56 protein-coding genes (2 of these 56 cut by a window edge) are annotated in these 57,671 nt (G+C 53.1%); 23 read left to right on the top strand and 33 right to left on the bottom strand.

The window, feature by feature from the left end; genetic code table 11:
• The 3 genes from KDM89_RS00525 to KDM89_RS00515 all read right to left on the bottom strand — a co-directional run.
• On the bottom strand, positions 1-1,858 hold the 5' portion of the coding sequence (locus KDM89_RS00525; RefSeq protein WP_212686011.1) for an ATP-binding protein. 332 nt of this gene lie to the left of the window's left edge; only the first 1,858 of its 2,190 coding nucleotides appear in the window; its start codon is at positions 1,856-1,858; its stop codon lies beyond the left edge, outside the window.
• A gap of 67 nt (positions 1,859-1,925) precedes the next feature.
• On the bottom strand, positions 1,926-2,459 hold the full coding sequence (locus KDM89_RS00520) for a GNAT family N-acetyltransferase (protein ID WP_212686010.1): 534 nt from the start codon (positions 2,457-2,459) through the stop codon (positions 1,926-1,928).
• 3 nt (positions 2,460-2,462) lie between these two features.
• On the bottom strand, positions 2,463-2,843 hold the full coding sequence (locus KDM89_RS00515) for a hypothetical protein (RefSeq protein ID WP_212686009.1): 381 nt from the start codon (positions 2,841-2,843) through the stop codon (positions 2,463-2,465).
• Positions 2,844-3,075: 232 nt separating this feature from the next.
• Between KDM89_RS00515 and KDM89_RS00510 the strand changes: the two genes are divergently transcribed.
• The 11 genes from KDM89_RS00510 (at position 3,076) to KDM89_RS00460 (ending at position 13,380) form a co-directional block, all read left to right on the top strand.
• Positions 3,076-3,618, top strand: a complete 543-nt coding sequence (locus KDM89_RS00510) for a hypothetical protein (RefSeq protein ID WP_212686008.1) — start codon at positions 3,076-3,078, stop codon at positions 3,616-3,618.
• A 168-nt stretch (positions 3,619-3,786) separates the two neighbouring features.
• Positions 3,787-4,131, top strand: coding sequence for a DUF1840 domain-containing protein (locus tag KDM89_RS00505; RefSeq protein ID WP_212686007.1), 345 nt, complete (start codon positions 3,787-3,789; stop codon positions 4,129-4,131).
• 3 nt (positions 4,132-4,134) lie between these two features.
• Entirely contained in the window at positions 4,135-5,010 is an 876-nt protein-coding gene (locus KDM89_RS00500) for an alpha/beta hydrolase (protein ID WP_212686006.1), read from the top strand.
• 196 nt (positions 5,011-5,206) lie between these two features.
• Positions 5,207-6,646, top strand: a complete 1,440-nt coding sequence (gene rsmB, locus KDM89_RS00495) for a 16S rRNA (cytosine(967)-C(5))-methyltransferase RsmB (protein WP_212686005.1) — start codon at positions 5,207-5,209, stop codon at positions 6,644-6,646.
• Positions 6,647-6,712: 66 nt separating this feature from the next.
• Entirely contained in the window at positions 6,713-7,297 is a 585-nt protein-coding gene (locus KDM89_RS00490; protein ID WP_229793186.1) for a DUF4390 domain-containing protein, read from the top strand.
• A 3-nt stretch (positions 7,298-7,300) separates the two neighbouring features.
• On the top strand, positions 7,301-9,658 hold the full coding sequence (locus tag KDM89_RS00485; protein ID WP_212686004.1) for a sensor histidine kinase: 2,358 nt from the start codon (positions 7,301-7,303) through the stop codon (positions 9,656-9,658).
• Positions 9,659-9,723: 65 nt separating this feature from the next.
• The gene (locus KDM89_RS00480; RefSeq protein ID WP_212686003.1) at positions 9,724-10,452 is read left to right on the top strand and encodes a response regulator; all 729 of its coding nucleotides are present in this window, start codon (positions 9,724-9,726) and stop codon (positions 10,450-10,452) included.
• A 2-nt stretch (positions 10,453-10,454) separates the two neighbouring features.
• Positions 10,455-10,826, top strand: coding sequence for a GTPase (locus KDM89_RS00475; protein ID WP_212686002.1), 372 nt, complete (start codon positions 10,455-10,457; stop codon positions 10,824-10,826).
• 164 nt (positions 10,827-10,990) lie between these two features.
• Positions 10,991-11,248: a BTH_I0359 family protein gene (locus KDM89_RS00470; RefSeq protein ID WP_189357834.1), complete on the top strand. Its 258-nt coding sequence runs from the start codon at positions 10,991-10,993 to the stop codon at positions 11,246-11,248.
• A gap of 208 nt (positions 11,249-11,456) precedes the next feature.
• A complete protein-coding gene (gene xdhC, locus KDM89_RS00465; protein ID WP_329604590.1) occupies positions 11,457-12,347 on the top strand; it encodes a xanthine dehydrogenase accessory protein XdhC in 891 nt (296 codons plus the stop codon).
• Positions 12,334-13,380 (top strand): adenosine deaminase, encoded by a 1,047-nt coding sequence (locus tag KDM89_RS00460; protein ID WP_212686001.1) that lies wholly within the window; start codon positions 12,334-12,336, stop codon positions 13,378-13,380. Before xdhC ends, KDM89_RS00460 begins: the two co-directional genes overlap by 14 nt.
• A 182-nt stretch (positions 13,381-13,562) precedes the next feature.
• On the opposite strand, the gene KDM89_RS00455 is transcribed toward KDM89_RS00460, so the two are convergent.
• On the bottom strand, positions 13,563-14,723 hold the full coding sequence (locus tag KDM89_RS00455; protein WP_212686000.1) for an NAD(P)/FAD-dependent oxidoreductase: 1,161 nt from the start codon (positions 14,721-14,723) through the stop codon (positions 13,563-13,565).
• A 109-nt stretch (positions 14,724-14,832) separates the two neighbouring features.
• On the opposite strand from KDM89_RS00455, the gene KDM89_RS00450 reads away from it, so the two are divergent.
• Positions 14,833-16,005, top strand: coding sequence for an HDOD domain-containing protein (locus KDM89_RS00450; RefSeq protein WP_212685999.1), 1,173 nt, complete (start codon positions 14,833-14,835; stop codon positions 16,003-16,005).
• Positions 16,006-16,041: 36 nt separating this feature from the next.
• Positions 16,042-16,575, top strand: a complete 534-nt coding sequence (locus KDM89_RS00445) for a DUF6985 domain-containing protein (protein ID WP_212685998.1) — start codon at positions 16,042-16,044, stop codon at positions 16,573-16,575.
• 105 nt (positions 16,576-16,680) lie between these two features.
• Here KDM89_RS00445 and KDM89_RS00440 read toward each other — a convergent pair whose 3' ends face one another.
• Genes KDM89_RS00440 through KDM89_RS00430 form a run of 3 tightly spaced genes read right to left on the bottom strand, consistent with a single transcriptional unit; the run spans position 16,681 to position 19,876 of the window.
• Positions 16,681-17,904 (bottom strand): ABC transporter permease, encoded by a 1,224-nt coding sequence (locus tag KDM89_RS00440; protein ID WP_230427595.1) that lies wholly within the window; start codon positions 17,902-17,904, stop codon positions 16,681-16,683.
• On the bottom strand, positions 17,901-18,638 hold the full coding sequence (locus KDM89_RS00435) for an ABC transporter ATP-binding protein (protein ID WP_230427594.1): 738 nt from the start codon (positions 18,636-18,638) through the stop codon (positions 17,901-17,903). The genes KDM89_RS00440 and KDM89_RS00435 overlap by 4 nt, the downstream gene beginning before the upstream one ends.
• On the bottom strand, positions 18,635-19,876 hold the full coding sequence (locus KDM89_RS00430; protein ID WP_212685997.1) for an efflux RND transporter periplasmic adaptor subunit: 1,242 nt from the start codon (positions 19,874-19,876) through the stop codon (positions 18,635-18,637). Before KDM89_RS00430 ends, KDM89_RS00435 begins: the two co-directional genes overlap by 4 nt.
• A 402-nt stretch (positions 19,877-20,278) precedes the next feature.
• Between KDM89_RS00430 and gshA the strand changes: the two genes are divergently transcribed.
• On the top strand, positions 20,279-21,874 hold the full coding sequence (gene gshA, locus KDM89_RS00425; protein WP_212685996.1) for a glutamate--cysteine ligase: 1,596 nt from the start codon (positions 20,279-20,281) through the stop codon (positions 21,872-21,874).
• Between the two features lie 286 nt (positions 21,875-22,160).
• On the opposite strand, the gene KDM89_RS00420 is transcribed toward gshA, so the two are convergent.
• From KDM89_RS00420 to KDM89_RS00400, 5 genes are all read right to left on the bottom strand, one after another.
• A complete protein-coding gene (locus KDM89_RS00420; protein WP_212685995.1) occupies positions 22,161-22,496 on the bottom strand; it encodes a DUF7709 family protein in 336 nt (111 codons plus the stop codon).
• Positions 22,497-22,705: 209 nt separating this feature from the next.
• Positions 22,706-22,984, bottom strand: a complete 279-nt coding sequence (locus tag KDM89_RS00415; RefSeq protein WP_212685994.1) for a hypothetical protein — start codon at positions 22,982-22,984, stop codon at positions 22,706-22,708.
• A gap of 147 nt (positions 22,985-23,131) precedes the next feature.
• Positions 23,132-23,920 carry a TIGR00266 family protein gene (locus KDM89_RS00410; RefSeq protein WP_212685993.1) on the bottom strand — a complete coding sequence of 263 codons (789 nt, stop codon included), beginning with the start codon at positions 23,918-23,920 and terminating at the stop codon, positions 23,132-23,134.
• A gap of 108 nt (positions 23,921-24,028) precedes the next feature.
• Positions 24,029-24,301 carry a hypothetical protein gene (locus tag KDM89_RS00405; RefSeq protein ID WP_212685992.1) on the bottom strand — a complete coding sequence of 91 codons (273 nt, stop codon included), beginning with the start codon at positions 24,299-24,301 and terminating at the stop codon, positions 24,029-24,031.
• Between the two features lie 71 nt (positions 24,302-24,372).
• Positions 24,373-24,990, bottom strand: a complete 618-nt coding sequence (locus tag KDM89_RS00400) for a GNAT family N-acetyltransferase (RefSeq protein ID WP_212685991.1) — start codon at positions 24,988-24,990, stop codon at positions 24,373-24,375.
• Between the two features lie 302 nt (positions 24,991-25,292).
• Between KDM89_RS00400 and KDM89_RS00395 the strand changes: the two genes are divergently transcribed.
• Both KDM89_RS00395 and KDM89_RS00390 read left to right on the top strand, forming a co-directional pair.
• The gene (locus KDM89_RS00395) at positions 25,293-26,303 is read left to right on the top strand and encodes a M14 family zinc carboxypeptidase (protein ID WP_212685990.1); all 1,011 of its coding nucleotides are present in this window, start codon (positions 25,293-25,295) and stop codon (positions 26,301-26,303) included.
• 16 nt (positions 26,304-26,319) lie between these two features.
• Positions 26,320-27,069 (top strand): alpha/beta fold hydrolase, encoded by a 750-nt coding sequence (locus KDM89_RS00390; RefSeq protein ID WP_212685989.1) that lies wholly within the window; start codon positions 26,320-26,322, stop codon positions 27,067-27,069.
• Between the two features lies 1 nt (position 27,070).
• On the opposite strand, the gene KDM89_RS00385 is transcribed toward KDM89_RS00390, so the two are convergent.
• The 18 genes from KDM89_RS00385 to KDM89_RS00300 form a co-directional block, all read right to left on the bottom strand.
• Positions 27,071-27,988 (bottom strand): hydroxymethylglutaryl-CoA lyase, encoded by a 918-nt coding sequence (locus KDM89_RS00385; RefSeq protein WP_212685988.1) that lies wholly within the window; start codon positions 27,986-27,988, stop codon positions 27,071-27,073.
• Between the two features lie 19 nt (positions 27,989-28,007).
• Positions 28,008-28,739, bottom strand: coding sequence for a pyridoxine 5'-phosphate synthase (locus KDM89_RS00380; RefSeq protein WP_212685987.1), 732 nt, complete (start codon positions 28,737-28,739; stop codon positions 28,008-28,010).
• A gap of 49 nt (positions 28,740-28,788) precedes the next feature.
• Entirely contained in the window at positions 28,789-30,792 is a 2,004-nt protein-coding gene (locus KDM89_RS00375) for an acetyl/propionyl/methylcrotonyl-CoA carboxylase subunit alpha (RefSeq protein ID WP_212685986.1), read from the bottom strand.
• A gap of 134 nt (positions 30,793-30,926) precedes the next feature.
• Positions 30,927-31,949, bottom strand: a complete 1,023-nt coding sequence (gene bioB, locus KDM89_RS00370) for a biotin synthase BioB (RefSeq protein WP_212685985.1) — start codon at positions 31,947-31,949, stop codon at positions 30,927-30,929.
• Between the two features lie 10 nt (positions 31,950-31,959).
• Positions 31,960-32,655: a dethiobiotin synthase gene (bioD, locus tag KDM89_RS00365; protein ID WP_230427593.1), complete on the bottom strand. Its 696-nt coding sequence runs from the start codon at positions 32,653-32,655 to the stop codon at positions 31,960-31,962.
• Entirely contained in the window at positions 32,652-33,863 is a 1,212-nt protein-coding gene (gene bioF, locus KDM89_RS00360) for an 8-amino-7-oxononanoate synthase (RefSeq protein ID WP_212686530.1), read from the bottom strand. The genes bioD and bioF overlap by 4 nt, the downstream gene beginning before the upstream one ends.
• A 47-nt stretch (positions 33,864-33,910) precedes the next feature.
• Positions 33,911-35,239, bottom strand: coding sequence for an adenosylmethionine--8-amino-7-oxononanoate transaminase (bioA, locus tag KDM89_RS00355; RefSeq protein WP_230427592.1), 1,329 nt, complete (start codon positions 35,237-35,239; stop codon positions 33,911-33,913).
• A gap of 196 nt (positions 35,240-35,435) precedes the next feature.
• Entirely contained in the window at positions 35,436-36,221 is a 786-nt protein-coding gene (locus KDM89_RS00350; RefSeq protein WP_212685983.1) for an enoyl-CoA hydratase/isomerase family protein, read from the bottom strand.
• Between the two features lie 19 nt (positions 36,222-36,240).
• Positions 36,241-37,863: a carboxyl transferase domain-containing protein gene (locus tag KDM89_RS00345; RefSeq protein ID WP_212685982.1), complete on the bottom strand. Its 1,623-nt coding sequence runs from the start codon at positions 37,861-37,863 to the stop codon at positions 36,241-36,243.
• A gap of 94 nt (positions 37,864-37,957) precedes the next feature.
• Positions 37,958-38,362, bottom strand: coding sequence for a YchJ family protein (locus KDM89_RS00340; RefSeq protein WP_212685981.1), 405 nt, complete (start codon positions 38,360-38,362; stop codon positions 37,958-37,960).
• A complete protein-coding gene (locus KDM89_RS00335) occupies positions 38,359-38,760 on the bottom strand; it encodes a rhodanese-like domain-containing protein (protein ID WP_212685980.1) in 402 nt (133 codons plus the stop codon). The genes KDM89_RS00340 and KDM89_RS00335 overlap by 4 nt, the downstream gene beginning before the upstream one ends.
• 28 nt (positions 38,761-38,788) lie before the next feature.
• A complete protein-coding gene (locus KDM89_RS00330; RefSeq protein ID WP_212685979.1) occupies positions 38,789-39,394 on the bottom strand; it encodes a 2-hydroxychromene-2-carboxylate isomerase in 606 nt (201 codons plus the stop codon).
• 54 nt (positions 39,395-39,448) lie between these two features.
• Entirely contained in the window at positions 39,449-40,579 is a 1,131-nt protein-coding gene (locus KDM89_RS00325) for an acyl-CoA dehydrogenase (protein WP_212685978.1), read from the bottom strand.
• Between the two features lie 26 nt (positions 40,580-40,605).
• Entirely contained in the window at positions 40,606-41,277 is a 672-nt protein-coding gene (locus KDM89_RS00320) for an SDR family oxidoreductase (protein WP_212685977.1), read from the bottom strand.
• 70 nt (positions 41,278-41,347) lie between these two features.
• Positions 41,348-42,529, bottom strand: a complete 1,182-nt coding sequence (locus KDM89_RS00315) for an acetyl-CoA C-acetyltransferase (RefSeq protein WP_212685976.1) — start codon at positions 42,527-42,529, stop codon at positions 41,348-41,350.
• Positions 42,530-42,581: 52 nt separating this feature from the next.
• The gene (aceK, locus tag KDM89_RS00310) at positions 42,582-44,348 is read right to left on the bottom strand and encodes a bifunctional isocitrate dehydrogenase kinase/phosphatase (protein WP_212685975.1); all 1,767 of its coding nucleotides are present in this window, start codon (positions 44,346-44,348) and stop codon (positions 42,582-42,584) included.
• A gap of 256 nt (positions 44,349-44,604) precedes the next feature.
• The gene (locus KDM89_RS00305) at positions 44,605-45,789 is read right to left on the bottom strand and encodes an isovaleryl-CoA dehydrogenase (RefSeq protein WP_212685974.1); all 1,185 of its coding nucleotides are present in this window, start codon (positions 45,787-45,789) and stop codon (positions 44,605-44,607) included.
• A gap of 225 nt (positions 45,790-46,014) precedes the next feature.
• Complete coding sequence (locus tag KDM89_RS00300; RefSeq protein WP_212685973.1) at positions 46,015-46,413, bottom strand: MerR family transcriptional regulator; 399 nt, start codon at positions 46,411-46,413, stop codon at positions 46,015-46,017.
• A 164-nt stretch (positions 46,414-46,577) separates the two neighbouring features.
• On the opposite strand from KDM89_RS00300, the gene KDM89_RS00295 reads away from it, so the two are divergent.
• Positions 46,578-47,657 carry an MBL fold metallo-hydrolase gene (locus tag KDM89_RS00295; RefSeq protein ID WP_212685972.1) on the top strand — a complete coding sequence of 360 codons (1,080 nt, stop codon included), beginning with the start codon at positions 46,578-46,580 and terminating at the stop codon, positions 47,655-47,657.
• 29 nt (positions 47,658-47,686) lie between these two features.
• Here KDM89_RS00295 and KDM89_RS00290 read toward each other — a convergent pair whose 3' ends face one another.
• Together KDM89_RS00290 and KDM89_RS00285 are read right to left on the bottom strand one after the other, a co-directional pair.
• The gene (locus KDM89_RS00290) at positions 47,687-48,619 is read right to left on the bottom strand and encodes an RDD family protein (RefSeq protein WP_212685971.1); all 933 of its coding nucleotides are present in this window, start codon (positions 48,617-48,619) and stop codon (positions 47,687-47,689) included.
• 73 nt (positions 48,620-48,692) lie between these two features.
• Positions 48,693-49,541 (bottom strand): alpha/beta hydrolase family protein, encoded by an 849-nt coding sequence (locus KDM89_RS00285; protein ID WP_212685970.1) that lies wholly within the window; start codon positions 49,539-49,541, stop codon positions 48,693-48,695.
• Positions 49,542-49,633: 92 nt separating this feature from the next.
• Between KDM89_RS00285 and KDM89_RS00280 the strand changes: the two genes are divergently transcribed.
• Positions 49,634-50,170, top strand: a complete 537-nt coding sequence (locus KDM89_RS00280) for a dihydrofolate reductase family protein (protein WP_212685969.1) — start codon at positions 49,634-49,636, stop codon at positions 50,168-50,170.
• A gap of 273 nt (positions 50,171-50,443) precedes the next feature.
• The gene (locus KDM89_RS00275) at positions 50,444-52,609 is read left to right on the top strand and encodes a hypothetical protein (RefSeq protein WP_212685968.1); all 2,166 of its coding nucleotides are present in this window, start codon (positions 50,444-50,446) and stop codon (positions 52,607-52,609) included.
• Between the two features lie 84 nt (positions 52,610-52,693).
• On the opposite strand, the gene KDM89_RS00270 is transcribed toward KDM89_RS00275, so the two are convergent.
• A complete protein-coding gene (locus tag KDM89_RS00270) occupies positions 52,694-53,803 on the bottom strand; it encodes a hypothetical protein (protein WP_212685967.1) in 1,110 nt (369 codons plus the stop codon).
• Positions 53,804-54,627: 824 nt separating this feature from the next.
• On the opposite strand from KDM89_RS00270, the gene KDM89_RS00265 reads away from it, so the two are divergent.
• The 4 genes in view from KDM89_RS00265 to KDM89_RS00250 are tightly spaced (at most 24 nt apart) and all read left to right on the top strand, a layout consistent with a single transcriptional unit that may run on beyond the window.
• Positions 54,628-55,878, top strand: coding sequence for a beta-ketoacyl-[acyl-carrier-protein] synthase family protein (locus tag KDM89_RS00265; protein ID WP_212685966.1), 1,251 nt, complete (start codon positions 54,628-54,630; stop codon positions 55,876-55,878).
• Positions 55,878-56,669, top strand: a complete 792-nt coding sequence (locus KDM89_RS00260) for a MaoC/PaaZ C-terminal domain-containing protein (RefSeq protein WP_212685965.1) — start codon at positions 55,878-55,880, stop codon at positions 56,667-56,669. Before KDM89_RS00265 ends, KDM89_RS00260 begins: the two co-directional genes overlap by 1 nt.
• A 24-nt stretch (positions 56,670-56,693) precedes the next feature.
• Positions 56,694-56,939: an acyl carrier protein gene (locus tag KDM89_RS00255; protein WP_212685964.1), complete on the top strand. Its 246-nt coding sequence runs from the start codon at positions 56,694-56,696 to the stop codon at positions 56,937-56,939.
• 17 nt (positions 56,940-56,956) lie between these two features.
• Positions 56,957-57,671: the 5' portion of a hypothetical protein gene (locus KDM89_RS00250; protein WP_212685963.1), read on the top strand. The gene runs 200 nt beyond the window's last position; only the first 715 of its 915 coding nucleotides appear in the window; its start codon is at positions 56,957-56,959; its stop codon lies off the right edge, out of view.

The following is a 57,671-nucleotide window of genomic DNA, read 5'->3' as shown; positions in this document are numbered from 1 at the left end:
GATTAGCCATCACTTGCTGGAAGCGACCGGTGTCAACACTGAGCCAGCGCTCCTGCAGGCTGTCTGAGCCCATGCCAGCATCGGTGTCCATCACCAGCTCAACCGACATACTCTGTGCCAGTGCCTGATTTTGCTGAATTGCCATTTCCAGCAGTGGAAACAATGCACAATCTTCGTAGATAAATTCCATTTTGCCGGCTTCCATTTTCTGCAAGTCGAGCAAATCATTAATCAGGCGGGTCAGGCTCTCACTGTTTTTCTGCGCGATGTTCAGCAAAGGCATCATGGCCGGTGGTAAGCCCGCGACTGCACCGCCGCCCAGTAAGCCGAGTGCACCACGAATTGCCGTCAGCGGTGTGCGTAACTCATGGCTGACGGTCGAAATAAATTCGTTTTTCATCCGCTCAATTTTGCGGCGCTCGGAAATATCCCGCACGATGATAATCAGCTTGCGTTTGCCTGCCAGCGTATATTCGCTGATAGAAAATTCTGCCGGAAAAGGCGTTCCGTCCAGGCGTGTGGTTTCCGCTTCAAGGCGCACGCGACCGGAAGTCAGGAAATCACTTTCCTTCATCGCATTTGCGAGCAACTCTGCCTGACCGGGAAATGCCATACGCAATGCATCAACATTTTCAGCATGCATTTCGGCGAAGCCAAACAATTCAATGGCGACCGGATTCATTGCTTCAACTTGTCCGGTTTCATCCACCATAACGATGCCGTCCGCCGCATTCTGGAAAATAGCCTGCAGGCGGTCGGAACTTTCCTTGATCGCTTTTTGCTGCTCCGTCAGGTTAATCAGCAATTCATTTTGTTTCAGATTAATTTTGTCGGCATCGCGTTTCAGGTCCGTCATGACCTGCATATCGCGTTCACGTTGCAGGAACAGATTAATCAGCATATAAAATGCAATGATGACGGCAATCACCGCGCCGACGGCAACGCCAGCAATCGAAAAACTCGTTTTCTTCCAGTCTTCCAGATAAAAATCTTCATCCACTGCGAAGCTGAGTATCAGCGGATATTTTTCCAGTGACTGCACTGCAACCATTTGAGTTGTGGCTGCCTTTTGTTCTGTCTGCGCAGCGCCATCGCTGACAATCACGCCGGATCGCTGATTTTTATCGTGTATCAGTTGAAACGCGCTGCCAGCGGTATTTTTTTCGCCCATCACAGCATCATTTTCAGGCCAGCGTGCCAGATAGGTGAAATCGGTGCGCATCAGCGATATCGTCGCCCGGCCACTCATACTGAGTTTTTCATAGAAATTGGCGTAAAACTCCGGCGACAAGCCCAGAATGACCACACCGATAAATTCGCCGTCACTGCCATTCAGCCGGTAACTCAGGAAAAACATCCATTTGCCGGTGGATTTACTGCGCACAGGATTGCTGAGATAAATACCAAGCGTCGGGTTATCTCTCTGCATCAGAAAGTAATCGCGGTCATACAAAGAGTATTCGGGTGCAGGAAACTGACGTGATGTGCTGATCGTATTACCGTTAACATCCAGCACAGAGATCACATCAATCGCCGGAAACAGTTCGACTTTGTCCTTCAGGAACAAATGAAAATCATAGGTCGCCAGTTTAGCGCTCAGATAGTCGGCGCTGACGCTCCAGCGATCCTGAATTCTCTCTGCAATACTGGTAATTGCAGAGTAGGCAAAATCCATTTGCTGAGATGTGTTTTCCGCCAGCACTACGCTGTAAGTGTCTGCCTGCTTTTCCCACTTACCGATTTCCTGCAAACGTAAAGTCCAGATGAACACCACCGTGCCGGCGATAATCGACAGCACCAGACCTGTTGCAAAGATTCTGGCGATACGGCTGGTTCGTAATCCGGCTAATTTCATCATTCAGTTATCGGGGTTCAAGCATTTTTTAATCGCGATTGTCTGTTCCGGCTTTTCACCGGAGCCTTTGTCAGTCTGAAGTATCCTGCACCGGCGCAATGCAATAATGTGCAGCCCCGGCATATGTACTCAGTAAGCGTTGCTGACTATCGTCCGGGATTTGCGGTACGAAACCCAGTTTTTGCCAGAACGCCAGTGTATCCTGTACAGACACCAGCGCCAGGCCAGTTAAACGATTTGCTCGTGCGTACTGATGCGCATGATCGAGCAAACGCGCTGCGACGCCGCCGCCGCGCCAGCGTGGATGCACCGCCATATCATGCAGATACAGCACATCCGCTGGTACAGTATGTACAAACGCTTCGCCAAGTGCTGAAATTTTGTTCCGCTGACTACGGTAAGCAACCAGATATGCGCCAACACCCGACATATCCTCTGCGACCCATGACGTATCTGCCACATGTTGCCAGCGCTGCAGAATCAGATCCGCGGATTCCACCATCTGCGGGACGTAACAGGCTTGCTGCACAGAATAAACCGCACTGACGTCATTCGACTGCATTGCCCGGATGCGCTGATCCGGGATGTTTTCCTTTACAGACATGCCTTACTTTTTCGATTTCGCAGATGCTGATTCGGATGCGGACGCAGACGCGGACTCGGATGCTTCTGCCGATGGCTCTGGCTTCGGTGGCGGCGGTTCGTTCGGCGCGATTTCCGGCTTCACGACATCGATTTTGTTTTCGCGCATGTAATCATTCATTTCTTTCCAGCCTGCATAGACGGCAGCACGGGAGGCATCCGGATTCAGCGCATAACAGTCTTCAATTGCGCGTCCGGCATGACGGCAGGCGCTTCCTGTTGCTTTGGCATCTGATTCTTTACGCGCAGCTTCTTTTGCCGGATCTGCCAGCCCGATACGCTCGCAGGCTGTCAGGCCCAGCAACATCAGCAAAACAATTCCTGTCCGCATCGAAAGACTTAACATGATGGATATCCGGTAAAAATACGTACTTTAAAATGTGAATCCGGTACATCTGTACAACTGAACACACATGTATGCAGTGACTGTTGCTTCTGCCATATGGGATGATAGCAGCAAGGTATCTGTTTGAAAGAGTGCAAGCCGCTTTGTTCCCGTTTTTCACTGCGGTTTCTGATACAGATTGAACGCAACGCTGTTGATCCGGGCGGTTCTTTTCACGTTAAACAGGAAAACAATGATCCAGATTCACTTTATGCGCCTGCGCAGCTTGCTTGTCGGGATAATGACCCTGCTTGTTTTATGCGCATGCCAGCCATCGCTGAACTGGCGGGAAATTCACGATACGGACGGCCATTTTCGCATCATGATGCCGGGCAAACCCGCCAGCGCATCACGGGACATCGTACTTTCCGGTATTCCCTGCACGATGCAAATGCGCGGTGTCACGGAAGAAGGTCTGACTTTCACTGTAGGCTGGATCGAAGCGCATGATGCACAGCAAACCGGCTTGCTGTGGCAAGCCATGTTACAGGGAATGCTCAGTAATATCGGGACCACAGTTCCGTCGGGTACCGCACCGGGGACAATTGTCCGCGCTACCGGAAAAACACCACAGGGAACCGATATTGCAATGCATGCGCGCTTCCTGATTCAGGATAACTACGTGTATCAGATTGTGGTCACCGGTCCTGTTAAACAGCTGGATACCGCAGTCAGCGATCATTTTTTGCAATCTTTTACACGCGATCTGAGCAAAAATCCTCCCGCGCAGCCCTAAGGTGTGGGAAAGGGCAACAGACCGCCCTCCCCAATTAACACAATACGGATTATGATGGATCACAGGTACCGGTGCTTCAGCGTCGCCCTGCGACGGTCTTTTATTCTGCGATTGCAGCTGAACAGCCCGATACCGCATTTAGTCAGAATCTTTTGAGGAGGGCCTACCATGCTGGTGACATTTCAATCCAAAGCTGCAGCAGAAATAACCATGTACAAAGAACATGCCCGCCGCATTCTGGAACTGATACATAAAGATGTTGACCGCGGCGTTATCACACCGGCAGAACTGCCGGATGCGATCCGTACACTGGAAGCCGCCGTTACAGACAGCCGTATGCATCCTGTATCGGATGAAGTCACCCGTGATGTGAAAGCACATCACAATGATGAAACAGACGACAACGAACATGAACAACCTGAGCCGGTCAGCTTCGCAACCCGGGCCTACCCTGTTCTGGAAATGCTGCATGCGGCACATAAAATGCAGCGTGAAGTCTTGTGGGGAGTCTGAAACATGCAGCCGGCTGCGGCAATTCAGCATCAGTATCTTTGTGCTGACAGCGTTCCGCTGCATGTCACCGACTATCCCGGACCTTACAGCGGTGATAGCAATGACCGGGGTATCGTGCTGCTGCATGGTATTGGTGAACACAGCGGACGTTATCTGACGGTAATACGTTTTTTTCGCGAACTCGGTTATTCAGTGCGCTGCTTTGATCACCGTGGTCACGGTAAATCCGGTGGTCAGCGCGGCGATACCCCGTCAGATTCGCAGATGCTGGAAGATGCTGCAGGCATCATCAGGGAGTTTGCGCAACAACTTCCTTCGCCACCCATGCTGTTCGGACACAGTATGGGTGGCTTGCTGACCTGCCGCCTGCTGGCTGAACCGGAATTGCCGGTATCAGGTGCAATCTTGTCCGCTCCGGCACTGGCGCTGTATATGCCATTCTGGGGGCAACCGGTTCTTCGTCTTTTACTGAAACTGGCACCGGGACTGGGTCTGCCGAACGGATTATCGCTACCGCATTTATGCCATGACCCGGAAGTAATCCGTGCTTATCAGCGTGATCCGCTGGTGCACGATAAAATTTCTGCACGTTTGTTAAGCAGTATGCTGGTCGCCATACGGGATTGTCATCAGCAGGCGTCAAGTTTGCGAGTACCTGTTTTAATGATGATTGCCGGAGCAGATAAACTGGTGGATCCGGCTGGCAGCAAAGCCTTTGCCGCTGCAGCTCCGCAGGAACTGATCAGCGTTTGCCGTTATCCGGAAGCATTTCACGAAATTCTGAATGAGCCATTGCCAAACCCGGCATGGGCTGACATACGACACTGGCTTACCCGTCAGTCGTCGCAGGTTTTCTCATCATTGCAGCAACGCGCCTGAGCGGCAATGGTCTGCAGTGGTCTGTTCTGATCCGTTCAGGACAGAAAAACGAAACACCGCTATTCCTGCAGTGAAACGCAGTCTTTCATAGCAGCGGCAGGCAACTCACTGGTACACTAGCGCCCCGCGCCGGAAACCGGTTCCGCTGTTCCGACGATACTTTCCGGTAAAACCGGTCAACACCCAGTCAGATTGTATGCAAGATACCACGCGAAAAACATTAAGCCTGTCCTCTCCCCGTCCGCAACGTACGCGTTCCGCGACACGTCCTTACGCCGGTACACGTCCGTCTGTGCCTGAAAAACCGGCACCGGAACTCACCGATGTCCGCGCAGATTCGCTCGCCTATGCATTAAGCGGCGCTGCGCAGGCGATTGCAGCGGTACTGGAAGGTACGGCATTGCCGCAGGCGCTGACCGATATTTTCACTCGCTTGCAGGCAACACCGCAGGCACGCGGTGCCATTCAGGATATTGCTTACCGCAGTATGCGCCAGCTCGGACGTACCGAAGCTTTACTGCAGATTATGACCAGCAAAAAGCCGGAACCTGTACTGCTGTACGGACTGCTGTGTGCCTCACTTACGCTGCTGATGCGTGAAGGCGATCAGGAGCTGGCTTACGAACCGTTTGTCGTCGTCGATCAGGCTGTCAGCGCAGCAGCATCGAGCAGTCATATGGTGTTTGCGAAAGGCATGGTAAATGCCGTATTACGGCGCTTCCTGCGCGAGCAGGACGAGTTAATGCGCCTGGTTGTAAAGCAGCCGGCCGCGCGCTGGAATTACCCGCAATGGTGGGTTGATCAGGTTCGCAGTGCTTACCCTGCACAATGGGAAACCATACTCGAAGCCGGTAATCACCAGCCACCAATGACGCTGCGTGTGAATCAGCGCCTGACTGACTGTGACAGTTATCAGCAACAACTGGCTGCCGCCGGACTGGAATCCGTCAAAATAGGCCCTTCCGCACTGAAACTGCTGCGGCCGGTACCGGTACAGCAAATTCCGGGCTTTGCCGAAGGCATGTGTTCTGTGCAGGATGCAGCAGCCCAGCTGGCTGCACCTTTGCTGGATGTACAGAATGGAATGCGGGTACTGGATGCCTGCGCGGCACCCGGCGGAAAAACCTGTCACTTACTGGAACTGGCCGACCTGGATCTGACCGCCCTGGATGCGGACGCCGTGCGTCTGGCCCGTGTTCATGACAACTTACAGCGATTGCAGCTGAAAGCCCGCGTTCAGCGTGGCGATGCCAGCCGCAGCGACTGGTGGGATCAGCGCCCTTACGACCGCATTCTGGCAGATGTGCCCTGTACTGCCTCCGGCGTCGTACGCCGTCACCCCGATAGCCGCTGGCTGCGCCGTAAGACAGATACTGCCCAGTTAGCCGCTTTATCTGCCCGTATCCTCGACAATTTATGGCGCATGCTGGCACCGGGCGGAAAAATGCTGATGGTGACCTGCTCTGTGTGGCCTGCAGAATCAGAGGCGCAAGCCGCTGCATTCGCTGCACGCCATCAGGTAATCCGGCTGGATGCGCCGGGACAATTGCTGCCGGAAACCGGAAAAACGTCCGATACACACAACGAACATGACGGCTTATTTTATGCTTTGTTTCAGAAACCGGAACAAAGCTGACGGAAACCGCGGGCTTCACGTTATGATTGAATATCGTTTTTCTGACATGTTTCTTAACTGCTTTGCATGACTTCCGGAGTTCTGGCGCTACTACGACGCTTTGTCTTACCCGGCCTGTTGATGCTGGCAACGCTGGTAGCGATCGTGCCTGCTGTTTCTGCAGCAGAAGCCGAAGTGACTTCTGCGAAAGTGGAAGCCACTGAAGATGGCTACCGGCTGAATGCCAGCTTTTCATTTGAACTGAATCACGGCCTGGTCGACGCGATCACAAAAGAGATTCCCCTGACGTTTACGACAGAGGTGGAAGTCACGCGCTCACGCTGGTACTGGTTTGATGAGAAAACCGTTCGTGTGGCGCAGTCCGTACGCATCGGTTACAACCCCTGGACTCGTCAGTACACCGCTACCACCAATAACGGCCTGCAACAGAATTTCAGTACGCTGGATGAAGCGCTGATTCTGGTGCAGCGTCCGCGCCGCATTTTACTGGCAGATAAAAACAGCCTGACCTCAGGCGCGTTGTATAACGTTGCCGTGAAACTCAAGCTGGATCTGAGTTATCTGCCCAAAACCTTTCTGATTGCCGCAATCAATAACAGTGACTGGCGGGTTTCATCCGACTGGAAACGTTTTACCTTCAGGGCAGAATAGCAAGTGACACGATTTTTAAGATATGCCCTGATTATCGGCGGTGCGTTAATGAGTATTTTGCTGTTCTTACTCACCACCGCTTCTGACAATTCCGCCCGCTTCGAACCTTATTATAAATGGCTGTTAGCCGCCAATATCGCCGTGGCACTGGCCTTGCTGGCCCTGATTGTGATGCTTTTATGGCGCTTATTCAGCCGCTACCGTAACCGCGAATTCGGTTCGCGTCTGATGACCAGACTGGTATTGTTATTCGCACTGGTCGGTATTCTGCCGGGTTCGGTGATTTACGTTGTGTCAGTCAACTTTGTGTCGCATTCGATCGAATCCTGGTTCGACGTTAAGGTCGAATCTGCGATGGAGTCCGGTAAAAATCTTGGCCTCAGCGCAATGGAATTTCTGCTCGCCGACCTGCAGGCAAAAGCACGTGACATGGCAAGCGACCTGTCCGCTCCCTCCGACACTCCCCTCAGCATACAGTTATACCGCCTGCGCGAAAAAGCGCTGATTCAGGATGCTGTTATCGTCAACAGCCGCGGTCGTGTTGTCGCGAGCTCCAGTCAGAATGCCGGACTGATTCCTGAAGTACCGACGCCGGATATGCTGCGTCAGGCGCGCAGCGGACGCATGTACGCTGCCATTGATGAAAAACCGGCCGATCCGGACACGACTAATGCCACGTCCCAAAATGGTGCAAAACGCCCGGTACTGGCACAGGAACCGGCAAAGTCCTTGCGCACGCGCGTCGTGATTCAGTTGCACAGCACCGACTATTCCCTGTCGATGAACCGTGATTCCTATTATCTGCAACTGATCCACCCGGTGCCGGCAAATATCGCACTGCAGGCGGAAGCCGTACGCAGTGCCGCCAGTGAGTATCAGGTTCGTTCGCTGGGGCGCAGCAGTCTGAAGACCATGTATGTGTTCACCCTGACACTGACGCTGCTGGTTTCGGTGTTTGCAGCGATCACCAGCGCATTCTTTATTTCCGGCCAGCTGGCACGTCCTTTGCTGCTGTTGGCAGAGGGAACCAAAGCGGTGACTGAGGGCGATTTTTCGCCGCGTCCGATTATTTCGACACCGGATGAACTGGGCGGTCTGACTCAGTCATTCAACACCATGACCCGTCAGCTGCTGGATGCCCGCACGGCGGTGGAGCGCAACCGATCTGAGCTGGAAAACGCCAAAGCTTACCTGGAGTCAGTACTTGCCAACATGTCTGCAGGTGTGATGGTACTGGATGAACAGGGGCATCTGGTGACCTGTAATGAATCGGTAGAGCGGATTCTGCAGCGCCCGGTGGAAGGGGAAGTCGGTAAGGCATTGCATGAAATTCCGGGACTGGATCAGTTTGCAGCAGCGATTGATAAAGCATTCGCAGAGCAGCAAATGGATGATGGTAATGCGGCTGGTAAGCAGGAACACTGGCAGCAGCAAATTGAAATTCCGCGTCCGGATGCAGAGCCGCAGGGCGAAAAGCCAGCTGATGCGATGCCGAATAATGTGGCACAGAACATCACGCTGCTGGCGCGCGGATCGCATTTACCGGTAGGCGCTGGTGAAGGTTATGTGATCGTGTTTGACGATATCACCAAGGTGATTTCAGCACAGCGTTCGATCGCCTGGGGTGAAGTGGCACGACGTCTGGCACATGAAATTAAAAATCCGCTGACACCGATCCAGCTCTCGGCAGAACGGTTGCAGATGAAACTGGAAGAAAAGCTCAGTGAAACCGATGCTGCCATTCTGCGCAAAGGCACGACCACCATCGTGAATCAGGTCAGCTCGATGAAACGGATGGTCGATGATTTCCGCGATTACGCGCGCACACCGCCGGCAGTATTGTCGCAACTGGATCTGAACGCGCTGATTGATGAAGTGCTGCACCTGTATCTGGCCGGTGACGGTCGCGACATCATCCGCCTGTCGCTGGCAGCCGGTATGCCAAAAATCATGGGAGATGCGACACAGTTGCGGCAAGTCATCCACAACCTGCTGCAAAACGCGCAGGATGCGATTGGCGAACGTACCGATCAGACCAGCGCGCCGCGTATTGATGTCTGCACTGAACTGGTGCGTATGCAGGGAAAAAATCAGGAAGCGCAACTTGGTGTGCGTTTGCTGATCACGGATAACGGACCGGGTTTTTCCAGCAAAATTCTGGCGCGCGCCTTTGAACCTTACGCAACTTCCAAGCCGCGTGGTACCGGTCTGGGATTGCCAATGGTCAAAAAGATTATTGATGAGCACGGGGGCAGAATCGATATTCAGAACCGTACCGATACAAACGGTGCAAAAGTATCGATTTTGCTGTTAAAGTTAGCACCGGATTCCAGTCCGCAAGACGGTGCGATTCCAGCCTGACCGGAGCAATACAACATCCGGCAGGGATAAAAACAAAACCACAGGGGCAGTAATAGGGTAAATTTATGGCGAATATTCTGGTCGTAGATGATGAAATGGGTATCCGGGAATTGCTTTCGGAAATCCTGGGGGACGAAGGACACGTAGTACAACTGGCTGAAAATGCACAGCAGGCACGTGCGGCACGGCTGGCGGAAAAACCGGATCTGGTGTTACTGGATATCTGGATGCCGGACACCGATGGCGTGACATTGCTGAAAGAATGGCAGCGCGACGGTTTGCTGAGCATGCCGGTCATCATGATGTCCGGTCATGCCACCATTGATACCGCCGTGGAAGCCACCCGTATCGGTGCGCTGAATTTCCTCGAAAAACCGATTGCGTTGCAAAAGCTGCTGAAAGCCGTTCAGCAAGGTCTGACCCGCACACCGGAACCGGCACGTCCGGCTGTCCCGGCGATGCGCGTACTGACACCGGAGCCAGTCAGCTCCGTCAACAGCATTGGCGCCGTCAGCACACAGTTTGATAACCGTGGTTATCCTGCCGTTGCTGCCGCACCGGTACAACCGGCAGCAGCCTCGCCTGCCAGCCAGTTTGCCAGTCTGTCATTTGATCTGCCATTGCGTGAAGCCCGTGATGCGTTCGAACGTATTTACTTCGAATACCATCTGCATCGCGAAAGCGGCAGCATGACCCGCGTTGCGGAAAAAACCGGTCTGGAACGTACCCATCTGTATCGCAAACTGAAACAGCTGGGCGTGGAATCGGTCAAATACTCCAAACGCGGCGAATAAACTTGCAGGCAGTTTCACCCGTACCGGTCACCATCGTGACCGGTGCAGATTATGCGGCGCGGGAACAAGCGATTGCTACCGCGATCGCATCGTTTCCCGATTCTGCACACGCCGTTCTGCTCGAAGGATTACCGCAAGGTAATGCTTTGTTGCATCCGTCTGCACAGATAGCATTACAACGAATCGCACCCGGCTGCATTTGCTGTGCCGGACAACTGACCCTGAAAGTCAGCCTCAACCGCTTACTGCGCCCGCGCCCCGCCCGTTTGTGGCTGGCCATGGCCAGCAGCGCCCATTATGACTCGCTGTGCGAATTGTTAAAGAATGCACCATACAGCGAGATCCTGCTGGCGGACCAGCATATTTCCCTCTAAACTGAATTTACGGTAAAGCCTGCCGTCTCCTGCCCGTCCGCGACTGCACCGCTCCGGATGCAGCGGTCATCCCCGGGAAGGAGGTACGCGTTCCAGACTTGAAAACTGGCGTTTTCAACATATGTCGACTTCGAAGCATGTGTCAGATAGAAAGGGGACGTACCATGAATCTCATCTATAACAGTGATCACTACAGTGTGGTCGAATACGGCGCTGATACCGATCATGAAGCACTGCGTTTCGGTGGCTATGAAATCACTGATAAAACCTTCCGTAAAGAATGGTTTATCGCCGGCATGTCTGCCCTGAATTTCCGCTATGAAGTGTCTGAACTGATTTCTTCTGATCCGAGCATGGAAGAAATTGATGAATTTCTGGCCCAGCATACCGGTATGTCTTCTCAGCCTTTGTTCCTGCATTAACACGCCGGCCCGGCACTATAGCGGCCGGGCCATATCCGCCATCAGCGCAGCACTATAGCTGCGTACCCGGCACCCTGTTAAGGTGATGTTTTCTCTGTCTGCGATCTGAATTTGCATACACAATGAACCATTACCCGACTTTTTTTGCTGCCGCACCGACAACGATCTGTCGTTGCGCTATGGTTACTTTGCATTTGCGGAGCCGCCTGTGCTGAACATCATCAGCACCGTTCAGGCGCTGCAGACAATAGATGCTGCCGCACCGGCCGTGCTGGTAACGGTGCTGCACACCCGTGGCTCGGTGCCGCGCGCAGCCGGAACCCGTATGCTGATCACGGCTGAACAGTGCTATGACACCATAGGCGGCGGACACCTGGAATGGCGTGCGATGGCAGAGGCTCGCTTGTGGCTGCATGAACGCAGTGCTGATACGGCTCAGCGCGAACGCCATCTGGATCTGACGCTGGGCGCCAGTCTCGGTCAGTGTTGCGGCGGTGCTTTGCAATTACGGCTGGAACGGGTGGATTTCTGGACTGCCGCCGAACGCGCACAGCGTCTGCAAGACATGTACGCTGAACAGCAGGCGCAGACACCGCTGTATCTGTTTGGCGCAGGTCATGTCGGGCAGGCGCTGGTACAGGTACTTCAAGCGGTGCCGGGGCGCATAGTCTGGATTGATGAGCGCGAACATTTGTTTCCGGCGCAGCTGTCGCCGCAGGTGCAGTGTGAAGCAACCGATATCCCCGAAGCCCTGATTGCAGCCGCTCCGGCCGGTGCAGAATTTCTGGTGATGACGCATCATCACGGACTGGATCTGCGTCTGTGCGAGCACATCTTGCGCCGCGATGATTTCGCCTGGTTCGGGCTGATCGGTTCTGCCACCAAACGCGCCCGCTTTCATTCGCGTCTGCGACAAGCCGGTATCTCCGCATTACAACTGGCACGCATGACCTGTCCGGTCGGCATTCCCGGCATTCCCGGCAAGGAACCGGGCGTGATCGCAGTGGCGATTGCTGCACAATTATTGCAAGCACGGGCAATGCGCCCTACACTTGCGCCCTCGTTAAACCTGCCGGAGTCTGAACATGCAAGCCGCTGACCGCGCCTTTATTCTGGGAATACCCAAAGCTGAACTGCATCTGCATATCGAAGGTTCGCTGGAACCGGAAATGATGTTTGCACTGGCACGCCGCAATCAGGTTGCGCTGCCATACGACAGCGTGGAAGCAATCCGCGCCGCCTACCAGTTCACCGATCTGCAATCGTTTCTGGATTTGTATTACGCCGGTGCTGCTGTCCTGCAGACTGAACAGGATTTTTACGATCTGACCCGCGCGTATATTGATCGTGCCATTGCTGACAATGTGCTGCACGCCGAAATCTTTTTCGACCCGCAAACCCATACTGCACGCGGCATTGCGATCACCACCGTGTTTGCCGGTATCGCACGCGCGCTGCGTGAAGCACGTGAGCAGCGTGGTTTTTCCTCGCGCATGATTCTGTGCTTCCTGCGCCATCTGAGCGAAGACGACGCGATGAGCACGCTGGAATCGGCACTGCCGCTGCGCGAAACCTACGCCGATCTGTGGAACGGCGTCGGGCTGGATTCTTCAGAACTCGGCAATCCGCCGGAAAAATTCGCGCACGTGTTCACGATTGCACAGGCGATGGGTCTGCACATCGTCGCCCATGCCGGTGAAGAAGGGCCGCCAGCCTATATCTGGGGCGCGCTGGATGAGCTGGGTGCAGAACGGATTGATCACGGCGTACGCGCCGAAGAAGATCCGGCGCTGATGGAAAGGCTGATTCAGGAGCAAATCCCGCTGACCGTCTGCCCGCTGTCGAATCTGAAGCTCTGCGTGGTCAAAGACCTGCGCCAGCACAATCTGAAACGCATGCTGGACGCCGGTGTCTGCGTCACCATTAATGCCGACGATCCGTCTTACTTCGGCGGCTACGTCAACGATAACTTCATCGCCTGCGCCGAAGCAATGCCGCTGACCCGCAGCGACCTGCTGCAACTGGCAGCCAACAGCTTCAAAGCCAGCTTCGTCGATGACAGCCAGCGCGACACATGGCTGCAAACCCTGCGCAGCTACGCCAGTCAACACGGCGTCGACGCCAGCTTCTGACGCACACTGCGCTCAGCACACTGACTGAGCCTCGCCTGCATCGCTTTTCATCTGATCTTTACCCCCTGTTTTTCGAAAAATCAGGGGGTATCCGCAAAAATCGCACCATTGTCGGCGTCAACACTGGGCTTTTAAAAATACCCCCGGGGGTATTTTTTGGCCTCAGAATGGCATTAGCGGGCTTAAATCACGCATTCCTCGGTGAAGCGGGTGCCGTCGATCAGGCGTTCCGGTGACAAGGGGGACAGGTCCAGCGTCTGAAAATGGCCAGTGCTCAGGTATTCGGCAGTGGCGCGACCGGCGGCGGGGGCTTGCTGCAGGCCGTGACCGCTGAAGCCAGTGGCGATCCACAAATTCGGATATTCAGGATGCGGGCCGATGATCGCGTTGTGGTCGTGGGTGTTCATTTCGTAATAGCCAGCCCATGCGCGCTGCACACGCAGGGCTTCCATCGCCGGAATACGGGTCGCCAGCGTTTCCCACAGGGTTTGAAACTGATGATGGTCGGGTTCCAGCGGCAAGTCCGGTGTATCGGGTTCCGGTGGCATACCGGCAATCCAGTACGGACCTTCCGGCCGCAGCCACAGTCCGCTGGGATCAATCAGAAGCGGGCAGTCCGGCGTGCTGGCAGGGCTGGACAGCACAAACACGGTACGGCGGCGCGCTTCCACCGGTAGCACAAAGCCGGAAGGATCATGCAGACGGGCAGACCATGCACCGGCAGCATTCACCGCCACATCGCAGGCCAGACTTTGCCCGTCCTGCAACTGCACTGCCACAACACGTCCGTTCTGCACTTGCCAGCCGCTGGCTTCTGCCTGCACAAAGCGCACACCGAGCGCCCGTGCTTTGTTGCGTAAAGCCATCAGCAGCGCATAGCCGTCAAACCAGCCTTCGCGAGCGGTACCCAGCGATGCCAGCGCCAGATCAGCGGTCGCCAGCCACGGAAAACGCTGCTGCAAGGCTTCCGGTGTCAGCAGGCTGACCTGCGCTCCATGCGCAGTCTGACGTGCATGCAGACGGCGCAGCGTATCCGCACCGGCAGCGCTGGCCAGATACAGATAGCCGCGTTCACACAATTGCAGATCGACACTGTGCTGCGGCGTTGACAGCGTTTGCGCGGCATTGCTGAGAAAATCCCAGCCGAAGGCCGACATTGCGATATTCAAAGGCTGACTGAACTGCTGACGGATAGAGCTGGCAGACAAGGCCGACGAGGCACAGGTGTAGGCCGGATCACGTTCCAGCACCGTGATCTTCCATTGCGCACCGTATTGCTGTGCCAGAAAGTACGCAATGGCCGCACCAATCGCACCGCCGCCGGTGATCACAATTTGTTGCATCTCATCTCCTGTTGTTATTCTGCATTGTTCTGTTGCCGTACTGACATACCCCTGTGCTGGCAAAGCTGCTATGCTTAGTTTATGTGTAACTGAATGTAAAGGGTCGTTTGTGGCATCCCTGTTTGAGCGGTTTTTTAATCGTTACTTTGCCGGCCATCATACCCCGCCACCTGTGATGCCGGAAGCCGACCCTTTTGCCGACGATACGGCAGTCGCACCGCATACCGCTCCGCTGTTCCGTTTTGAAGAATTTCAGAAAATCAGTCAGGAAACTGCGGTTCCGCCTGTCTCCACACCGGCACCGGCGCGTGCCGCACTGCCACCCGCCCCGTTTCAGCACTGGTATCCGCGTGCGCCGGTTGATCCTTTGTTTTACGAATGGCTGCTGGGCTTTCCGCCTGCACGTCAGGCGCATCCGCAGGAACAGGAACTGACGAATACGCTGTATGAATTACTGAATGCCGATCCGGAACAGCAAACGCTGGTGCCGCGTATGCCCGGTATTATTCCGCCGCTGCTGTCCACACTGAGACAGGAACAGGCTTCCGTCAGCCAGCTGACTAAGCTGATCATGCGCGATCCGGCGCTGGTGGGTGAGGTGCTGCTGGCGGTAAATAATGTGGTGCATCACCATGTACAGAAAATCACCAGTCTCGATGCAGCCGTGCTGATGCTGGGTGAAGAAGGGTTGCGCTATGTGATTGCCAAAGTCGCTTTCCGCCCGATTCTGAATCTGCAGCAAGGCCCTTACAGCCGCCGTGCGGCGCCGGTGATCTGGGCGCAATCCGAAAAATGCGGTCTGGCCTGCCACGCGCTGAGCAGCCACGACGATGACACCGCGCCTTTTCATGCTTTTCTGGCCGGTCTGCTGCATCAGATCGGGCTGATCACGGTGTTCCGTGTGCTCGATCAGGAAGTACGCGATACATCAGTCCCGTTCAGCCTGAGCTTCTGTCTGTTGCTGCAAGTGGTGGCAAACACACTCAGCACCCGTATCGCAACGGACTGGGGCTTACCGGAAGATGTGATCACCGCGCTGCGTGAACAGATTCCGGGCAGCGATCAGAGTACTGTATCCACACTGGGCATATTGCTGCACAACGCAGACCTGATTTCCAAAATGCGCATGCTGATCAATCAGCAATTGCTGCGCAGTCAGGAAACCATCCTGCTGCACGGCCTGAGTGCGCAGGAAGCGTATTGCTACCGCCACCTTGATCATCTGAAACTGTTTGACCTGAACCTGTCTGAACCCGAGTCACATGACACCGGAGCCACCTGATCAGGTAGAATGCGCGCCTTCACTGAAAGGAAACGGATGATGGAATTTCCCCTGCTCGGCACTCTCAGCCATGATGCGGATTACGACTGGCTGGTCAGCGCACCGGTAGCCGTACCGGCACTGGATGGTCTGGAATGCGAATTTTTGCTCGAAGGCTATGCAGACGATGCGCATCCGGAAGAATTTCATGAAGCAGTCAGACGCTTTCTGAAAGCCGGCCCGGACATGCTGCGCGCCGCGCAGCAACATATTTATTACTACTATCTGGATTGCGCCAGACTGGCCAAATCCGAAAAACGCGACTGCCCGGACATTCAGCATGCAGCGCAGCTCTGGGATCATCTGGAATTCGGTGCAGAAATTCTGGTACGCCGCCGCACCAATGCGGAACAGGGTGTGTATCTGGTACTGGAATGCGATTGCGACTGGAATGAAGAAGACGGCCTGCAAATCGTGTTCCGCGAAGGTACTCACGTCAGCCGTGTCAGCGCCTTTGATGACTTCCTCAGCAATCAGGAAGTGTACGGCCTGGCCGAACTGGACGGCATTGTGTATCAAAGCCCGGGCTGATTAAAGCCACGTTTCACGCGGGTGCGAATCAAGGTCATGAAAAAAGCCGGTCAGCGAAAACTGACCGGCTTTTTGTTGCTGGTACGGCGTATTGCAGATACGGGCTTATTCGTAACGCAGACAATCCACCGGTAACAGCGATGCAGCGCGGCGTGCCGGATAAAAGCCGAAGAAAATACCGACAAAGCTGGAGAATGCACAGGCAATCAGCACCGCATCCCAGCCGATATCCACCGTAATCTTACCGGTCGCTGTAATACCGGCCGCCCCCAGACTGGCCAGCAACACGCCGACCATACCGCCGACCAGACAAATTACCACCGCTTCGGTCAGAAACTGCAGCAACACATCACGCGGCCGTGCACCGATCGCCATACGGATACCGATTTCGCGGGTACGCTCAGTGACCGATACCAGCATGATATTCATAATGCCGATGCCGCCCACAATCAGCGAAATCGCGCCGATGGCACCGAGCAATGCTGCCAGACCGGTACTGATCTTGGCGCCGGCTTCAGCAATCGAAGCTAGATTATCGATACGGAAATCATCTTCCTGTTCACCACGGATGCGGTGACGGTCGCGCAGCATTTCCTTGATATCTTCCTGCGCATCAGCCATCTGCTTATCGTTCTTGCCCTGCGCAATCAGATAATGCACATTGCGCGGAAACGGGCTGCGGATCAGCGTGGCGCGTGCAGTAGTGATCGGAACCAGTACCATGTCGCCGACGTCACCACCGTCGAAAGAACGGCCTTCTCCTTCCAGCACACCGCTGACCTGAAACGGGACGTTATCGATCCGCAGATACTGACCAACCGGCTCGCTTTTATAGAAAAACTGTTCCGCGACTTTTTTACCGATCACCACAATGCGTGACGCAGAGCGGATATCCGAATCGCTGAACGCGGCGCCCTGCGCAACTTTCCAGTTACGCACCGTAAACATTTCCGGCGTGATACCAAGTACCGCATTATTCGAATTATCGTTACCGGCAGTGATCTGAAAGAAACCCTGCAGCGCGGCAGCGGCGCCGTTCAGGCTCGGCAATTCATTGAGTGCTTCCGCATCTTCTATCGATAAAGACGGTGCCGTACCGCTGCGGGCACGCACGCCCTGCGTACGGTTCGCACCCGGTGAAACAATCATCAGATTGCTGCCCAGCACTTCCAGTTCTTTGGAAATAAATTTCTTCGCGCTGTCGCCAACCGCCAGCATGAGCACCACTGACGTGATACCGATAATAATGCCGAGCATGGTCAGTGCCGTGCGCAGGCGGTTCGCATTCATGGCACGGAATGCTTCCACCATGACTTGCATCAGATTCATACTTCCTCCGTAAAATGCGAGGCCGCCAGCTGGCGTAAACCTTCTGCCGCCGGACCATCGTATAACACCAGCCCGTCTTTCAGCCGCACCAGGCGCTTCGCATAGGCCGCAATATCCGGCTCATGCGTGACCAGCACGATCGTGATCCCGCGCTCTTTGTTTAATTGCTGGAACGATTGCATGATATCGATGCTGGTACGGGTATCCAGATTACCGGTCGGTTCATCCGCCAGAATCAGCGGAGGATCCGCAACCAGCGCACGGGCGATGGCGACACGCTGCTGCTGACCACCGGACAATTGATTCGGCATCCGTTTCGCAAATTCGGCCAGTCCGACGCGCTCCAGTTCCTGCAAGGCTTTTTTGCGTGCTTTATCGCGACCGGCACCGGCGTAAATCAGTGGCAGCGCCACGTTTTCAGCGATGCTCATCCGCTTGATCAGGTTGAAACTCTGAAACACAAAACCGATTGTCTGATTCCGCACTCTGGCCAGTTCGGCACGCGATAAGGTCAGTGTGTCATTGCCATTCAGCAGATACACGCCGGAACTGGCCTGATCCAGACAACCGAGAATATTCATCAGTGTGGATTTACCGGAGCCGGACTGTCCCATCACCGCGACAAAATCGCCGTGCGGTATCTGTATATTCAAACCGTGCAGCACCGGGGTTTCTATGCCACCGGAAAAATAACTTTTACGGATATCACGAATCGTGATCAGGTCGGTGCTCATCCGTTTTCCCCGTTTTTGGCGGCAGAGCGGATAATCACTTTTTCACCGGCTTTCAGATCACCTTTCAGCACTTCGGTAAAACGGAAATTCGACAGACCGATCTGAATATCCACCGGCACTGCCTGATTTTTATCATCTAATTTGTATACTTTAAAAGTACGGGTCTGGTCACGGCGTGAGCGGAAGCCGATATCATCATCGGCATCGCTCGCTGCCGTTTTACTGGCACTGGCCGCGGCTGCAACTGCCGAAGCGGAAGCGCTGGCAGTTGCTTCTTTACGCTTGTTTTCTTTGGCCTGTTCTTCATCGCTGAGTTTGAAACGCAGGGCAGCGGTCGGAATCCGTAATACATTCTGACGCTGACCAACCACCACCCGCACCTGCGCGGTCATGCCCGGTTTCAGCAATTCATCTTTATTATCAACATCCAGCACCACGTTATACGTCACCACGTTTTGCTGTACATTGGCAGCCAGACGGAACTGGCGCAGCGTCGCTTCAAACTCGCGGTCAGGATAAGCATCGACCACAAAACGGGCTGGCAAGCCATCTCGCAGCGCACCGACATCGGCCTCAGAAACATTGGTATCGATCTGCATTTTGGTCAGATCACGGGCGATCTGAAACAGATTCGGCGTCTGGAAAGCGGCCGCCACCGTCTGACCGATATCGATCGTCCGTTTGATGATCACGCCATCAATCGGCGAACGGATCACGCTGTTATTTAGATTCGCCACCGCATTATCCAGCTGCGCACGCGCGACTTTGATATTGGCATCCGCCACTTCCAGTTCACGCTTACTCTGATCCATGGCGGAACCGGACACAAAATTCTGTGCCTGCAAACGCTGGTTACGTTCCAGATTGGCCTGCGCCAGACGGCGGTTCGCTTCCGCAGATGCCAGACTGGCCTCCGCCTGTTTCACCTGTGCATTGAAAATAGTCGGGTCCAGCTTCAGCAAGACCTGCCCTTTTTTGACGCGGTCATTAAAGTCAGCGTTCAGTTCAGAAACCTGACCGGACACCTGCGAACCGACGTTGACCAGCGCCACCGGATTCAGCGTGCCGCTGGCAGTAACAGTCTGGGTCAGGTTACCGGTATCCACAACGGCCGTGCGGTAACGCGGCAACTGCTCTTTGGCTTTATCAGGCGACGATTTCATCATCACCACTGCACCACCACCCAGTGCCAGCAATACCGCTGCCACGATAACCCGTTTTTTCGTGAAAATTTGCATGTCAGAATCCGATCAGAAATCGCCGTGAGGCATCACCATTGCATCGCCACCTGTTGATTCAGGAGAGTTGCCATCATATGAGCTTTGCATGATGATTTGTCTGCTTCTGATGCGGTTTGGTTCCTTTTATGTTTCATTTTGCACAGTTAAATTTTTATTTGTGCTGATTTCACAAACAGGCTGATCATAAAAATGAAACAGAAAACTGATGCGGAAATACAACCCGCTTTCCCGTGATCGATGATCTGACATCTACCCGACACAATTACGGAGGAACATAAGTATTTTTATTCCGGCACTTCATGATCTGAAACATAACAAAATGCCCGTTCCCGATGCGAATTTTAAATTTCGGCTATGCTTAGGCGTTTCGTGACATAAACAGAATAAAAAAGGAACAACGTGAGCAAATTATTAACTGAACGTCTTGCCCTGCTGAGCCAGCCTGAACATTTGCATGTTCTGGGCGAGGGCTTGCGCGGCATCGAGCGCGAAACACTGCGCGTCCGTCAGGATGATGGTGCGCTCTCGTTGCGCCCGCATCCGGTGGCGCTGGGCGCGACGCTGACGCATCCGGAAATCACCACCGATTACGCGGAAGCCTTACTGGAATTCATTACCCCAGCGCTGCCGGATATTTCTGCAGCGCTGGAGCGCCTCGATCAGGTTCACCGTTTTGTACACGCTAATCTGGGTGAGGAAATGCTGTGGAGCCAGTCCATGCCCGGCGAACTGCCGTCGGAAGAAGCGATTCCGATTGCCTGGTACGGCACATCCCATATCGGCATGATCAAGCATGTGTACCGCCGTGGTCTGGCATTGCGCTACGGAAAAACCATGCAGTGCATTGCCGGTATTCACTACAATTTTTCGCTGTCGCCGGAAGTCTGGAAAATCATCAGCAAAGCCGAAGGACGCCGCGGTGATGCGCAGTATCTGCAATCAGAAAGCTATGTGGCGCTGATCCGTAATTTCCACCGTTTCAGCTGGCTGCTGATGTATCTGTTCGGCGCTTCTCCGGCGATTCCGCGCAGCTTCCTGCGCGGCGCACCGCATACGCTGGAAACACTTTCAGACGATACGCTGTATCTGCCGTATGCAACCAGTCTGCGCATGAGCGATCTCGGCTATCAGAATAATGCGCAGGATGGTCTGGTGCCGCCGTATAACACGCTGCTCGAATATATGCGCAGCCTGTCCAAAGCGGTGCGTAAACCGTATCCGCCGTATGAAGCGATCGGCACGCAGAAAAACGGCGAATGGGTGCAGATCAATACCAATGTGCTGCAGATTGAAAACGAGTTTTACGCGACGATACGTCCTAAGCAAGTGATACGCAGCGGCGAACGTGCCGTGGAAGCCTTGTGCGCGCGCGGTGTGCAGTACATCGAGGTGCGCTGCATGGATGTGAATCCGTTTGATCCGCTCGGCATCAGTCTGGAAACCGCGCGTTTCCTCGATGTCTTCCTGACCTATTGCGCCTTGCAGGACAGTCCGCTGACCAGTGAAGCCGAAGGCAGTATCAATCAGGCTAACTTCAGCGCCACCGTGCGTGAAGGCCGTCGTCCGGGTCTGCAGTTGCAGCGCGGTGACGCGCAGGTCAGCCTGCAGGCATGGGGACTGGATCTGATCGCTGCGATGGAGCCGGTGGCAGCCTTGCTTGATCAGCAGCATGGCGGCAGCGCGCATCGTGACAGTCTGGCAGTGCAGAAAGCGCGTCTGGACAATCCGGATCTGACGCCGTCAGCGCAAGTGCTGAAAGCCATGACAGCGCACGGCAATTCCTATCTGCGCTTTGGTCTGGCGCAAAGCCAGCAACTGGCACAGCAATTCCGTGACCGTCCTTTATCAGCGGAACAAACCCAAAGCTTCACTGCGGCAGCACACAAATCATTGCAGGAACAAAGCACCATCGAGCAACAGCAAAGCGGTGACTTTGACAGCTTTATTCAGGATTACCGCTCCCGCACTTCTGAGCAGCTTTGCTGCGACGAGTAAGTCACTCTGATGGCTGCAGGCTGAAACACCTGCAGCCCGCCCGCCTGCCGCATACCACCTGAACCGCAAACCTGCGACTGCACGTGCTGACACTGCCTGAAAGCGCGGTTTCCGGTCTGTGCTGACCTGTTTTTAGTCTGTTTTTGAGCTGTTTTTGACCAGAATGCGGAGTTCTGCATAGCGATCTGGCGGTCGTCGGCAGAAACTCTGATCGTCCCAAAAATACAAATGACGATATTTGCATAATACAGGCCATAGGGAGCCCCCTTACACCACGCTGGCTGCGTCAGGCCGGGCTGGCTCCGGCATTCTCTGTCAGCCACGTCTGCGCCAGCTGGCCCACATACCGGCGTCCGGGATTAGCACCGGCGATCCAGTCTTCCGGCGGGAATAAATCGAACAGTCCGACCTTGAAAAGGGTAGGAATCGCACAGCGCAACTCCTGCTCCACTTGTCCGCGCTGCCCCTGGTTATAAAGCAAAATATTGACAAGCATGGTTGCCACCGTACCGGTTTGTACGCGACTGCCATCCTTCAGCATCACGAGTGGTAATTGCTCGCCCTCGCTGAGAATTTTCTGATTAATTCCGGCCAGAGTGGCTGTGTGATCTGGTGTTTGCATGCATAACTCCATCAAAAAACCGGCGCGCATTGCCGGAAAAAATGGCCCGCTGGCGATGATGGCTGGGGAGTGAAAGCAAGGTGCAGAAGGAAGTAAGCACCGCTGCCTGTTATGCAGATAGTGTTTGTCAGAGAATATTCAAGCGGTATGGATGAAAGACGTTCCGGCACATCGTGCGCAGTTTGCGCGGTTGGGGCAGCTCTTAAAGCTCAGACCCAGAACTTCCAGAACGGTTTTTTGCCGGTATCGTCGGGAACGGTGTCGCCGATTAAGCCCATTCTGATCAGGCATTCCTGATGCGTCAGGCCTTTACCGCGCAGCCATGCGTAGTAGTACTCCTGCGGCATTTTGAAGCGCAGGTTAAACGGATTCGGCAAATGCGCCTTCACCAGTTCCTGATAATCCTGCCACTCAGGAACTTCATCATGATTTTTGTCTTTCAGGCGCCGCACAAAAGCCATCGCCTGATCAATGATCAGCGTATCCATACCGGACTCAGAATCGGGGCAAGCGTTAAGCTTACCTTTTTCGCCACACGGTATGCGCTAATCTTCACCGGCTTTGCGCTGCATACAACAAAAAAACCGCCGTAACAACGGCGGTAAAAAGGGAGATCAAGCAGTACGACGGAGAACTCAGTCTTTTTCAAACATATTGCCGAAACTACCGAGCACCGAACCCTGTTCAGATTTACTGCCACCCATGGCGGTGCTGACAATCTGATTCGCCAGACGGGAGAATGGCAGCGATTGCAGCCAGACTTTGCCCGGTCCGCGCAGTGTGGCAAAGAAAATGCCTTCACCGCCAAACAAGGCCGTTTTAACGCCACCGACAAACTGAATATCGAAATCCACATCCGGTGTGAACGCAGCCACGCAGCCGGTATCCACACGCAGAACCTGACCCGGTTGCAGGGTTTTCTCAATGATGGTGCCACCGGCGTGGATAAAAGCCATGCCGTCACCTTCCAGCTTTTGCAGAATAAAACCTTCGCCACCAAAGAAACCCGCACCCAGTTTGCGCTGGAAACCGATGCCCAGCGAAACACCGCGTGCAGCGCACAGGAAGGCTTCCTTCTGGCACATCAGCGTGCCGCCAAGCTGGGACAAATCCATAGGCACAATCTTGCCCGGATAGTTAGCACCGAAAGCGACGCGGCGCTTGGTAAAGCTGTCCTGATTGGTATAAAGGGTAGTGAACAGGCTTTCTCCCGTCACCAGACGTTTGCCCGCCCCCAGCAACTTGCCGAAGATACCGCTCTGGCTGGCAGAACCGTCACCGAATATGGTTTCCATCCGGATGCCGTCTTCCATGTAGAACATGGTACCGGCCTCACCGATCGCCGCTTCACCGGGATCGAGTTCGATTTCCACAAACTGCATGTCATCGCCATAAACACGATAATCCACCACATCCATTGCCATTCCGGTCTCCTCAAAATTGCCTGTGCAGGCGTTCTGTACACGCTGCGCATTGTAGGCAGGCAGCATGCATTTGAGGACGGTAATCGCAGCGCAGATTTACCGGATCATTTACCAGAATTTCCAGAAACTTTTTTTCTCCGTCGGCGCTTTCTTACGTACCGGTAAACCCATACGTTCCAGACACTCTTCATGGGTCATCCCTTTGGCACGCAGAAATGCGTAATAGTATTCGTGCGGCATTTTAAAGCGCCGGTCGGAAGGATCTGAAAGCAGGTTTTTGACCATGTCCTGATAGCGGTTCCAGTCCGGCAAATCGCCGTGGTTTTTTTCGGTGATTTGCTTGACGTATTCCAGCGCACGGTCAATTTTCAGGTTATCCATTTCCCCTCCTTATCAGCCGGAATACCAACGTCGTATCAACTTCCGTTTCGGAAATACTCCGTCGGAGCCCGTTAACCAATATGGCAGAAAAAAGACGGTTTTGCCGAATTTCCTGCTTTTAACACCATATAGAAAATGCTGGTTCCAGCCAGCGGCCCGGATGGCAGACGGGCGTATCCCGGAATGTGTCCGCCGACCTGCCAGCCCAGACTGCGATACAGCAGTGCAGCCGCACTGCCGGTTTCTGTATCCAGCACCAGTAAGCTTTTTCCGACTGCCCGCGCCTCCTGCTGCGCATGCAGCATCAGCGCCCGTGCAATACCTTTTCTGCGCTGATGACTGAACACCAGCAGCTTGGCGATTTCAGCACGGTGCGGCTGGTTATCCGGCATGTCGGTGATCAGCTGTACGGTGCCCGCCAGCCTGCGCTGCGCATCCAGCGCCACCCACAAACGACGCTCACCGGTGGCGACACCCGTCTGTACTTTGTGCCAGAACGCAGCGGCTTTTTCTTCTGTCAGGTCTGCCATAAATCCGACTGAAGCCCCATGCAGCACACAGTCCGTCAGCAACTGAATCAACTGCGGCAGATAAGCCTGAATGGCGGCCGCATCGAATTCACTGTATGTAAAAGACAAAGCGTGCGAACTGAATGCATTGCTCACCGCCGACTGACTATCTGCGCTCATCACTGGTCTCCGGAAAAATCTGTTACCCGATAAAAATCACTTACTGCATACCAACAATGGAAAGCAAACAGAATGCCAGCCGGCTTCACACCAAGAACAGAAACGGACTGTTTTTCCTGAGCCAGGCTGCACAAAGCTGAGGCAAACCGACAACAAAACTGAACAAACACCGCCATTAATGCCACAATGGGTATCCTCCGGTTGCACCAATGCGGCGCACGTACAATGCAAACGCTTGCAAAAACCGGATTAGCTGGCTACCTGCGGCACGGTACAAATTCCATTTGAAATGCGTTTTGCTCATGCCATCACTGCCTGAATTACGTGAACTGGAAACCATCCTGCATCAGTCAGGGCACCATGCTGATGTCAGTGTGCTTTGTCATGTACTGACGAAACATAAGCGTTTTCCGGTGTATAAAATTGCGCTCGGCAATCCGGATCCTTCACTGCCTGCGATTGGCTTTTTCGGCGGCATACACGGACTGGAACGCATCGGTACTCAGGTATTACTGGCATTTCTGCGCGGCACCTTATCGCGCCTGCGCTGGGATGTGAGTCTGCAGCATATGCTGGAACATATCCGGATTGTGTTTATTCCTCTCATCAATCCCGGCGGCATGTGGCTGGGTACGCGCGCTAACCCGAACGGGGTCGATCTGATGCGTAACTCACCGGTGGAAGCGCGCGAAAAAGTACCGTTGCTGCTGGGCGGGCACCGCGTCAGCAAGATCCTGCCGTGGTATCGCGGCCCCGCCGGACAGGAAATGGAAGCCGAAAATCTGGTGCTGGCGGAAACTGTCCGTCAGGAGCTGATGGGGCGTCCATTCAGTCTGGCCATCGATTGCCATTCCGGCTTTGGCTTGCGTGACCGCGTCTGGTTTCCGCTGGCACATACGGCAGATCCGATTCCGCATCTGGCCGAAGTCATCGCGCTGGAAGAATTATTTGAACAAACTCACCCCAGTCACCGTTATCTGTTCGAGCCACAAAGCCTGCAATACCGCACGCATGGTGATATCTGGGATTATTTATATCTGGAAGCGCTGCAACAGCCGCAGCATTGTTTTCTGCCACTGACGCTGGAAATGGGTTCGTGGCTGTGGGTCAAAAAAAATCCGCGCCAGTTATTTTCCAGACTGGGCATGTTTAATCCGGTTGCTGAACACCGGCTGCACCGCGTATTACGGCGTCATACTTCCTGGCTGGATTTTTTAATGCGCGCGAGCTGCGGTTACCAGAGCTGGCAAGCCAGCGGTCCACGGCGGCTGCGCTTGCAGGAGCAAGCTGTACGCCGCTGGTTCAATCCCTGAACGGAGCTAAGAAGCGATGACCTGGGTTTTATTGCGCGGACTGATGCGTGAACAAAGGCACTGGGAAAATTTTCCCGCACGGCTGGCTGCTGCGTATCCGGATGAAAGAATACTGACACCGGATTTCCCCGGCAATGGCAGCCGCTGGCAAGAAACCAGTCCGACCCGCATCAGCGCCATGACGGATTTTCTCAGAGAAGAACTGAAACGCGAAAATGCTGATCAGCAACCGGTCAGTGTGATTGCAATTTCACTGGGCGGCATGGTCGCCACCGACTGGATCAGCCGTTTTCCGCACGAAGTGCGCAGACTGGTGCTGATCAATACCAGCCTCGCCGGATATCATCCGTTTTACCGGCGGCTGAAGCCGGAAAATTATCCGGCCTTACTGGCTCAGCTGTGGCAACGTCAGCCTGCGCAAAGGGAGCGTTTATTACTGAGCCTGACCAGCCAGCATCATCAGCAAAATCCCGCTGTACTGGATCGCTTCAGCAGCTATGCGCAGGAATATCCGGTAACCCGTAAAAACGCCCTGCGCCAGCTCAGTGCGGCCATTCGCTTTCATGCGCCGCGGCAAACACCGGCAGTCCCTTTACTGATACTCGCAGGCGCCAAAGACCGGCTGGTTGACCCCGGCTGCAGCCTGAGTCTGGCGCAGCACTGGAAAGCCAGTTGCGCCGTCCACCCTGATGCCGGGCACGATTTACCGCTGGATGATCCGGACTGGATCATCCACCAGATACGTCAGTGGGCAAGTTCGCCCTGACTCAGTCAGCGCGGCGTTTAGCGGCCAGTGCATTTCCTGCGCGGCTGGCTGCAGGACGGCCAAGATGGGCCGAGATAAACTGCCCGGCATCCACAACCTGATCCAGATCGATACCGGTGCGTATACCCAGTCCGTGCAGCAAATACAGCACATCTTCCGTTGCCACATTACCGGTTGCCCCTTTGGCATACGGGCAGCCACCGAGACCCGCAACGCTGGAATGGAAAATGGTGACACCGGCTTCCAGACTGGCGTAAATATTCGCCAGTGCCTGACCGTAAGTATCATGGAAATGACCGGCAATTTGTGTCAGCGGAAATTCCGAAGACACGGTCTGCATCACTTGCTGTACATGGCGCGCGGTACCGGTACCAATGGTGTCCGCAATATCGATTTCATCACAGCCCAGATCACGCATACGGCGCACCACATCTGCCACCGCAGCAGGTGCAACGCTGCCCTGATACGGGCAACCGAAAGAACAACTGATACTGCCGCGCAGACGAATGCCATTTGCTTTGGCAGCCGCAGCCACATCCTGAAAACGGGCAATCGATTCTTCTATCGAACAGTTGATATTTTTTTGTGCGAAGGCTTCCGATGCGGAACTGAAAATCACTACTTCTGCGGCACCGGCAGCGAGCGCTGCTTCGAAGCCCTTCATATTCGGTGTCAGCGCAGAATAAATCGTGCCTTCACGACGGGTAATACCTGCCATCACTTCCGCTGAAGTCGCCATCTGCGGCACCCATTTCGGCGATACAAACGATGCCGCTTCAATGTTGGCAAATCCGGCATTACTCAGACGATTCACCAGCTCAATTTTGACTTCGGCAGGAATCGCTTCTTTTTCATTTTGCAATCCGTCGCGCGGGCCGACTTCCACCAGTTTGACGTATTCAGGTAAGGTCGCAGACATGATTTTCTCCGCTGAAATTTCAGGCTGCTGCCTGAATAATGGACTGATAAGCTTGCATCACTTGCTGCACACCCATCTCCAGACATTCGACCACAATCGCATGACCAATGGAAACTTCCAGAATGCCCGGAATCTGCAGGAAGCGTCCGAGATTTTCCAGATTCAGATCGTGACCGGCATTCACACCCAGTCCGGCATCCTGTGCGAGCTTCGCAGCATCAGCAAACCCCTGCCAGATTGCCGCATTTTCAGGCTGACCATAGGTTTCTGCGTACGGTTCGGTGTACAGCTCAACACGGTCGGCACCGAGTTCACGTGCAAAAGGAATATCTGCATTATCGTAATCAACAAATAAACTGCTGCGTATGCCGTGCGCACTGAGTTCTGCAATCACTTCACGCAATTGCTTTTCATGGCGGCGTAAATCCCAGCCATGATCCGAAGTCAGCTGACCCGGTTCATCCGGCACCAAAGTACATTGCGCCGGACGGGCTGCAATCACCACATCCATAAACTCACGTGTAGGATATCCTTCCACATTCAGTTCAACCCCGCGTGCCTGACACAATGCACCCAGGGTTTCCACATCGCTGTAACGTGCATGACGCTGATCAGGACGCGGATGCAGCGTAACGCCCGCCGCTCCCAGATCCAGACAACGTGCAGCAAACGCTGCCACATCCGGATAGTTGCGTCCGCGCGAATTGCGGATCAGCGCTACTTTATTAATATTCACTGATAACAAGGTCATGCTGCGATTTCCTTTCTGCTGCGGCCTGCAGGCAGGCCGCGTTCAACAATTAATGCGTTTGGGCAAAAGCCAGTAACTGTGCGCCTTCACTGACCTGGTCGCCGACCGCATACAGAATCTCGGCAATTTCACCGTCATGCGGTGCAGAGATCGTATGCTCCATTTTCATGGCTTCCATGATCAGCAAAGGTTCGCCTTTTTTCACGGCACGCCCTTTTTCTGTCATGACCGCAACGATTTTCCCCGGCATCGGTGCTGTCAGACGCCCGCCTTCGGCTTCGGCATCACCGGCATGTGCCAGCGGATCGTGATAATGCAATTCTGTATGCTGTCCACCCGTGAACACATGTACTTTCTCACCATCCCAGATCACTTCACCGCTGATCGTATGCGCATCCAGACTTAACTGAATCTGACCTGCTTGTGCTTGACGGATTTGCATCGCGCACTTTGTATCACCCGCCTGTAACTGATGCGCACCGCCGGCACCGTATTGCAGGCTGACCGCAATCTGCTGTTCTTCTTCGCTGAAATTCAGCGTGCGGATCAGCGGCAGATTCATACGCCAGCCGTGGCTGCTCTGCCACGGATCGGAACCGGCCTGCTGCTCGTTCTGTAACAAACCTGCCACTGCCAGCGCCAGCACTGCTGCTGTCGGTGGCACTGCTGCCGGGAACAGACTGTCGTGATGACGTTCGATCAGACCGGTATCCAGATCCGCCTGTGTGAACGGTGCGGAATGCATCAGCCGCGACAGGAAAGCGATATTCGTATGCAAGCCGACAATGCGGTATTGCGCCAGCGCCTGCCGCATACGCGCCAGTGCTTCGGTGCGGTCTTTGCCCCAGACTATCATTTTGGCGATCATCGGATCATAGAATGGCGAAATCGTATCGCCTTCACGGACACCGCTGTCGATACGGAAAGCAGCCGGTTCATTACCCTGCCCCAGACTGAATTCCACAGCTTCAGGCGTGCGCAGATATTTCAGTGTACCGATCGATGGCAAAAAGCCTTTTTCCGGATTTTCTGCGTAGATACGGGCTTCAATCGCATGGCCGTTGATCTGCAGTGCGGCTTGCTGAGCAGGCAGTTGTTCACCTGCTGCAACTCTTAACTGCCATTCAACCAGATCGGTACCGGTAATCATTTCAGTGACCGGATGCTCCACCTGCAATCGGGTATTCATTTCCATGAAATAGAAACTACCTTCCTGATTCGCGATAAATTCCACTGTTCCTGCACCGACATAGCCAACGGCACGTGCAGCAGCTACCGCAGCTTCACCCATCGCCTGACGACGTTCTGCAGTCATACCCGGGGCCGGTGCTTCTTCAATCACTTTCTGATGGCGGCGCTGCACCGAGCAATCACGCTCAAACAGATACACGCAATTGCCATGGGTATCTGCAAATACCTGAATCTCGATATGGCGCGGACGCTGCAGATATTTTTCCACCAGCACTTTATCGTCGCCAAACGAATTGATCGCTTCACGTTTGCACGAGGCCAGCGCATCCGCGAAATCTGCCGATTTTTCGACGACACGCATGCCTTTACCACCGCCACCGGCACTGGCTTTCAGCAATACCGGATAGCCGATTGCATCAGCCTGCGCATTCAGGAAGGCCGTATCCTGCTGATCTCCGTGGTAGCCGGGAACCAGCGGCACACCGGCTTTTTCCATCAGTGCTTTTGCGGCAGACTTACTGCCCATCGCATCAATCGCGCTGGCAGGCGGGCCGATAAAAACCAGCCCTTTTTCGGCACAAGCTTTTGCAAATTCCGCGTTTTCAGACAAGAAACCATATCCGGGATGAATCGCCTGCGCGCCGGTTGCCAGCGCCACTTCGATCAGCTTTTCTGCACGCAGATAGCTTTCTTTCGCTGCAGCAGGTCCAATGCACACTGCCTCATCGCAGACGGCGACGTGTTTTGCACCGGCATCTGCTTCTGAATAGACAGCAACCGTACGGATACCCATACGGCGTGCAGTAGCAGCAACACGGCATGCAATTTCGCCGCGATTGGCGATCAGGATTTTGGTAAACATGTATCTCGCTTTCTTTATCGTTATCTGGTTAGAAATGCTTTATCTCTTGCCTGCGTTAACCGGATCACAGCAGCTTGTGGCTGGTGAAATCCGGTTATCAGGGAACGAACCATCCGTGCGGATATTGATCAGAATCAGCTGCAGCTGCCTGATTTGCTTTCAATTTTGTTGCGGGTTTTCAGACCGAGCTTGTCCAGCAGAACGCGGTCGTCTTCGGCTTCAGGATTGTCGGTTGTCAGCAATTTGTCACCGTAGAAAATCGAATTCGCACCGGCGAGGAAACACATTGCCTGCACCGCTTCGCCCAGTTCGCGGCGGCCAGCGGATAAGCGGACACGTGCTTTTGGCATCGTGATACGGGCAACCGCAATCGTGCGTACAAATTCCAGCGGATCCAGCGGTGGCAAACCGTGTAATGGCGTGCCTTCGACCTGTACCAGATGGTTGACCGGCACGGATTCCGGATACGGATTCAGATTCGCCAGCTGAGAAATAAGACCTGCGCGCTGACGGCGGCTTTCACCCATACCGACGATACCGCCACAGCAAACTTTCAGACCCGCGCTGCGGACATGACCCAGCGTATCCAGACGATCCTGATATTCACGGGTGGAAATCACCTTGTCGTAAAACTCCGGCGCGGTATCAAGATTATGGTTGTAGTAATCCAGACCGGCGGCTGCCAGACGTTGCGCCTGTTCTTCTTTCAGCATACCCAGTGTGGCGCAGGTTTCCAGACCCAGTGCCTTGACTTCGCGCACCATGGTTTCGACTTTCTCGATGTCGCGGTCTTTTGGCGAACGCCATGCAGCCCCCATACAGAAACGAGTCGCACCGTTTTCACGGGCAGCTTTTGCTGCATCCAGCACTTCACGTACATCCAGAATTTTTTTCGCTTCGACACCGGTGTCGTAACGCGCGGCCTGCGGACAATAACCGCAATCCTCTTCGCAACCACCGGTTTTAATCGATAGCAGCGTCGCCAGCTCTACATCACCATCCGGGAAGTTAGCACGGTGCGTGGTTTGTGCCTTGTGCATCAGATCGGTAAATGGCAGGTCAAACAATGCCATCACTTCATCGACAGGCCAGGTTTCTGCTTCGATCTGGCGTACCGGAGCCTGAAAGTGCAGAGTTTGTTGATTTTCAGCTTGCATAGTTATTCCTTTACTTCAGTAAATTCAGATCCAGACAGGCACCGGCCTTAGCCCATGCCAGCGGCGCCGCATCGTGCAGACGCGGTATATGCCCAAGCATGGGCACATGTATCCGCTTCTGTAATGCTTCAATATTTTCAGCCTGAAACAGCATGGCGGTATCGACAGTATTTGCAACCCAGCCCGCCAGGCGCAGACCGCGTGCAGCAATCGCTTCCGCAGTCAGTAATGCATGATTAATACAACCCAGACGCATTCCTACCACCAGTATCACCGGCAAATTCAGTTGCTGCGCCAGATCAGCCGTACTCAGATCGTCCAGCAATGGCACATGAAAACCGCCGACACCTTCGACCATGACGGCGTCTGCATGCATTGTTGCCTGCTGATACGCCTGCACAATGACTTGCGGATCAAGCCGGACATTCTCCCGGGCGGCCACGATATGAGGAGCTGCCGGTGTTTGCATCAGATAGGGGCAGACTTCGGACTGGCTGCGTTTCACACTGGACGCCTGCATCAGGCTGTCCACATCCTCGTTATGCCATATACCGTCGCGCAATTCAGCACCGGACGCAATCGGCTTCAGTCCCAGACTGGAGATACCCTGCTGGCTGAAAGCCTGCAGTAAAGCGCTGGTGACAAAGGTTTTACCGATTTCCGTATCTGTGCCGGTAATAAAATAATCGTGTTGCCGCATACTCATGCCACCTCTGCAAAGCACTGAGCAATATATGCCATCTGGTTCATACGATTCATTGCCTGCACCAGCATATGCACATCCGCAATCTGATGCGCTGCGGTCAGCGTGACACGCAGACGTGCAGTTCCGACAGGGACTGTAGGCGGACGGATCGCACCAACCCAGTAACCCTGCTTCCTTAAAGTATCTGCCGCCTGCAGCATTGCCGCGTTTTCACCAATCACCACAGGCTGAATTGCCGTTTGCGAGGACAATAATGTCCAGTCGCGTAAATTCAGACCATTACTGAACATGCGGATCAGCTGACGTAAATGCTGACGACGTTGCTGTCCCTCATCACCGCTGATCAGCGCAATACTGGTTTGCAACGCATGTGCCAGTGCCGGTGCTGCAGCGGTGGTATAAATATACGGTCTGGCTTTCTGAATCAGCCACTCAATCACGGTCTCATGGGCTGCAACAAATGCGCCACCGACACCGGCGGCCTTACCAAGTGTGCCCATGTAAATCAGATTCGGCGAGCGCAAAGAAAAATGTTCCAGTACACCGCGTCCGTGCTCACCGAGCACGCCGAATCCGTGCGCATCATCAACCACCAGCCAGGCATCATATTGCTCGCACAAACGCAGCAAGGCTGGAATATCTGCAATATTGCCATCCATGCTAAATACACTGTCCGTCACCACCAGCTTTTTATGGCGGGTACACGCCTGCAATTGCTGTTCCAGCTGAGTCAGGTCACCATGACGGAATATCGATGTTTCGGCGCGCGAAAGACGTACCGCATCAATGATCGATGCATGATTCAGCTCTTCAGAAAATACTGCAGCATCTTTACCGCTGAGCGCCGTAATCACTGCCAGATTCGCCATATAACCAGTGCAGAAATACAATGCCCGCGCCTGATCGATGCACGGCGACATCCACGCTGCCAGTTGCTCTTCAAGTGCAGCGTGTGCGCGGCTGTGACCACTGATCAGATGCGATGCGCCACTGCCTGCGCCGTATTTGGCTGCACCTTCCTGCAAGGCTTGTACAACAGCCGGATGCGTTGCGAGACCCAGATAATCATTACTGCAGAAACCGAGTAAATTCTGCCCGTCAGTTTTATAGTGCGCGCCGCGCACCTGATCCACCGTGCGACGCTGACGCAGCAAGTGCTGCTCATCCAGTTCATTTAACTGCGCTTGCAAATCCTGCAGCAGAGGCATCCCTGCTGCTTCCGGAACTGCAGCCTGTACGGCCTGCTGTTCTCGCTTCATACTAAAACCTCGTGTAAAACCTGTTTCGTGGTACTGGCCAGCCACTGAATTTCTTCACTGTTCATCACATACGGCGGCATCAGATACACCGTATTCCCGATCGGACGGATCAGACATTCGTGCTGCAGCGCCGTCGTAAAAAACCGTCTGGAGAAATCACGGCTCTGCTCTGCTGTTGTCTGCACATCAAACGCGAGTATCATGCCGCGCTGACGTAAATGCTTTACTTCAGGCATTGCGGCGAACGGTGCAAACGCAAACGATAACTCCTGTGCTTTCAGTACATTGCTCTGCAAAACCTGATCTTCTTCAAAAATATCCAGCGTCGCCATTGCAGCGCGGCATGCCAGCGCATTGCCGGTATACGAATGCGAATGCAGAAAACCGCGCCGTATATCCTGGTCATAGAAGGCCTGATATACAGTATCCGTCGTCATCACCAGACTCAGCGGCAAATAACCACCGCTGATGCCTTTGGACAGCGTGATAAAGTCCGGCCAGATTTCCGCCTGTTCACAGGCAAAAAAAGTACCTGTACGTCCGCAACCCACTGCAATTTCATCGGCTATCAGATGAATCTGATAGCGGTCACACAAACGGCGCAAGCCCTGCAGATAGGCAACATCGTACATCGCCATACCGGTAGCACACTGTATCAGCGGCTCAACAATAATGGCGGCAATGCGGCCTTCACGCTGCAGCATCAGCGCTTCCGCTTCTGCCAGCGCACGCTCTGCGACTTGCAACGCGGTTTCACCTTCTGCTGCCTGACGCGCATCCGGCGAGGCGATCACATGTGCTCTCTGCAGCATAGGACCATACGCTTCCCGGAATAAACTGACATCCGTTACCGCCAGCGCACCAACGGTTTCACCGTGGTAACTGCCTTTCAGACAGATAAATTCCTGCTTTTCCGTGTTGCCATGATTGCGCCAGAAATGAAAACTCATCTTCAGGGCAATTTCCGTCGCTGATGCACCGTCCGATGCATAAAAACAATGACCAAGCTGGTGATTCGTCAGCGCGGATAAGCGTTCTGACAACTGAATCACCGGTTCATGTGTGAAACCGGCCAGCATCGCGTGCTCTAACTGATCGAGCTGTTGCTTGAGAGCATTACCAATACGCGGATTAGCATGACCGAACAGATTGACCCACCAGGAGCTGACTGCATCGTAATAACGCTTGCCATCCATGTCATACAGCCACGGACCACGTCCGTGACTGAGAGGGATCAGCGGCATACTTTCGTGATGCTGCATTTGGGTACAAGGGTGCCAGACTGACTGCAGACTGCGTGCTACCCAGGATTGCTGTGTATTCAAGGTGACTTCCTGCCTCCGGCGGCACTGTGAGCATTTACTTTGATCACCGGAACCGCCTTTTTCATCAAGACCCGTATTGTATGCGAGTTTTCCTGCCATCCCTGAGCGACACCGGCTTTTACCGCCCGCCGTCAGGAACTACGGCGTATTTCCTGACAAAAGGCAGGATTCCCGCTACAACCGGTTCTTCACAGACTCAGCTTAACCAGCCCGGCTTACGTTTTTCCAGAAAAGAACGTACGCCTTCCCGCCCTTCATCTGATGCGCGGATTTCGGCAATGCCTTTGACCGTTGCAGCAACCAGCTCAGGTGTCAGCGTCTGACCAGCAACTGTTTGCACCAGACGTTTCGCTTGCATTACTGCATTCGGACTGTTAGCACTGATCTGACGCACCAGTTCGGTCACTTTTTCGTCCAGCAATTCCGGCGTCACCAGTTCGTGGATCAGACCGCAGGCCTTTGCCTGTTGCGCACTGAAGCGTTCAGCCGTCACAAAATAGCGACGTGCAGCCTGTTCACCCATCGCACGAATCACATACGGAGAAATCGTGGCAGGGATCAGACCGAGTTTCACTTCAGATAAGCAGAAATTCGATGTATCGGCCGATACAGCAATATCGCAGGCCGCCAGTAAGCCCATACCACCGGCGTAGCAATCGCCCTGCACGCGGGCAATGACTGGCTTGCTGCAGTGGTAAATTGCACTCAGCATCGCAGCAAGCTGACCGGCATCGGCAAGATTTTCCTCATAGGTATAATCCGCCATCTTCTTCATCCAGTTCAGATCCGCGCCGGCGCAAAATGCCGGCCCGTTTGCTGCCAGAACAACGACTCTGACGGACGGGCCACTGTCCAGCGACTGAAAAACCTGTGTCAGTTCGGCGATTGTAGTTTCGTTAAACGCATTTCTGACATCGGGACGGTTCAGTGTCACTGTGGCCAGAAATCCCTCGCGCTTTAATTCCAGTGTTTCGAATGTCATGTTCTTATCCTGTCCGGCATTACATGCGGAAAATACCAAAACGCGCATCCGGAATCGGTGCGTTCAGTGCGGCGGATAACCCCAGCCCCAGCACCATACGGGTATCTGCAGGATCGATCACACCATCGTCCCACAAACGTGCGGACGCATAATACGGATGCCCCTGCGCCTCGTACTGATCTTTGATCGGTTGTTTGAATGCCGCTTCCTCTTCGGCACTCCAGCTGCCGCCTTTTGCTTCGATACCATCGCGACGCACGGTTGCCAGCACACTTGCTGCCTGCTCACCGCCCATCACGGAAATACGCGCATTCGGCCACATCCACATGAAGCGCGGCGAGTATGCGCGGCCGCACATGCCATAATTACCCGCGCCGAAACTGCCGCCGATAATCACTGTGAATTTCGGCACATTCGCAGTTGCCACCGCCGTCACCATCTTCGCGCCGTTACGTGCGATACCTTCATTTTCGTATTTGCGGCCGACCATAAAGCCGGTGATATTCTGCAGGAACACCAGCGGAATCTTGCGCTGGCAGCACAGTTCAATGAAGTGCGCACCTTTCAGTGCAGATTCGGAAAACAGAATACCGTTATTCGCAATAATCCCGACCGGCATGCCATGGATATGCGCAAAGCCACAAACCAGCGTCGTACCGTAGCGCGCTTTAAATTCATCAAACTGAGAGCCGTCAACAATACGGGCAATCACTTCACGCACATCAAATGGCTTACGGGTATCCGCAGGAATCACACCGTACAGCTCGGAAGAAGGATACAGTGGCTCCTCAACCGGACGGGTCACGACAGTTTGCGGTTTCTGACGGTTCAGATTCGAAACAATCGTGCGTGCCAGTGATAAAGCGTGCGTATCGTTTTGTGCCAGATGATCCGCGACACCGGACAGGCGGGTATGCACATCACCACCGCCCAGATCTTCTGCACTGACCACCTCACCGGTTGCCGCTTTGACCAGCGGCGGGCCGCCGAGGAAAATCGTACCCTGATTTTTAACGATAACAGATTCATCGCTCATCGCCGGCACATACGCCCCACCAGCGGTACAGGAGCCCATAACGACTGCGATCTGCGGTATGCCTTTGGCAGACATATTTGCCTGATTGTAAAAAATCCGTCCGAAGTGATCGCGATCCGGGAATACTTCATCCTGATTCGGCAAATTGGCACCACCGGAATCCACCAGATAAATACAAGGCAGGTTGTTTTGCTCAGCAACTTCCTGTGCACGCAGATGCTTTTTAACCGTCATCGGATAATACGTACCGCCTTTGACCGTCGCATCATTACAGACGATCACACATTCCTGTCCGGCAACACGACCAATACCGGTAATCACGCCTGCAGATGGTGCTGCATCCTGCCCGTTTTTCTCCTGATACATGCCGTAAGCAGCCAGCTGAGAAAATTCCAGAAACGGCGTTCCCGGATCGAGCAGCATTTGAACACGGTCGCGCGGCAATAATTTCCCGCGATTCAAATGCTTCTGACGTGCTTCCGGACCTCCGCCTTCGGCAATTTTTGCAATTTTCTGTTTGAGGTCATCCACCACACGCTGCATCGCTTCAGCATTCAAGCGGAAATCTTCAGAACGGGCATTCAGTTTGGATTCGATAATCGCCATTTTGTCTCTGTGTATTTATCTGAGTCTGACTGACAAGGATTGCCTGTCAGTTACCAAGGCCTGCGGAAGATCAGTTTCCTTCGGCCTGTTACCATTACTTCGCGGGAAAACGGCCATCTACGTAATACCAGCGTCCGTCATAGCGCACAAAGCGACTGACTTCATGCAAACGGTAAGCCTTCCCTGCAATTTTGTAGCGCGCCACAAATTCCACACTCGCTTCATCGCCGCCCGGTACGTGCTTCTTCACTTCGAGGCCAAGCCATTGTGTTGCATCTTCATGAGTAATCTGCTCTTTTGGGCAGGTACGCTCATCCCAGCTCAGGCGCAGATACGCTTCGTTGCCGAGCGTATACGCGGTATAACGCGAGCGCATCAGTGCCTCTGCATCCGGTGCAATTGCGGTACCGCTGATATATGGTCCGCAACAATGATCCAGCGACTTACCCGAGCCACAAGGACAAGCATTTGTTACTTGCTTTACTGCTTTTTGCTTCATACGTTTTGTTTTCTTTCTTTTTGCACCACCGGTGCACCGGCAGCCTTCCAGGCACCGAATCCACCGTCGATATGTGCAACCTTTTCCAGTCCCATTTCCAGCAGGGTTCGTGTGGTCAGCGCACTGCGCCAGCCTGCGGCACAGAATAAAATGAATTCTTTGTTTTCGCCGAAGACCGGTTTGAAATAAGGCGACTCCGGATCTACCCAGAATTCAATCATGCCGCGCGGCGCATGAAATGCCCCCGGCACCATTCCTTCACGTTCGAGTTCCCGAATATCGCGCACATCAATCAGTTGTATATTCGGATCATCGAGCCGGGACATCACTTCAGCAACACTGTAGGTACGAATCATTGCTGTTGCTTCATCTACCAGTTGTTTATAGCCTTTTTTCATCGCACGTCTCCTCCGTTAATATTTCACTTCAGAAGCTTCCCTGAGCCAGCCATCGCTCCACCTGCGGCAGGCGGTCATTTCCCCAGAACGACTCTCCGTCAACCACTATCCACGGCGCACCGAAGATACCGCGTGCGATTGCGGTTTCGCACTGCTCGCGTAAAGCATCTTTCCAGTGCGAATCAGCGCAGGCAGCGACTGCAGAATGAGCATCCAAGCCCAGCCCGCTGACGATATCAGCCAGCCATACGGGATCGTTCACCGGTACATCGCCGTTAAAATATGCTGAAGTCACCCGGCGCACAAATTCACCCGTCATCTGCGGTGCCTGCTGCTTCAGCCACAGACAAACACGTGCAGTGTTGTGTGTACTGACGGGGAAATTATCGGGCAAACGCAGACTCAGTCCTGCAAACCGTGCCGACCTTTCAAAATCATGGCGGAAATAATTTGCCATCACCGGCGGCCGCATTGTCAGGGGACCTGATCCGGTTTCCCGGAATACCGCGCCAAGTAATACCGGTTGCCAGTCCACTGTACGCCCGTAACGCGCAGCCAGTTGCTCAACCGACTGTGCTGCGATGTATGCGTAAGGTGAAACAAAGTCAAACCAGAACTCGATTGCCTGCATCATGATCCCCTTTTACGGTTTTTCAGAAACCTGCTGCGATTACATGGAATTTACGAATTACGCCAGTGCACGGGAAATCAGTATTTTCTGAATTTCCGAAGTTCCTTCATAAATCTGACACACGCGAACATCACGATAAATCCGCTCAACCGGAAAATCGCTGACGATGCCATAGCCACCGTGAATCTGTATCGCTTCTGAGCAAACGCGCTCTGCCATTTCAGAAGCAAACAATTTCGCCATTGCAGCTTCTTTCAGACAAGGCTTGCCTGCATCTTTCATACTTGCTGCATGCCAGATTAACTGACGGGCAGCTTCAAGGCGCGTCGCCATATCGGCCAGTTTGAACTGTATTGCCTGATGTTCAAATATCGGTTTTCCAAAGCTCTGACGATCTTTTGCGTAACTCAGGGCCGCTTCAAAAGCGGCGCGTGCCATACCGACCGATTGCGAAGCAATACCGATGCGTCCACCCTCCAGGCCGGACAAGGCGATCTTGTATCCCATACCTTCCTGTCCGATCAGATTCTCTGCAGGAATGCGGCAGTTTTCAAAAATGATCTGAGCAGTATCCGAGGAATGTTGTCCCATTTTATGTTCGAGACCCGCAACAACATATCCCGGTGTGTTGGTTGGCACCCAGAAAGCACTGATACCTTTTTTACCGGCAGCCTTGTCGGTCACTGCCATCACAATCGCAACATCGGCATGTTTACCGCTGGTGATAAATTGCTTCACACCATTGAGTACGTATTCATCACCTTCGCGCTTCGCAGTCGTCTTCAGATCGGCTGCATCACTGCCCGCGTGCGGCTCGGTCAGACAAAATGCACCGAGCATGTCACCTTTTGCCAGCGGCACCAGCCATTGCTGTTTCTGCGCTTCGCTGGCATACATCATGGCGATGCTGCACACCGGGCAGTTATTAACTGATACCACCGTCGATGTACCGCCGTCACCGGCCGCAATTTCTTCGATAACCAGCGACAGCGACAGATAATCCATGCCTGCACCGCCATACTGTTCCGGAACGGCAACGCCGTAAGCACCGAGCTGCGCCAGCTCTTTCAGCTCTTTAGCCGGGAAATGATGTTCTTTGTCCCAGCGGGCAGCGTTTGGTGCAATGTTTTCCTGCACATAGGCGCGAATCGCGTCGCGGATCATTTCATGTTCTTCACTGAGGTTCATGCGTATTCCTGAAGAAAAATTTCTGATTACCAGCGCAAAGGCTGATGATGAATGGCATCAATAAACTGACCATGGTCTTCACGGGTCAGCGCAGCAATGGTGCGCCGTATAGCCTGCACACCCTCAGTCACATCAAGGTCGGCACCAGCGCCACCCATATCGGTTTTCAGCCAGCCCGGATGAATCGCAGCACAGATACTGGACTGAGTCTGCAATGAAACATCGCGCAATACCGAGTTCAGCGCTGCTTTACTGGCGCGGTACAACCAGCCTGCACTGTTCTGCCGCATTTCTATCGAAGCCATTACCGACGACACTGCAATCAGCTTGCCACCTGCGGCATCCGTCATCGGCAGCAGCATCGGTAAAAGACGCATTGCAGCCAGTACATTGGTTTGCATGACACGATCAAACGTTTGCTGATCCGGCGCCTGTAATCCGCTGGTATGCGGGCCGTAAACACCTGCATTCAGAATTGCGAGATCCGGTTTTTCATCATCCAGATGCCAGCCTGCACCTGCGCAATCTGTCAGCGATGTCACATCCAGTTTGAACGCCTCACATCCGGAATGGCGCAACCCCTGCAGATCTGCTTCGGTTCTTGCCGTCGCCAGTACACGCCAGCCATCTGCGACATATTGTCTTGCCAGTTCCGCACCGATGCCACGTGATGCGCCGATAATAAGAGCTGTTGCCATTTGCACTATTCCTGAACTATCGCTGCGGCACTGAAGGCCGCAGCGTTTCTGTAAACAATTATCTGAATAATCAGATCAGTTCAATCGCAACAGCCGTACCTTCACCACCACCGATACACAGGGAAGCAACACCGCGTTTTTTGCCGTACTGACGCAGCGCGCCAATCAGGGTCACGATGATACGGGCACCGGATGCGCCGATAGGATGGCCCAGCGCACATGCGCCACCGTGCACATTGACTTTCTCATGCGGAATATTCAGTTCACGCATTGCCGCCATCGGTACTGCCGCAAATGCCTCGTTGATTTCGAACAGATCAACGCTGTCCACATCCCAGCCTGTTTTTGCAAACAGCTTTTGCATTGCGCCAACCGGCGCCGTTGTGAACCAGCCCGGTTCCTGCGCATGGCTGGCATGACCGGCAATACGTGCCAGTGGTGTCAGACCCAGTTCACGGGCTTTGGATTCCTTCATCAGTACCAGCGCTGCTGCGCCGTCATTGATCGAGGAAGAAGATGCAGCGGTGATCGTGCCGTCTTTTTTGAATGCCGGTTTGAGTGCAGGAATTTTGTCCAGTTTGGCTTTCAGCGGACCTTCATCTTTGCTGATGACAGTATCGCCACCGCGGCCGGAAACTGTCACAGGTGCGATTTCCCAGTCGAACTTGCCTTCATTCTGTGCATTCTGCGCACGCTTCACAGAAGCAATGGCGAATGCATCCTGCTCTTCGCGTGTAAAGCTGTATTTAGTTGCACATTCTTCGGCGAACGTGCCCATAGAACGGCCTTTGTCATACGCATCTTCCAGCCCATCCAGCATCATGTGGTCATACATCATGCCGTGACCGATACGGTAGCCACCACGCGCTTTCGGGATCAGGTAAGGTGCATTAGTCATGGATTCCATACCACCGGAAACCAGCACTTCATTACCACCGGCCATAATGGCGTCGTATGCCATCATGGTAGTTTTCATGGCAGAACCACACATTTTCGACAGTGTTACCGCACCGGTGGAAACCGGCAAACCAGCTGCCAGCAAAGCCTGACGTGCAGGTGCCTGACCCTGACCTGCCATCAGGCAGTTACCGAACAAAACTTCTTCCACCAGTTCAGGTTTCACACCTGCGCGCTCAACCGCAGCACGAATTGCCACTGCGCCGAGCTGGCTGGCGGTCAGGGAAGAAAAATCGCTCTGGAATGCACCCATCGGGGTACGGGCTGCACCTACGATTACGATAGCGTCTGACATGATGTTCTCCTGTTATTTGGATCTGAAAAAAGAGCATTGCTGCCCGGTTTATTTATATCTGTTGAAAACGGATTTCCTGCGGATAAGGGAAAATATCTTCCACCTTGCCCTGCTGAATACGCGCCTGTTTCTGCTGCCAGTATTCCGGTGTCAGCAAATCTGCATGGTGTTGCAGGAAAAAGCGTCTGACTTGCGGATTGCCCAGCAGGAAGCTGCCGAACTGTTCCGGGAATACATCATTTTTTGCGACCGGATACCAGGGTTCGGCCGCCATTTCATCCTCTTCATTACGCGGTGCCGGAATACGACGGAAATGACAGTCCGTGATGTATTCGATTTCGTCATAGTCGTAAAACACAACGCGGCCATGGCGCGTAACACCAAAATTTTTATACAGCATGTCGCCGGGAAAAATATTCGCTGCAATCAGGTCTTTGATTGCGTTGCCGTACTCACGTACGCCGTGCTCCATCGCTGCCAGATCACCACGCTGTTCGGCTTCTGTCAGCCAGATATTCAGCGGCGTCATACGGCGTTCGATATACAAGTGCCGGATCACAATTTCATCACGTGTTACTTCCAGCAGCGAAGGTGCGTAGCGCTGAATTTCCGCCAGCAATTCTTCAGAGAAACGGGAGCGCGGAAATGCGACATCAGAATATTCCAGCGTATCGGCCATACGGCCAACGCGGTCATGATTTTTGACCAGTTGATACTTTTCCTGTACCAGTTCGCGCGTGGTTTCTTTCGGTGGCGGAAAGCTGTCTTTGATCAGCTTGAACACATACGGAAATGAAGGCAGGGCAAACACTAGCATCACCAGCCCACGAATACCGGGAGCTGCAGCGATCTGATCGGAAGAGTATTTCAGGTGGTGCAGAAAATCGCGGTAGAACAAGTTTTTGCCATGCTTTTGCAAACCCAGCATCGTGTAAATTTCGCTGCGCGGTTTGCGCGGCAGGATGCTGCGGACGAATTGCACATACGCACTGGGCACTTCCATGTCCACCATGAAGTAAGCACGTGTGAAAGAAAACAGAATGGTGATCTGCATCGCTTCGGTCAGCACCGTATCCAGCACCAGTCTGCCTTTCTGACGATGCATGACAGGAATCACAAACGGATAATCGCGGTTACCGTTGATGACTTTTCCGATGATGTAAGCCGCTTTATTTCTGAAAAATAAATTAGCAAGCACCTGAATCTGATGATTAGGCTCCAGTTTATCCTGGCCAAAGCAGGACAATAAACGCGCCTCCACCAGTGCGACATCACGGTCTAAATCCTCAAACTCTGCCTGCAGGCGAAAATTCGTCACAATACGGCGCAGCGTAAAACGCAAACCATCAGTCGCCGGGTAATACACGCGATACGTCGGCGGCGTATCGTCCTGCTCTATGTATTCCGTGGCCGTGGCGGGCCGGACAAAAATGAAATCGTTGTGGTAGTAGTGACGATTCAGTAATTTGGTGCAAACGGAGTTGAAAAACGTTTCCGCCAGTTCCGGACGCAGATGGTCTGTCAGCAAACCCATATAGTGCAGTTTGATTTCACGCCAGACCTGATCCGTCAGATCTGCCGGATCATATTCATCTTCCAGAATCTGAACACATTCGCGCACGCGTTTTTCATAAAACTGAATACGGTCACGCGCGTTGTTCTGAAACGTTTGCCATTCTCCGCGCGCGAACAGCGCTGCGGCAGCCTGACTGATTTCGCGGAATAAGCGGTAATGCTTGTCAAAACCATCGAGTATCGTCCGCGCGATATCAAACGCGATCTGTGACGACAACATTTTAGGGAAATGCGGCTGCGACATACGGAGCTCCGGTTAAGGTAACAATGATTGCCACGATAACAGGCACATCTGCATCACAGTTTGCTGACGCAGTAAGTGCCCTGCTGAAGATCGTTTGCTATCCATTTTCTGCAATCCGGCTGGACTGCGCCGGCGTGCCGTTGCAGAAGCGTCGGATAACAGTGTCATGTGCAACATGGGCATGATCTCAGATACCTCGTGATTAAACACGGAAAACCGGAACAGGAACAGCAGCCGCCGTTCCTGTAAAGCGCGATCAGCGGGTTTCTGCGAACAGTTCGCGGCCGATCAGCATGCGGCGGATCTCGCTGGTACCTGCACCGATTTCGTACAGTTTGGCATCACGCCACAGACGGCCTGCAGGGTATTCATTGATGTAACCGTTACCGCCCAGCGCCTGAATAGTTTCACCCGCCAGCCAAGTCGCTTTTTCAGCGGAAAACAGAATCGCGCCAGCCGCATCTTTACGCAGCGCACGGATTGCATCCGGGTTATCAGCACGGTCGCATGCCTGCCCAACTGCATACACATAAGCTTTGCTGGCCATCATGGTGGAATACATATCCGCAATCTTGCCCTGCATCAGCTGGAATTCACCGATAGACTGACCGAATTGTTTGCGGTCGTGGATGTACGGTACGGTGACATCCATACAGGCTTGCATAATACCCAGCGGACCGCCGGACAACACAGCACGTTCGAAGTCCAGACCGGACATCAGCACGTTAACACCTTTACCAACGCCACCCAGCACGTTTTCTGCCGGTACTTCACAGTCTTCAAACACCAGTTCGCCAGTGTGGGAACCGCGCATACCCAGCTTGTCCAGTTTCTGAGCAACGGAAAAGCCTTTAAATCCTTTTTCGATCAGGAAAGCAGTGATACCGCGCGGACCGGCTTCCAGATCGGTTTTTGCGTACACCACCAGCGTATCTGCGTCTGGGCCGTTGGTGATCCACATTTTGCTGCCGTTCAGCACATAGCGGTCGCCTTTGAGATCAGCACGCAGTTTCATGCTGACGACGTCGGAACCGGCATTCGGTTCAGACATCGCAAGCGCGCCGATATGCTCACCGGAGATCAGTTTCGGCAGGTATTTTTGTTTTTGTTCTTTAGTGCCGTTACGTTTGATCTGGTTCACGCACAGATTTGAGTGTGCGCCGTAAGACAAGCCAACAGACGCGGAAGCGCGGGAAATTTCTTCCATGACGATGATGTGGGCCAGATAGCCCATATTCGCACCACCGTATTCTTCGCTGACGGTCATACCCAGTACGCCGAGGTCACCCATTTTTTTCCACAGATCCATAGGGAACTGGTCGGTGCGGTCAATTTCGGCGGCACGTGGCGCAATTTCGGCAGAGGCAAACTGTTGCACCGCCTCGCGCAGTGCTGCAATGTCGTCACCGTGCTGAAAGCTTAAACCGGGTAAATGGAGCATGTCTTCCTCGCTGTCTGGTTAGATTCTGGTTATGACCACCGGGCGGCAGGATCACTGTCCGCAGCAGTGGCTGATACGGGTCTGCTGTGCTTACAGCAGTAAAACGAAAATCATACGTCTAATTGACGTTAACGTAAACGTCAATTTACCACGTCCGGCGACTGCCGCGAAAGCATAAGCTCAGCTGTGCCTGCCGGACGACAGAAAAATAGCAATTTACCATCCTCATGCAGCATTGCCGCTGTGCACCTGTTGCAGTAACTGATGGCTTTTCTCTTCATGTGTCCGGATTTCATCGAGCATGATTTCGATATCTTCACGCTGCTGCTCCAGCGTCGCACGATGACGTGCCAGTACCTCCAGAAAACTCTTCAGCTGCGCTTCCGTGTCTTTCGGCGACTGATACATTTCGATGAGCGCCTTGATATCCGACAGGCTCAGGCCCAGTCGTTTACCGCGCAGTGTCAGCTTCAGATGGGTGCGGTCGCGCGATGTGTAGACGCGATTGCGGCCATTCGGGCCTTCACGTGCCGGACTGAGTAAGCCCTGGTCTTCGTAAAAGCGGATTGCACGCGGAGTAATGTCGAACTCACGTGCCAGTTCAGTGATGGTATACGTCGCCATAGAGGTAAAACACAGTTACGAAAGGATGAAAAAAGCCGGAAACCGGTGTACATTCTGGTTTCAGTTTACGTAAACGTCAATTTGAGAATCAAGGCATTGTAGGCGATTCGTCCTGCCGCCTGCCGATATTTTTGCCATTCAGGCACCGACTCTGAGAAATTCGCATGAACCCGCTGGAACAGCAACTGCACTACCCTTTTGGCGATACCCTGCCTGCCCGTGGCCGCACTCTGGAAGTAGCACCCGGCGTGCTGTGGTTGCGCATGGAATTACCATTTGCACTGAACCACATCAATCTGTGGCTGATTGATGACGAACTTGAAACGCCGAATGGCCGTCAGCGCGGCTGGACGGTAGTGGACTGCGGCATCGCCAGCGACACGACCCGTGATGCCTGGGAAATCCTGTTTGCCAGCGCACAGGAATTGCTCGGCGGACGTCCTGTGCTGCGGGTACTGGTCACCCATTGTCATCCGGATCATGTCGGGCTTGCTGACTGGCTGTGCCAGTTGTGGAATGCACCGCTGTGGATGACTGCGGGAGAATACGCATTTGCCCGCATGATGTCTGCCGGATTGCCGGGTGCCGATGGTTCAGCGATGTTCCCGCATTTCCGTCGCCACGGCCTGACCAGCCCTGAAATGGAAAGCCGGATTCAGGAGCGTAAGACGTATTACTCAAGGCTGGTGCCGACTGTTCCGGTTGCCTATCATCGCTTGCAGGAAGGCATACCACTGCAAACCGGCAACTTCCGCTGGCAGATCATTACCGGTTTCGGCCATTCGCCGGAACATGCCTCTCTGTATTGCGCGGAACGGAATGTCCTGATTTCCGGCGACATGCTGCTGCCGCGCATTTCCACCAATGTTTCGGTATTTGCGATTGAACCGGAAGCTAATCCGGTGGCGCAGTATCTGGATTCCCTGCGTAAATATGAAAGCTTGCCTGACGACGTACTGATCCTGCCCTCGCACGGCAAGCCATTCCGCGGCCTGCATACCCGAATTCAACAGCTGCGTGATCATCATGCAGAACGACTGGAAGAAGTGCGTCAGGCTTGCCGCGAACCGCAATCTGCCTGCGATATCGTACCGGTGATGTTCCGCCGTCCGCTGGATGCCCATCAACTGACTTTTGCGATTGGCGAAGCACTCGCGCACTTGCATTACTTGTGGTTTGCCGGCGAACTGGAGCGCAGTACCGGCAGTGACGGTGTGATCCGTTTCGTCATGCGTTCGCGCTGAGGCCCACTGTCTTCGCGGGCGTTGGCGATTTACTGTGCAGGAGTCTGCAAAAGCAGGTGTGCGTCGAAGTAATACAGCTCACGGTCGTACCGGCTGTAAATACCAAGATCGGTACCGTAAATCAGCTCGACTTCCACCAGATCACGGTAAGCCATTTCCGGAACACGGGCGACCACGGCTTTTGCCAGTTTCAATGCCAAACCGCTGCTGAGTACCCGGTTTTCTTTCAGAATCACTTTGAGGGTCAGACGATCCGTCTGACGCGAAGGACGCACACCAGTGCCTTCACTGATGCCGGCATAACGGACCTGAGAAAAATCCAGCATCACTTGCTGTGCGCGGCTGACGCTGGTCTCCGGCAATTCTGAGCTGTCCCAGCGCAACAAAAACGGTGCTGCACCCGATAACAGTAACCAGCCCGCCAGTACTTTCATATGCCGGCCTGAAAACGCAGGCAATGTGAGACAGGGCGTATCCGCGACCCGCCGGACCACCACCGTATTGCTCAGAATTTCATGATATCCGCGATGTGCAGGGCGATTCAGCAGCCATAAATAGACATTTGCCCCCAGACCAGCCAGTGTCAGCCCCTGCATCAGACGCGCAGCGAATGCATCGCCCGGTAAAGGTAACTGAAAACCGGAACAAAACCACGGCAAGCCGAATAAGCATGCCCGTAAAAAAGACTGTCCGGTACGTAAGGGACTCCCGTCGGCAGAAACACAGCGCAAACCGAACAAACGCTGACCGGGTGAACAACCTGTCAGCGCTTCCGTCAATGCAAAATACAGGCAGGCCGCCGTAAAACCTGCGACACGCGCCAGTGCACCCAGTTGATCAAACGCTACTCCGGGTATTCTGCACAGCAACCAGCCCAGCAAATACAGCAGAAGCAGATCCACTGCAAACGCCGGAAGGCGCAGCCAGACAGCGGGAATCGGGAAGGCAGGAGCGGTAGCCATGATGAGAGTGAGTACTGACAAAACAAACTGGAATGCACCTTACTCCCACCATATAAAAATGGCAAACTTTTTCCTACCGCTGTTGCAGTTGTAAGCCGGGCTGTGGTGCGGGCAAGACACAGCGCTGACCTCCGTTCAGGAATGCAAAAACGGTTCCCGTGATCAGTTGCTCCATCGCGGAACTGAGGCTGCGTCCGCCAAAATGACTATGTGTCGCTTCATCAATCACCCCCAGCCATTTACAACCGGGCGGCATTTCTGCAAAAGCTTCGGTACGGCTTTGCCACGACTGCCCGCCCAGTTCGGCATCGCGTGTACCCGTCATCATCAGCACAGGCTGACGTATAGCTGACCAGGCATGTGCAGGGAAAATCAGCCCCGATCCCTGTGGTGACATTGCAACATAACGGTCGAAACGGCGTTCACCACGCACTCCCACTAGATTTTCAGCACCGGCTTCTATCATGGTGGTCGCCGCACCCATAGAGTGTCCGAGTAAGACAGCTTCGCCCTGCGGACAACGCTGACGCGCCCAGTCTTTTGCCAGACCGATCTCTTCCAGCCGCGTGCGGTAAGCTGCACTGTCTGTCACCATCTGCGTCAGTGCCTCGTTCGGTTTATTGCGCAGCAAAGAACGCCCCAGTACACGCGTACCGCTTTCCTTATGTGCCGGCACCACAGTCAGCCAGCCTTGTCGGGATAAGGCATCTGCGAGATAGGCATACCCTTTTTCCGATCCACCGGCACCGTGGGAAATCACGGCAACCCCCTTGCAGGCGGCTTCGGGAATGTATGCCATTGCCGGAATCTGCTGACGATCCGCACGCAGTAGTTTCAGCGACTCAGCCGCCATCGCAGGCAATGCTGTGGTCATATAAAGCAACGGTAAAACACAACAACGCATCATGAATTTCTTCCGCATATCATCTCTCCTGAATTGCATCATTCAGCACAGTGTGCCATGCGATCTGCATGCTAAAGTAACACCTTGTTTCTGCTTGTATGACTTCCTTTATGCACACCATCTGCAGTATGTTCTCCGCAATCAGTCTGGACGGATTTCTGACGCGTGAAGACGGATCGCAAGACTGGCTGGCCAGTGTGGCGAGCGCAAGTCATGACTACGGCTACCGGCAATATCTGTCGTCCACAGACGCGATGCTGATCAGCTATGCAGATATGAAATCTTTATTGTCAGCTGGCATACCTGTTCCTGATACCTGCTTCGTTTATACGGAGGAGCAACTGCCCGCAATCGCGGCGGGGAAATTGCCATCTGCTATCCGCCTGATACAAGGCAATGCAATCAGCGCATTACAACAAATCAGTACATCCGGATTCCGTAATATTGCCGTCGAGGGACAGGAAGCAATACAGGCCTTACTCAGTGAAAGCCTGATTTCACGGATGACACTGACGCTGGCTCCGGTGTTGCTGGGTAAAGGTATCCGACTGTTCGGCGAGCTGACCGAAGATCAGTACTGGCAACTGCAAAGCAGTCAGGCTTTCGATGATGGCTTGATCCAACTTTGTTACGAACAGTCTTTGTAAAAACTGAATTTTCTGAATCTGCACCAGATTAGTATCTATTGGCTAAACACAAGCATCAACTTCCGGAAAACTTTCTCCGCATCCGAATATCAACATCATTTTTTTGGAAAATATCCTTCTTAATCATCTCATTTTGTAACAATGTATTTACAAACATGGTTTTGAATTTCCAAAAAACAACTGTGTGTCAAAACGTAATATGTGTCGTTTTACTAATTTTAGCCATTTAGCATTGCTGCTTTCTGCATAGTCTAAATACTGAAAGGAGTGACGATGTCTATACGCGTATCCCTGCAAGGGAAGCACCGTGTGGTACTGCGCTGGGCCAGTATCATCCTGTTCACCACGCTGACCGCCTGTAGCGGCGGCAGCAATAGCGATAACACAGATTCCTCATCTGGAAATAACCAGAGTGGACAGAACAACAATCAGAATCTGATTCCGGAAGGCGGCGGCATTATCCGCATTACCGATCCGAGCAGCCCTATTTTCGGTGCACAGGTTGAAATCGGGGCTGAAACGCTGGTCAATGCTGAAAAAATCACCCTGACCTTTGAAGAAAACCTGCCAGCACCATTGCCGGATGAAGCTGTTAAATCCGGTGCAAAGCAAGTCAGTAAAGTGTTTGTACTGAACCGGGATGACAGCACTGATTTCGGTAAGAGCGTCGCAATCACCGTACCTTTCAGTGTCAAAGATGTTCCGGCAGATCAGGTTCCTGTCGTAATCTATTGGGATGAAACCCTGAAAACTTACAGCCCGGTTGCTGTGCGCAGCATAGACCGCGATAAAGGAACGCTGACCTTTATTACCGCTCATGCATCCAAATATGTGGTGATGTTTATCGATCTGCTGAAAGGTAATACTGCACCGGATTACAAGTCACTGACCACAGCAATTTCCGGATTCGATCCTGCAACCGACAGCTTCTTTATTCACAATTTTGGCTCCTACGATTCTCCGGGCGGTAGCTGCTTCGGTATGGCAGCATTCTCTGCCTGGTATCAGAATGCAAAGAAAGTTCCTTCCGCGACTGGTCTCAGCGCATTATGGAAAGAAGGTAATCTGAATCAGGAAGAAGATGATCAGGTTGCACGTGAAGTGGTAGGCCGTGTCTATCAGGCAGGAAATCAGAAAGCCCATATTCAGGCGCTCAACGATGTCAGTGCTGCCAAACTGACGCGCCAGCTGGCTGACCGTCGTACCGCGCTGAGTGTGATCCAGCAATTCAGACTGACACGTCAGGCACAGATTTTTGCGATGGGCGTTGCCGGACTGACCGGCGGATTCTCGCAAGGCCACGCCGTGACCGTGTATGCCTATGATGGCGATAAGCAGCAATTCCTGTATTACGACAATAACTTTCCGGGTGAAGTCGTGACTGTTCCGTGGAACTGGACCGATGGTTTTGGTCAGACATCGAAAAATCAGGGCTTTGATATCTTCGCATTTGCATCCTTCAACAGCGCCTACTCCGGTAATTTCCTGAACTCCGTGTATCAGGCAGCGCAGAACGGATTCAACAGCAGTTTCTATCCGAAAATCAGCATCAGCACACCGGTGGCAACGCTGACAAATCCGAATACGATGGAAGTCATCGATGAAAACAATGTGGTGATTGAAGGCACAGTTCCGCGTCCGTCTTCAGCACAAAATCCGACTGCTCAGCGTTACGCACATATTTATATCAATGGTACATGGGTTGCCGCTGCAGATCTCGATCAGACCAGCAACCGCTTCCGCTATACGCTGACCAAACTGCCGAATCTGGCCGGTACTGATGTGATGATTCTGGTATCAGAAAACAAAAAGAACTGGGCTGGTGGTTTTCACGCATTCCGTCAGTTCAAAATCAAGGTGGCAAATCAGTTCTTCTTCCAGAACATGGGTTTTGAAACCGGCAATTTTAATGCCTGGACATCGACCCGCCGCACCTGGTCTGATGCAACTGAGATCAATCCCTCAGATAAAAGTGTTGTAGTCAGCGGTATCAGCTATGACCCGATCGCTACCGACTTGCCGGTTCCGCTGTTCGGCAAATACGCTGCCCGTGTTAATAATGAAGATAATAACTTCCATATCAGTACACTGACGCAAACGGCTGTTGTACCGAAAACAAAAAATCCGACAGTGCGTTTCTACTGGTCTGCCGTACTGGAAGATCCGAACCACAGTCCTGCAGAGCAGCCATATGTAGAAATCGTGGTGGAAAATAAAACCAAAGGCATCGTTCTGTACACAAAACGTTTCTACTCCAACGACCCGTCGTATTCCGGCTGGAAATCCTACCGCAACGATAAATGGCGCTCAATCCCGTGGCAATTAGTTGATTTACCGGCAGCCCAGTATGCAGGCGATCAGATCACCATTCGCGTGGTAGCAGCAGATTGCGCTCTTGGTGCACACGGCGGCTACGCCTATCTGGATGTGGAAGAATAATCACTGACTTCTTCAATATCTGACATAGCCGGGATACTTATCCCGGCTATTTTTATTTCAGGCGGCAAGCGGAGCAGAGTGCGGCTAATCTGCAAGAACAAGTCCCGACAAAGCCTGCAAAAACGGTTGAATAAACATCAGCTCAATATCCGGAAAACACTTCCTGGAAAAAACCACATCCAGTTGAAGACGCTGATTCAGTTGCGGGGTCAGAAACATCAGGTTATATGGTGGTACCAGACAGCCAAATTCGCACCAGTTCAGTACACGAGTCTCGCCGAATAATTCCAAGAGACCATCTGTACGACCGGGATTTGAGTACAAAACATTGCTGGTCTGGGCAAGGTTCATGAGCTTATAGACAATCGAAGGCGGCAGCGGACTACGCATGAGACCCTCTGCATTTTCCATCAATGCCATGGCGGGTTGAATTCCCTGTACAGTCTTCAGATCTGCAGTTTGCTGTGAGATTTCTCTGCATAGTTCTGCATCTGACAAAGCAGACGGGATACTTAAGCTTGCATTCACCATACCGCTGCGTATTCCGTTTTTCTCTGGCCAGCAGGGCATTCCGCGTAAATTGACTGCCATCGTAAAGTGAGTGCCAGTATCTTCAGGTAATACAGAACGCAACCAGATAACCAGAGCAGCAGAAAACACGGCATTTACAGAAAGCTTTTCCCGCTTCGCATATGTGAGCACGTGATTGTGCAAATCCGCAGAAAGGGGCCGATGGCGAAAATCGATATCATCCGCTACATAAAGTCCTTGTGTCGATACTGCTGGCAATCCTGCCCTGGTTCGCTTTGCGAATATAAGTTTTCCCGGCATGGTCAGATGCGTTAGCAATTGCCGTTTGTGACGCACTACCGGACGATTCCAGTCAGGGAGCACCATTTTCAGCGGCATCCACGGCGTCGCCCGGATTTCGGAAAAGTCTCCCGCCATCCGCTGATGATAAACCTCTGCCAATCGATGCAAGATTTGACGTGCAGCCTGAATATCCGCAATCGCATGTGATACACCCAGATAGATACAGCTTCTGTTATCACGTTTCCCTGTTAGCAACAAAAGGCGGAAAAAAGGTGATTTTCCTTGCGGATCGCAAGAAAACGCCTGATTCATCAAGTGCGAGCGAAATGCCGGCGACTTCAGATCTGGAATTTCTGTATCCAGCTCATTAATACTCAGCAAGGCACTGGCATGCAGTAATCCCGGTTGACAAATTTCATCGCCAAGCTCGCGGAGAATATGCTCTGCTGCAGACATAAATTCTGCCTTATCCGGACATTGATCCAGAATCAGAATGTGATGGTTCATGTCTGAAAACCAGCGCCTGCCCTGATAAAAAAATCCTGCCAGCGGATCTTCTCTTCCGCACAATGCTTTTAATTGCCCGGTTTTCATGATGTCTCCGTTGAGTTTAAAGAGTCAAACGTCTGTTTCATATTTTTCCGAAGTGTTTTTTCAGGAAAACGATCAGAGATCAAAAAAGTCACCTTCAATTTTTCCGACATTTTGCACGAACGAAATTCCGTTATTTCTTATCCGGTCCTGTCATTACGATTGTTCACGCCGTAAAAACAACAACGTGATTGCCAATTCGTACGCTTTGAAAATTTCCGACGAACGGCAAATATCAAATCACGCTAAGCAAAACAAAGCAAAACCCCTGTGAACATGGCACATCTTCGCAAACAGGCGTGTTTGACGGGCGGCGATTTCCCACATTCTCATGAAATGCATCCCACATATTCTTGCGTTACCTCAAGAGATACAGGAATTGAGGAAAGCTACTATAGCGAACATAAATTCTTGTTTACTTATTTTTCTTTAAGTTTTTATTTAACATATATTTTTCAGATAATTTGACAAAATAAATTTAATTCCATTAAAAGGAAAATTTCCTTTTAACATTTCCCTCGATTAATTAACGCCTTCCTGCATGTACCCGTGACAGGAAAGAGGGATTGCTTTGTCAAAAAAATGAAAATACTGACACTCATGGAGATGAATGCATGAACCGTTCCACGCAGAGAAGAGTTGTTATTACTGGATATGGCGCAATTTGCGCTCTAGGAAGCAACGTTTCCGATATATGGAGCGCTGTCATGAATTACCAGACCGGATACCATTATCAGGATTTCGGTAACCCTAACATCAGTGCGCGCTACTTCGGATTCATCAAAGAAAAACCGAAATTTAAAAATATTCCGAAACCTGTACTGAAGTTTCTGCCTGAATTCGCCCGACTAAGTTTCTTTGCAGCAAGCGAAGCCGTACAAATGGCGTTTGGCCAGCAACAACCAACCGAAAGCTATGATCCGTTTGAATGCGGCGTGATTTTCGGAACCGGATGGGGAGCACAGGATGAATCAACCCGTGAAAATGCTACCTATCGCGACGAACAACTGGCCTATCCGTTTTCAAACCTGCTGGTAATGCCAAATGTTGCCACCGCAGCTATCTCTATGCACTGGAATCTGCGCGGTTATCAGAACACACCTGTAGCCGCCTGTGCCACAGGCAGTATTGCGATCGGCGATGCATTTGAAAAAATACGCTCCGGTAAAGCCAGAATGATGCTGGCAGGCGGCGGTGAAAGTATCACACAGGGTTTCTCTGTATGGAGTATTGACACCTTACGTGCACTGAGCAAAGAGCAGGAAGATATACGCAAAGCCTGCTGTCCATTCAGTGCAGACCGCAGCGGCTTTGTTTTATCAGAAGGTGCTGCTGTTCTGTGTCTGGAAGACTATGAATCTGCGGTGAGTCGCGGCGCAAATATTCTGGCTGAAATTACCGGATACGGCAGTTATTCTGATGCACGTGACATCACCTCTCCGGCGGAAGATATGCTGGCTCGCATACAGTGTGTCCGCGCCGCATTACAACAGGCCGGGCTGCAACCGGACGGGCTGCAATACATCAATGCGCACGGCACATCAACGCAACTGAATGATCTGAACGAAACCAATACCCTGAAGCTGGCACTGGGCGATGCCGCAAAACGGATACCGGCGTCCAGTACAAAATCCTATACCGGCCACCTGATTGCTGCTGCTGGCGCAATGGAATCTATCTTCAGCATAAGGACACTGGAAACCGGCATGATGCCCGCTACGATTCATCTTGATCGTGCTGATCCTGCCTGCGATCTGGACTACATTCCGCACGAACACCGCCACTCCGCCAGTATAGAACATGTGATGAACATCAATTACGGCTTTGGCGGTGCCAACTCTGCGCTGATTTTCTCCAAGGTGTAATGATGCAGCTGACACAGTTCAGTTCGGCCCATTTACAGGCATGGGCGGATTATTCCGGAGATTTTAATCCCATTCATTTTGATACGGCAGTGGCTACAAAAGTCACAGGCAACGACGATGTTGTCATTCACGGCATGCTGGCAATGATGGGACTGAAACAGGCATCACCGCTTCCTGCCGGCAATGAACACTGGGTGCAGTGGCAGGCAATGCTGCGTCAGGCAATGCCTTTGCAACGCCCCTACCAGATCGTCAGCGAAAAGAAACCGGGATCGGCACGTACGAGAACGCGACTGGAAGATCTGAATGGCGAAGTTTACATGTCTGCGCTGACCCAGCCCTGCGATGTACCTGTATGGCCAGCGGAGGGTAAGCGATTCCCGCTGGATGCGGATATTGCGAAACAAAAACTCAATAGCTGTCAGCACCAGTTTCAGGCGTGCAGCCAGGCATGGATCGCGCTGGATGCGCTGATGTTTGCACAGTATGTACAGGAACACGGCAATCAGGTTTTTCACGAAGATTTCTTTCAACATCTGGGTCCGGGCTGCGCCGATGACCTCGCTGACGGAAAAATCGTCGTCATGCAAACCACCCACAGCGCTTTCTTTTGCCGGGCATTACAAGCCTCTGTGAATGATATGACATTTCACACGTTTGAATATGCGGTTCATACCACGGACTACATGCAAACCGGGAATGGCATGGTACTGACTGTAGAAGTACCGGTCTGGCTGGATGGAAAACTTTGTTTTATTCAACGTATCGGCCTGATGCTCAGGCAATTGTAATTTTACTTTTTGAAAGGGAATCACATGAACAGCACACTGGAATTTCTCAAAAATGAAATCGCGGATCTGGTGGATTTTGAACCGGAAGAAATGAAGGAAGATACGCCACTGGCAGCACTGGAGCTGGACAGTCTGGATTATGTTTCTCTGCAGCTGGCGGTGAAGAAAAAATTTGCCGTACAAATCAATTTTGATGACTTCACATCCGGTCAGATCACCAGCCTTGGTCAGTTCTGCAGCTATATCGAAGACCGCATGGTCACTGCCTGAGGCAAAGGAGAATTCAAATGAGCGGACTTGAAACCCTTGCCCGGTTTGGCTGCGTGTCAGATGAATGCCGCTGGGCGGCTGACCGCTATCAGTTTCCGTGGGTCAGTGAGCTTGATGCACACGACCGCGAAATCATCAGCTTGCTGGATTGCCTGCGTGACGGCGAATTTTCCGGGCTGGCTTCTGCAACGCAGTTATATGAATTACTGCTGCAAGAAAAAGAAGCCGGCATGTCACAAGACCGGTTGGCAGACTGGACGCCGGTTTTCTCTTACGTCAGCATTATTTCCTACGAGGAATTGCGGCACGGCTTTACGCTGGGCAGCCTGTATCACTACGTTACGACGGGTAAAACTGACTATATCGCGCAAATGAATCCGCGTGAATTCGGCAAAAAATATATGTGGTGTTATGACGACCGGCGTTACTGGGATTTATACAGCTACATCCTCGCGCATTTATTCTCCGAAATTATTAATACCGAGCTGTATCGCGATGTCGCGATCCGTGTTCATCATCCGCAACTCAAAGAAGCACTGGGTTTTATCCGTAACGATGAAGCACGCCATATTGCTGCATGGTCGGCACTGATCCGTGACCTGCTGCAGGCTGATGAATATCACATGGAACGTGCACTGGGCGCACTCGAACGGGGCCTGCTGTATCACAACGCCATGGTGCATGAAACTTATTTCGAAGGCGTGAACAAAATGATGCCGCTGTTCCTGTCTG

It is taken from the genome of Cognatundibacterium luofuense (assembly GCF_018139685.1).
GTDB classification, from domain to species: domain Bacteria; phylum Pseudomonadota; class Gammaproteobacteria; order Burkholderiales; family Burkholderiaceae_D; genus Undibacterium; species Undibacterium luofuense.
Note: the sequence above shows the minus strand (reverse complement) of the source record. Positions and strands in the feature narration are given on the sequence as shown.

Excerpts from the sequence above, each read along its gene's own strand:
- KDM89_RS00520 (WP_212686010.1), bottom strand. The coding sequence starts at position 2,459 with ATGTCTGTAAAGGAAAACATCCCGGATCAGCGCATCCGGGCAATGCAG.
- KDM89_RS00515 (WP_212686009.1), bottom strand. The coding sequence starts at position 2,843 with ATGTTAAGTCTTTCGATGCGGACAGGAATTGTTTTGCTGATGTTGCTG.
- KDM89_RS00510 (WP_212686008.1), top strand. The coding sequence starts at position 3,076 with ATGATCCAGATTCACTTTATGCGCCTGCGCAGCTTGCTTGTCGGGATA.
- KDM89_RS00505 (WP_212686007.1), top strand. The coding sequence starts at position 3,787 with ATGCTGGTGACATTTCAATCCAAAGCTGCAGCAGAAATAACCATGTAC.
- KDM89_RS00500 (WP_212686006.1), top strand. The coding sequence starts at position 4,135 with ATGCAGCCGGCTGCGGCAATTCAGCATCAGTATCTTTGTGCTGACAGC.
- rsmB (WP_212686005.1), top strand. The coding sequence starts at position 5,207 with ATGCAAGATACCACGCGAAAAACATTAAGCCTGTCCTCTCCCCGTCCG.
- KDM89_RS00490 (WP_229793186.1), top strand. The coding sequence starts at position 6,713 with ATGACTTCCGGAGTTCTGGCGCTACTACGACGCTTTGTCTTACCCGGC.
- KDM89_RS00480 (WP_212686003.1), top strand. The coding sequence starts at position 9,724 with ATGGCGAATATTCTGGTCGTAGATGATGAAATGGGTATCCGGGAATTG.
- KDM89_RS00470 (WP_189357834.1), top strand. The coding sequence starts at position 10,991 with ATGAATCTCATCTATAACAGTGATCACTACAGTGTGGTCGAATACGGC.
- KDM89_RS00460 (WP_212686001.1), top strand. The coding sequence starts at position 12,334 with ATGCAAGCCGCTGACCGCGCCTTTATTCTGGGAATACCCAAAGCTGAA.
- KDM89_RS00455 (WP_212686000.1), bottom strand. The coding sequence starts at position 14,723 with ATGCAACAAATTGTGATCACCGGCGGCGGTGCGATTGGTGCGGCCATT.
- KDM89_RS00445 (WP_212685998.1), top strand. The coding sequence starts at position 16,042 with ATGATGGAATTTCCCCTGCTCGGCACTCTCAGCCATGATGCGGATTAC.
- KDM89_RS00440 (WP_230427595.1), bottom strand. The coding sequence starts at position 17,904 with ATGAATCTGATGCAAGTCATGGTGGAAGCATTCCGTGCCATGAATGCG.
- KDM89_RS00435 (WP_230427594.1), bottom strand. The coding sequence starts at position 18,638 with ATGAGCACCGACCTGATCACGATTCGTGATATCCGTAAAAGTTATTTT.
- KDM89_RS00430 (WP_212685997.1), bottom strand. The coding sequence starts at position 19,876 with ATGCAAATTTTCACGAAAAAACGGGTTATCGTGGCAGCGGTATTGCTG.
- KDM89_RS00420 (WP_212685995.1), bottom strand. The coding sequence starts at position 22,496 with ATGCAAACACCAGATCACACAGCCACTCTGGCCGGAATTAATCAGAAA.
- KDM89_RS00415 (WP_212685994.1), bottom strand. The coding sequence starts at position 22,984 with ATGGATACGCTGATCATTGATCAGGCGATGGCTTTTGTGCGGCGCCTG.
- KDM89_RS00410 (WP_212685993.1), bottom strand. The coding sequence starts at position 23,920 with ATGGCAATGGATGTGGTGGATTATCGTGTTTATGGCGATGACATGCAG.
- KDM89_RS00405 (WP_212685992.1), bottom strand. The coding sequence starts at position 24,301 with ATGGATAACCTGAAAATTGACCGTGCGCTGGAATACGTCAAGCAAATC.
- KDM89_RS00400 (WP_212685991.1), bottom strand. The coding sequence starts at position 24,990 with ATGAGCGCAGATAGTCAGTCGGCGGTGAGCAATGCATTCAGTTCGCAC.
- KDM89_RS00395 (WP_212685990.1), top strand. The coding sequence starts at position 25,293 with ATGCCATCACTGCCTGAATTACGTGAACTGGAAACCATCCTGCATCAG.
- KDM89_RS00390 (WP_212685989.1), top strand. The coding sequence starts at position 26,320 with ATGACCTGGGTTTTATTGCGCGGACTGATGCGTGAACAAAGGCACTGG.
- KDM89_RS00385 (WP_212685988.1), bottom strand. The coding sequence starts at position 27,988 with ATGTCTGCGACCTTACCTGAATACGTCAAACTGGTGGAAGTCGGCCCG.
- KDM89_RS00380 (WP_212685987.1), bottom strand. The coding sequence starts at position 28,739 with ATGACCTTGTTATCAGTGAATATTAATAAAGTAGCGCTGATCCGCAAT.
- KDM89_RS00375 (WP_212685986.1), bottom strand. The coding sequence starts at position 30,792 with ATGTTTACCAAAATCCTGATCGCCAATCGCGGCGAAATTGCATGCCGT.
- bioB (WP_212685985.1), bottom strand. The coding sequence starts at position 31,949 with ATGCAAGCTGAAAATCAACAAACTCTGCACTTTCAGGCTCCGGTACGC.
- bioD (WP_230427593.1), bottom strand. The coding sequence starts at position 32,655 with ATGAGTATGCGGCAACACGATTATTTTATTACCGGCACAGATACGGAA.
- bioF (WP_212686530.1), bottom strand. The coding sequence starts at position 33,863 with ATGCCTCTGCTGCAGGATTTGCAAGCGCAGTTAAATGAACTGGATGAG.
- KDM89_RS00350 (WP_212685983.1), bottom strand. The coding sequence starts at position 36,221 with ATGACATTCGAAACACTGGAATTAAAGCGCGAGGGATTTCTGGCCACA.
- KDM89_RS00345 (WP_212685982.1), bottom strand. The coding sequence starts at position 37,863 with ATGGCGATTATCGAATCCAAACTGAATGCCCGTTCTGAAGATTTCCGC.
- KDM89_RS00340 (WP_212685981.1), bottom strand. The coding sequence starts at position 38,362 with ATGAAGCAAAAAGCAGTAAAGCAAGTAACAAATGCTTGTCCTTGTGGC.
- KDM89_RS00335 (WP_212685980.1), bottom strand. The coding sequence starts at position 38,760 with ATGAAAAAAGGCTATAAACAACTGGTAGATGAAGCAACAGCAATGATT.
- KDM89_RS00330 (WP_212685979.1), bottom strand. The coding sequence starts at position 39,394 with ATGATGCAGGCAATCGAGTTCTGGTTTGACTTTGTTTCACCTTACGCA.
- KDM89_RS00325 (WP_212685978.1), bottom strand. The coding sequence starts at position 40,579 with ATGAACCTCAGTGAAGAACATGAAATGATCCGCGACGCGATTCGCGCC.
- KDM89_RS00320 (WP_212685977.1), bottom strand. The coding sequence starts at position 41,277 with ATGGCAACAGCTCTTATTATCGGCGCATCACGTGGCATCGGTGCGGAA.
- KDM89_RS00315 (WP_212685976.1), bottom strand. The coding sequence starts at position 42,529 with ATGTCAGACGCTATCGTAATCGTAGGTGCAGCCCGTACCCCGATGGGT.
- aceK (WP_212685975.1), bottom strand. The coding sequence starts at position 44,348 with ATGTCGCAGCCGCATTTCCCTAAAATGTTGTCGTCACAGATCGCGTTT.
- KDM89_RS00305 (WP_212685974.1), bottom strand. The coding sequence starts at position 45,789 with ATGCTCCATTTACCCGGTTTAAGCTTTCAGCACGGTGACGACATTGCA.
- KDM89_RS00300 (WP_212685973.1), bottom strand. The coding sequence starts at position 46,413 with ATGGCGACGTATACCATCACTGAACTGGCACGTGAGTTCGACATTACT.
- KDM89_RS00295 (WP_212685972.1), top strand. The coding sequence starts at position 46,578 with ATGAACCCGCTGGAACAGCAACTGCACTACCCTTTTGGCGATACCCTG.
- KDM89_RS00290 (WP_212685971.1), bottom strand. The coding sequence starts at position 48,619 with ATGGCTACCGCTCCTGCCTTCCCGATTCCCGCTGTCTGGCTGCGCCTT.
- KDM89_RS00285 (WP_212685970.1), bottom strand. The coding sequence starts at position 49,541 with ATGCGGAAGAAATTCATGATGCGTTGTTGTGTTTTACCGTTGCTTTAT.
- KDM89_RS00280 (WP_212685969.1), top strand. The coding sequence starts at position 49,634 with ATGCACACCATCTGCAGTATGTTCTCCGCAATCAGTCTGGACGGATTT.
- KDM89_RS00275 (WP_212685968.1), top strand. The coding sequence starts at position 50,444 with ATGTCTATACGCGTATCCCTGCAAGGGAAGCACCGTGTGGTACTGCGC.
- KDM89_RS00265 (WP_212685966.1), top strand. The coding sequence starts at position 54,628 with ATGAACCGTTCCACGCAGAGAAGAGTTGTTATTACTGGATATGGCGCA.
- KDM89_RS00260 (WP_212685965.1), top strand. The coding sequence starts at position 55,878 with ATGATGCAGCTGACACAGTTCAGTTCGGCCCATTTACAGGCATGGGCG.
- KDM89_RS00255 (WP_212685964.1), top strand. The coding sequence starts at position 56,694 with ATGAACAGCACACTGGAATTTCTCAAAAATGAAATCGCGGATCTGGTG.